The 55,056-nt window shown below is 67.7% G+C and carries 56 protein-coding genes and 1 riboswitch (2 of these 57 only partly in view); of the genes, 20 read left to right on the top strand and 36 right to left on the bottom strand.

What is annotated here, in order from left to right:
* The 7 genes from hpaH to AC07OC_RS16770 all read right to left on the bottom strand — a co-directional run.
* Positions 1-773 carry the 5' portion of a 2-oxo-hept-4-ene-1,7-dioate hydratase gene (gene hpaH / locus AC07OC_RS16800; RefSeq protein ID WP_218339822.1) on the bottom strand. It extends 31 nt beyond the left edge of the window, so 773 of the gene's 804 nt are visible here — the first part of the coding sequence; it begins with the start codon at positions 771-773; its stop codon lies off the left edge, out of view.
* 10 nt (positions 774-783) lie between these two features.
* Positions 784-1,239, bottom strand: a complete 456-nt coding sequence (locus AC07OC_RS16795; protein ID WP_218339823.1) for a 5-carboxymethyl-2-hydroxymuconate Delta-isomerase — start codon at positions 1,237-1,239, stop codon at positions 784-786.
* A 47-nt stretch (positions 1,240-1,286) separates the two neighbouring features.
* Positions 1,287-2,210, bottom strand: coding sequence for a 3,4-dihydroxyphenylacetate 2,3-dioxygenase (gene hpaD, locus AC07OC_RS16790; protein ID WP_218339824.1), 924 nt, complete (start codon positions 2,208-2,210; stop codon positions 1,287-1,289).
* Positions 2,211-2,228: 18 nt separating this feature from the next.
* Positions 2,229-3,197 carry a tripartite tricarboxylate transporter substrate binding protein gene (locus AC07OC_RS16785; protein ID WP_370627784.1) on the bottom strand — a complete coding sequence of 323 codons (969 nt, stop codon included), beginning with the start codon at positions 3,195-3,197 and terminating at the stop codon, positions 2,229-2,231.
* Positions 3,198-3,267: 70 nt separating this feature from the next.
* Positions 3,268-4,725, bottom strand: a complete 1,458-nt coding sequence (gene hpaE, locus AC07OC_RS16780; RefSeq protein ID WP_218339826.1) for a 5-carboxymethyl-2-hydroxymuconate semialdehyde dehydrogenase — start codon at positions 4,723-4,725, stop codon at positions 3,268-3,270.
* Positions 4,726-4,769: 44 nt separating this feature from the next.
* A complete protein-coding gene (locus tag AC07OC_RS16775) occupies positions 4,770-5,537 on the bottom strand; it encodes a fumarylacetoacetate hydrolase family protein (protein ID WP_218339827.1) in 768 nt (255 codons plus the stop codon).
* On the bottom strand, positions 5,534-6,229 hold the full coding sequence (locus AC07OC_RS16770; protein WP_218339828.1) for a fumarylacetoacetate hydrolase family protein: 696 nt from the start codon (positions 6,227-6,229) through the stop codon (positions 5,534-5,536). The genes AC07OC_RS16775 and AC07OC_RS16770 overlap by 4 nt, the downstream gene beginning before the upstream one ends.
* Before the next feature lie 131 nt (positions 6,230-6,360).
* On the opposite strand from AC07OC_RS16770, the gene hpaR reads away from it, so the two are divergent.
* Complete coding sequence (hpaR, locus tag AC07OC_RS16765; protein ID WP_218339829.1) at positions 6,361-6,825, top strand: homoprotocatechuate degradation operon regulator HpaR; 465 nt, start codon at positions 6,361-6,363, stop codon at positions 6,823-6,825.
* 140 nt (positions 6,826-6,965) lie between these two features.
* Positions 6,966-7,916: an AraC-like ligand-binding domain-containing protein gene (locus AC07OC_RS16760; protein ID WP_494601762.1), complete on the top strand. Its 951-nt coding sequence runs from the start codon at positions 6,966-6,968 to the stop codon at positions 7,914-7,916.
* Between the two features lie 96 nt (positions 7,917-8,012).
* On the opposite strand, the gene AC07OC_RS16755 is transcribed toward AC07OC_RS16760, so the two are convergent.
* From AC07OC_RS16755 to AC07OC_RS16720, 8 genes are all read right to left on the bottom strand, one after another.
* Positions 8,013-9,212, bottom strand: coding sequence for an ABC transporter substrate-binding protein (locus AC07OC_RS16755; RefSeq protein ID WP_218339831.1), 1,200 nt, complete (start codon positions 9,210-9,212; stop codon positions 8,013-8,015).
* Between the two features lie 39 nt (positions 9,213-9,251).
* A complete protein-coding gene (locus AC07OC_RS16750; RefSeq protein WP_218339832.1) occupies positions 9,252-9,956 on the bottom strand; it encodes an ABC transporter ATP-binding protein in 705 nt (234 codons plus the stop codon).
* A 5-nt stretch (positions 9,957-9,961) separates the two neighbouring features.
* Positions 9,962-10,672: an ABC transporter ATP-binding protein gene (locus tag AC07OC_RS16745; protein ID WP_218339833.1), complete on the bottom strand. Its 711-nt coding sequence runs from the start codon at positions 10,670-10,672 to the stop codon at positions 9,962-9,964.
* The gene (locus tag AC07OC_RS16740; RefSeq protein WP_218339834.1) at positions 10,669-11,709 is read right to left on the bottom strand and encodes a branched-chain amino acid ABC transporter permease; all 1,041 of its coding nucleotides are present in this window, start codon (positions 11,707-11,709) and stop codon (positions 10,669-10,671) included. The genes AC07OC_RS16745 and AC07OC_RS16740 overlap by 4 nt, the downstream gene beginning before the upstream one ends.
* A 29-nt stretch (positions 11,710-11,738) precedes the next feature.
* Positions 11,739-12,596, bottom strand: a complete 858-nt coding sequence (locus AC07OC_RS16735; RefSeq protein ID WP_218339835.1) for a branched-chain amino acid ABC transporter permease — start codon at positions 12,594-12,596, stop codon at positions 11,739-11,741.
* A gap of 33 nt (positions 12,597-12,629) precedes the next feature.
* Entirely contained in the window at positions 12,630-13,853 is a 1,224-nt protein-coding gene (locus tag AC07OC_RS16730; protein WP_255591075.1) for an ABC transporter substrate-binding protein, read from the bottom strand.
* A 96-nt stretch (positions 13,854-13,949) separates the two neighbouring features.
* Positions 13,950-15,452, bottom strand: a complete 1,503-nt coding sequence (locus AC07OC_RS16725) for an aldehyde dehydrogenase family protein (RefSeq protein ID WP_218339837.1) — start codon at positions 15,450-15,452, stop codon at positions 13,950-13,952.
* 105 nt (positions 15,453-15,557) lie between these two features.
* On the bottom strand, positions 15,558-17,138 hold the full coding sequence (locus AC07OC_RS16720; RefSeq protein ID WP_218339838.1) for a GMC family oxidoreductase: 1,581 nt from the start codon (positions 17,136-17,138) through the stop codon (positions 15,558-15,560).
* 157 nt (positions 17,139-17,295) lie between these two features.
* Here AC07OC_RS16720 and AC07OC_RS16715 point away from each other — a divergent pair, with 157 nt between their 5' ends.
* The 6 genes from AC07OC_RS16715 to AC07OC_RS16690 all read left to right on the top strand — a co-directional run bounded on the left by AC07OC_RS16715 (position 17,296) and on the right by AC07OC_RS16690 (position 21,569).
* On the top strand, positions 17,296-18,087 hold the full coding sequence (locus AC07OC_RS16715) for an SDR family NAD(P)-dependent oxidoreductase (protein WP_218339947.1): 792 nt from the start codon (positions 17,296-17,298) through the stop codon (positions 18,085-18,087).
* A gap of 11 nt (positions 18,088-18,098) precedes the next feature.
* Positions 18,099-18,899, top strand: a complete 801-nt coding sequence (locus AC07OC_RS16710; RefSeq protein ID WP_218339839.1) for a MoaF C-terminal domain-containing protein — start codon at positions 18,099-18,101, stop codon at positions 18,897-18,899.
* A gap of 12 nt (positions 18,900-18,911) precedes the next feature.
* The gene (locus AC07OC_RS16705; RefSeq protein WP_218339840.1) at positions 18,912-19,301 is read left to right on the top strand and encodes a nuclear transport factor 2 family protein; all 390 of its coding nucleotides are present in this window, start codon (positions 18,912-18,914) and stop codon (positions 19,299-19,301) included.
* Positions 19,302-19,338: 37 nt separating this feature from the next.
* Positions 19,339-19,548: a hypothetical protein gene (locus AC07OC_RS16700; RefSeq protein ID WP_218339841.1), complete on the top strand. Its 210-nt coding sequence runs from the start codon at positions 19,339-19,341 to the stop codon at positions 19,546-19,548.
* The gene (locus AC07OC_RS16695) at positions 19,545-20,684 is read left to right on the top strand and encodes an McrC family protein (RefSeq protein ID WP_218339842.1); all 1,140 of its coding nucleotides are present in this window, start codon (positions 19,545-19,547) and stop codon (positions 20,682-20,684) included. Before AC07OC_RS16700 ends, AC07OC_RS16695 begins: the two co-directional genes overlap by 4 nt.
* 549 nt (positions 20,685-21,233) lie before the next feature.
* Positions 21,234-21,569, top strand: coding sequence for a hypothetical protein (locus tag AC07OC_RS16690; RefSeq protein ID WP_218339843.1), 336 nt, complete (start codon positions 21,234-21,236; stop codon positions 21,567-21,569).
* Positions 21,570-21,697: 128 nt separating this feature from the next.
* Here the strand turns inward: AC07OC_RS16690 and glmS are convergent, their stop codons facing one another.
* A complete protein-coding gene (glmS, locus tag AC07OC_RS16685) occupies positions 21,698-23,605 on the bottom strand; it encodes a glutamine--fructose-6-phosphate transaminase (isomerizing) (RefSeq protein WP_218339844.1) in 1,908 nt (635 codons plus the stop codon).
* A 139-nt stretch (positions 23,606-23,744) separates the two neighbouring features.
* Here glmS and AC07OC_RS16680 point away from each other — a divergent pair, with 139 nt between their 5' ends.
* A complete protein-coding gene (locus AC07OC_RS16680; RefSeq protein WP_218339845.1) occupies positions 23,745-24,233 on the top strand; it encodes an Lrp/AsnC family transcriptional regulator in 489 nt (162 codons plus the stop codon).
* Positions 24,234-24,428: 195 nt separating this feature from the next.
* Positions 24,429-25,487 (top strand): diguanylate cyclase, encoded by a 1,059-nt coding sequence (locus AC07OC_RS16675; RefSeq protein WP_218339846.1) that lies wholly within the window; start codon positions 24,429-24,431, stop codon positions 25,485-25,487.
* A 16-nt stretch (positions 25,488-25,503) separates the two neighbouring features.
* Here the strand turns inward: AC07OC_RS16675 and AC07OC_RS16670 are convergent, their stop codons facing one another.
* From AC07OC_RS16670 to AC07OC_RS16660, 3 genes are all read right to left on the bottom strand, one after another.
* Entirely contained in the window at positions 25,504-26,346 is an 843-nt protein-coding gene (locus AC07OC_RS16670) for a sensor histidine kinase (RefSeq protein ID WP_218339847.1), read from the bottom strand.
* Entirely contained in the window at positions 26,343-27,773 is a 1,431-nt protein-coding gene (glmU, locus tag AC07OC_RS16665; protein ID WP_494601758.1) for a bifunctional UDP-N-acetylglucosamine diphosphorylase/glucosamine-1-phosphate N-acetyltransferase GlmU, read from the bottom strand. Before glmU ends, AC07OC_RS16670 begins: the two co-directional genes overlap by 4 nt.
* 92 nt (positions 27,774-27,865) lie before the next feature.
* The gene (locus tag AC07OC_RS16660) at positions 27,866-28,624 is read right to left on the bottom strand and encodes a Crp/Fnr family transcriptional regulator (RefSeq protein ID WP_218296228.1); all 759 of its coding nucleotides are present in this window, start codon (positions 28,622-28,624) and stop codon (positions 27,866-27,868) included.
* Between the two features lie 149 nt (positions 28,625-28,773).
* On the opposite strand from AC07OC_RS16660, the gene AC07OC_RS16655 reads away from it, so the two are divergent.
* A complete protein-coding gene (locus AC07OC_RS16655; protein ID WP_218296229.1) occupies positions 28,774-29,172 on the top strand; it encodes a BLUF domain-containing protein in 399 nt (132 codons plus the stop codon).
* A 51-nt stretch (positions 29,173-29,223) separates the two neighbouring features.
* Here the strand turns inward: AC07OC_RS16655 and fabF are convergent, their stop codons facing one another.
* A complete protein-coding gene (gene fabF / locus AC07OC_RS16650; RefSeq protein WP_218339849.1) occupies positions 29,224-30,498 on the bottom strand; it encodes a beta-ketoacyl-ACP synthase II in 1,275 nt (424 codons plus the stop codon).
* 229 nt (positions 30,499-30,727) lie between these two features.
* Between fabF and AC07OC_RS16645 the strand changes: the two genes are divergently transcribed.
* Positions 30,728-31,324 carry a TetR/AcrR family transcriptional regulator gene (locus AC07OC_RS16645; RefSeq protein ID WP_218339850.1) on the top strand — a complete coding sequence of 199 codons (597 nt, stop codon included), beginning with the start codon at positions 30,728-30,730 and terminating at the stop codon, positions 31,322-31,324.
* 136 nt (positions 31,325-31,460) lie between these two features.
* Here AC07OC_RS16645 and AC07OC_RS16640 read toward each other — a convergent pair whose 3' ends face one another.
* Positions 31,461-31,841, bottom strand: coding sequence for a DUF2917 domain-containing protein (locus tag AC07OC_RS16640; RefSeq protein WP_218296231.1), 381 nt, complete (start codon positions 31,839-31,841; stop codon positions 31,461-31,463).
* Between the two features lie 105 nt (positions 31,842-31,946).
* Positions 31,947-32,486 (bottom strand): DUF2917 domain-containing protein, encoded by a 540-nt coding sequence (locus tag AC07OC_RS16635; protein WP_218339851.1) that lies wholly within the window; start codon positions 32,484-32,486, stop codon positions 31,947-31,949.
* A 132-nt stretch (positions 32,487-32,618) separates the two neighbouring features.
* Here AC07OC_RS16635 and AC07OC_RS16630 point away from each other — a divergent pair, with 132 nt between their 5' ends.
* Positions 32,619-33,614, top strand: coding sequence for a LysR substrate-binding domain-containing protein (locus AC07OC_RS16630; RefSeq protein WP_218296233.1), 996 nt, complete (start codon positions 32,619-32,621; stop codon positions 33,612-33,614).
* Between the two features lie 98 nt (positions 33,615-33,712).
* Here AC07OC_RS16630 and tyrS read toward each other — a convergent pair whose 3' ends face one another.
* Positions 33,713-34,945: a tyrosine--tRNA ligase gene (gene tyrS, locus AC07OC_RS16625; RefSeq protein WP_218339852.1), complete on the bottom strand. Its 1,233-nt coding sequence runs from the start codon at positions 34,943-34,945 to the stop codon at positions 33,713-33,715.
* A gap of 202 nt (positions 34,946-35,147) precedes the next feature.
* Here tyrS and AC07OC_RS16620 point away from each other — a divergent pair, with 202 nt between their 5' ends.
* Positions 35,148-36,515, top strand: coding sequence for a M23 family metallopeptidase (locus AC07OC_RS16620; protein ID WP_218339853.1), 1,368 nt, complete (start codon positions 35,148-35,150; stop codon positions 36,513-36,515).
* Positions 36,516-36,551: 36 nt separating this feature from the next.
* Positions 36,552-37,664: an anhydro-N-acetylmuramic acid kinase gene (locus tag AC07OC_RS16615; protein WP_218339854.1), complete on the top strand. Its 1,113-nt coding sequence runs from the start codon at positions 36,552-36,554 to the stop codon at positions 37,662-37,664.
* 39 nt (positions 37,665-37,703) lie between these two features.
* On the opposite strand, the gene mdtD is transcribed toward AC07OC_RS16615, so the two are convergent.
* From mdtD to AC07OC_RS16580, 7 genes are all read right to left on the bottom strand, one after another.
* Positions 37,704-39,125: a multidrug transporter subunit MdtD gene (mdtD, locus tag AC07OC_RS16610; protein ID WP_218339855.1), complete on the bottom strand. Its 1,422-nt coding sequence runs from the start codon at positions 39,123-39,125 to the stop codon at positions 37,704-37,706.
* A 118-nt stretch (positions 39,126-39,243) separates the two neighbouring features.
* Positions 39,244-39,609 (bottom strand): iron-sulfur cluster insertion protein ErpA, encoded by a 366-nt coding sequence (erpA, locus tag AC07OC_RS16605; RefSeq protein WP_008907234.1) that lies wholly within the window; start codon positions 39,607-39,609, stop codon positions 39,244-39,246.
* A 60-nt stretch (positions 39,610-39,669) separates the two neighbouring features.
* On the bottom strand, positions 39,670-40,068 hold the full coding sequence (locus AC07OC_RS16600) for a bactofilin family protein (protein ID WP_218296238.1): 399 nt from the start codon (positions 40,066-40,068) through the stop codon (positions 39,670-39,672).
* Between the two features lie 180 nt (positions 40,069-40,248).
* The gene (locus AC07OC_RS16595) at positions 40,249-40,959 is read right to left on the bottom strand and encodes a DUF6776 family protein (protein ID WP_218296239.1); all 711 of its coding nucleotides are present in this window, start codon (positions 40,957-40,959) and stop codon (positions 40,249-40,251) included.
* 165 nt (positions 40,960-41,124) lie between these two features.
* Entirely contained in the window at positions 41,125-41,517 is a 393-nt protein-coding gene (gene rpsI / locus AC07OC_RS16590; RefSeq protein ID WP_005798582.1) for a 30S ribosomal protein S9, read from the bottom strand.
* Between the two features lie 11 nt (positions 41,518-41,528).
* Entirely contained in the window at positions 41,529-41,960 is a 432-nt protein-coding gene (gene rplM / locus AC07OC_RS16585) for a 50S ribosomal protein L13 (RefSeq protein WP_008907237.1), read from the bottom strand.
* Between the two features lie 194 nt (positions 41,961-42,154).
* Positions 42,155-44,113, bottom strand: coding sequence for a serine/threonine protein kinase (locus AC07OC_RS16580; RefSeq protein ID WP_218296240.1), 1,959 nt, complete (start codon positions 44,111-44,113; stop codon positions 42,155-42,157).
* 305 nt (positions 44,114-44,418) lie between these two features.
* Between AC07OC_RS16580 and AC07OC_RS16575 the strand changes: the two genes are divergently transcribed.
* Entirely contained in the window at positions 44,419-45,306 is an 888-nt protein-coding gene (locus tag AC07OC_RS16575) for a 23S rRNA (adenine(2030)-N(6))-methyltransferase RlmJ (protein WP_218339856.1), read from the top strand.
* 9 nt (positions 45,307-45,315) lie between these two features.
* Here the strand turns inward: AC07OC_RS16575 and AC07OC_RS16570 are convergent, their stop codons facing one another.
* The 5 genes from AC07OC_RS16570 to AC07OC_RS16550 all read right to left on the bottom strand — a co-directional run bounded on the left by AC07OC_RS16570 (position 45,316) and on the right by AC07OC_RS16550 (position 50,613).
* The gene (locus tag AC07OC_RS16570) at positions 45,316-45,906 is read right to left on the bottom strand and encodes a septal ring lytic transglycosylase RlpA family protein (protein ID WP_218339857.1); all 591 of its coding nucleotides are present in this window, start codon (positions 45,904-45,906) and stop codon (positions 45,316-45,318) included.
* Positions 45,906-46,757 (bottom strand): methylenetetrahydrofolate reductase [NAD(P)H], encoded by an 852-nt coding sequence (gene metF / locus AC07OC_RS16565; protein ID WP_218296243.1) that lies wholly within the window; start codon positions 46,755-46,757, stop codon positions 45,906-45,908. The genes AC07OC_RS16570 and metF overlap by 1 nt, the downstream gene beginning before the upstream one ends.
* Positions 46,754-47,752 carry a TlyA family RNA methyltransferase gene (locus AC07OC_RS16560; RefSeq protein WP_218339858.1) on the bottom strand — a complete coding sequence of 333 codons (999 nt, stop codon included), beginning with the start codon at positions 47,750-47,752 and terminating at the stop codon, positions 46,754-46,756. Before AC07OC_RS16560 ends, metF begins: the two co-directional genes overlap by 4 nt.
* Before the next feature lie 113 nt (positions 47,753-47,865).
* Positions 47,866-49,299, bottom strand: coding sequence for an adenosylhomocysteinase (gene ahcY, locus AC07OC_RS16555; RefSeq protein ID WP_218339859.1), 1,434 nt, complete (start codon positions 49,297-49,299; stop codon positions 47,866-47,868).
* Between the two features lie 74 nt (positions 49,300-49,373).
* A riboswitch (S-adenosyl-L-homocysteine riboswitch) is annotated at positions 49,374-49,453 on the bottom strand.
* Positions 49,454-49,515: 62 nt separating this feature from the next.
* Positions 49,516-50,613 (bottom strand): DUF2855 family protein, encoded by a 1,098-nt coding sequence (locus AC07OC_RS16550; RefSeq protein WP_218339861.1) that lies wholly within the window; start codon positions 50,611-50,613, stop codon positions 49,516-49,518.
* 78 nt (positions 50,614-50,691) lie between these two features.
* Here AC07OC_RS16550 and AC07OC_RS16545 point away from each other — a divergent pair, with 78 nt between their 5' ends.
* From AC07OC_RS16545 to AC07OC_RS16535, 3 genes are all read left to right on the top strand, one after another.
* Positions 50,692-51,354: a TetR/AcrR family transcriptional regulator gene (locus AC07OC_RS16545; protein WP_494601753.1), complete on the top strand. Its 663-nt coding sequence runs from the start codon at positions 50,692-50,694 to the stop codon at positions 51,352-51,354.
* A gap of 83 nt (positions 51,355-51,437) precedes the next feature.
* Positions 51,438-52,220 carry an SDR family oxidoreductase gene (locus AC07OC_RS16540; protein ID WP_494601751.1) on the top strand — a complete coding sequence of 261 codons (783 nt, stop codon included), beginning with the start codon at positions 51,438-51,440 and terminating at the stop codon, positions 52,218-52,220.
* A gap of 148 nt (positions 52,221-52,368) precedes the next feature.
* Entirely contained in the window at positions 52,369-53,997 is a 1,629-nt protein-coding gene (locus AC07OC_RS16535) for a peptide chain release factor 3 (RefSeq protein WP_218296249.1), read from the top strand.
* Between the two features lie 19 nt (positions 53,998-54,016).
* Here AC07OC_RS16535 and AC07OC_RS16530 read toward each other — a convergent pair whose 3' ends face one another.
* Complete coding sequence (locus AC07OC_RS16530) at positions 54,017-54,376, bottom strand: hypothetical protein (RefSeq protein WP_494601749.1); 360 nt, start codon at positions 54,374-54,376, stop codon at positions 54,017-54,019.
* Between the two features lie 78 nt (positions 54,377-54,454).
* Between AC07OC_RS16530 and AC07OC_RS16525 the strand changes: the two genes are divergently transcribed.
* Positions 54,455-55,056 carry the 5' portion of an HAD family hydrolase gene (locus AC07OC_RS16525; RefSeq protein ID WP_494601747.1) on the top strand. It continues 256 nt past the right edge of the window, so only the first 602 of its 858 coding nucleotides appear in the window; it begins with the start codon at positions 54,455-54,457; the stop codon falls past the right edge of the window.

Genomic DNA, 55,056 nt, shown 5'->3' with positions numbered 1-55,056 from the left:
GGGCCGTAGTCGGCATGGAAGCTGTCGCCCGCCACCGCCGCCGTGGGGCGCGTGAACGAGCCCGCCAGCACCACGTCGCCCGCGTTGAGCTGCTCGCCATAGGGTGCGATCTTGTTGGCCAGCCAGGCCACACCGTTCGCCGGGTGGTTGAGCACGGCGGCGGCCAGGCCGCTTTCCTCGATCACGCCGTTCTTGTGCAACAGCGCGCCCACCCAGCGCAGGTCCACGTCCAGGGGCTTGACGGGGCGGCCGCCCAGCACGATGCCGGCATTGGCGGCAAAGTCCGAGATGGTGTCGAACACCTTGCGCATGGCGCGGGTCTCGCGGTCGAACTGCTCGATGCGCGAGTCGATGATCTCGATGGCGGGCACCACGTAGTCGGTGGCCGAGAGCACATCGAACAGCGTGACACCCGGGCCCTGCAGCGGCTTGGCCAGGATGAAGGCCAGCTCCACCTCCACACGCGGCGCGATGAAGCGCGCGATGGGGATGTCACCGCCGGCGTCGAAGAACATGTCGTCCATCAGTGGCGCGTAGTCGGGCTCGGTGATCTGGCTGGCAATCTGCATGGCCCGCGAGGTCAGGCCGATCTTGCGGCCCTTGATGGTGCGGCCCTCGGCCAGCTCCAGCCGCACCCATTCGCGCTGGATGGCATAGCCGTCCTCGATGGTCATCTCGGGGTATTGCAGTGAGAAGTGACGCAGCTGCGTGCGGGTCTTGCGCGCCTCTTGGAGCGCGCGCGCCAGGGTGCCCACGGTGTCTTGTGAAAGCATGGTGTTGTGCCTAGCCATGGGCCGGCTTGTGGAACAGGGGATGGATGGAACTGTGCTTGGCGTCGAACACCTCGGGACCTTCGTCGATCTGCAAGGTGATGCCGATGTGGCGCGACGCGAGCAGCGCAGCGAAATGGGCCTGGGCTGCCGCCTCCAGCGCGCGGCCCACGGACAGGTGGGTGGCCGCACCGCGGCCGCGCCCCATGCGCAGGTTGAGGTAGACGAAGGCATAGCCCCTGTCATCCCCCGCTGCCAGCCCGGCGGCGCCGCCGTCGGCCACGGCACAGTGCGCCGCCGGGTAGGCCAGCACGCGCACGCCGCCGGTAGGGAACACCTGCTTGCCAGCGTCGTCCACTTGGGCGCACAGGGTGCGGGCCAGGGTGCGGCACAGCGCCGCCATGTCGCTGCCGCCCTCTGCGGCGGGCAGGTCCAGGTTGGGGGTGTAGAGGATGACCAGGTGGGGCATGGCGCGGCTCCGGCTCAGGTGCGTGTCAAGGACGGCTCAAGGACAGGTCAGAGGCGGCTGAAGACCTGGTAGCCCGAGGCCGAGGAGGCCTGCGCTGCCGGGATGGCGCGCCCCGTCTGCGGCGTGACCGGGAAGATGGCGTTGATCTGCCCCGTGCCCGAGGCGCCGAAGTACGGCGTCACCACTTCCGCCCGCCCCGCGTACTCCGACCAGCCCAGCGCGCCCACCAGCATGGCGGTGTCGTGCATGAAACCTTCGCCATGGCCCTTGGCCGCGTACTCGGGCAGCATCTCGCAGAAGGTGGCCCAGTCGCCCGCCCGCCACATCTCGATGACGCGGTGGTCCAGGGTTTCGAGGAAGGGGCTCCAGATCTTCTGTGCGAACTCGGGCGCCAGGCCGTTCTGGGCGAAGCGGTGGCTCAGGCTGCCGCTGGCCAGAAAGGCCACGGTGCCGTCGTACTGTTCCTCAATGGCCCGGCGCATGGCCCAGCCCAGGCGCGCGCTATCGTTGAGGTAGTGCACCGTGCACAGCGCCGACACCGACACCACCTTGAAATGCTGGTCGCCATTCATGTAGCGCATGGGCACCAGCGTTCCGTACTCGGGCGCCAGCGTGGTCGCGGGGTGGGCCAGGGTCTCCACGCCCTGTGCGCAGCAGGCCTTGGCCAGCAGTTGCCCCAGCTCCGGGTTGCCGGGAAACGCGTAGTCCAGGTTGCTGATGAAGTGCGGCAGCTCGTTGCTGGTGTACACCCCCTGGAACTGCGGCGCGCAGTTGACATGGTAGTTGGCGTTCACCAGCCAGTGCGTGTCGAACACCACGATGGTGTCCACGCCCAGCTCCCGGCAGCGGCGGCCGATCTCGGCATGGCCGTCGATGGCGGCCTGGCGGAACCCCTTGTTCGGGCCCTCCAGTTCGCTCAGGTACATCGAGGGCACGTGGGTGATTTTGGCGGCCAGTGCGAGTTGTCCCATTCTTGTTTCCTGCCTTTCTCAGTTGTCCAGTTGGATATTGGCCTTGCGGGCGATGGCGGCGTACTTGGTGATCTCGCTGCGCAGAAAGTCCGCAAACTGCGCCGGCGTGCCAGGCTGCGCGGCGATGCCGCCCTGCGCGAATGCCTGCACCACGGCAGGGCTGTCCAGGGCCTTGCCGACCTCGGCGTTCATGCGCTGCACCACGGCGTCGGGTGTGCCGGCGGGTGCCAACAGCCCGTTCCAGGAATTGGATTCAAGCGGCGTGCCTTGTTCTGCCAGGGTCGGGATGTCGGGGGCCTGGGCCAGGCGCTGGGCCGTGGCCATGCCCAGCGCCACCAGCTTGCCCGACTGCACATGGCTGCGGAATTCCGGCCAGTTGCCGAACGTCACGCTCACCTGTCCGCCCAGCAGGTCGGCCAGCGCCGGCCCCTGGCCTTTGTAGGGCACATGGATCAGGTCTACGCCCAGCTGCTGCTTGAGCAGCTCGCCCGAGAGGTGCGCAGAGGTACCATTGCCAAACGAGGCATAGCTGAGCACGCCGGGACGGCGCAGAGCCTGCTGGCGCAGGTCTGCCAGCGTGCGCAGGCCGCTGCCCGGGTGGGTGGCCAGCACATGCCCCGACAGGCCCATCAGCGCCACGGGCCGCAGGTCTTCCAGCGTGTTGTAAGGCAGCCGTTTGACGAGGCTCTGGTTGGCCGCAAAGCTGTTGGCCACGGTCACAAAGCTGTAGCCGTCGGGCGCGGCCTTGGCCACCGCGTCCACGCCGATCACGGTGCCAGCACCGGGCTTGTTGTCCACCACCACGGGCTGAGCGAGGGACCTGGCCAGCTCCAGCGCCACCAGCCGCGTCACGTAGTCTGTGGTGCCGCCGGGCGTGAAGGGCACCACGATCTTGAGTGCCCGCGCAGGCCAGGCAGCTTGGGCTTCGGCCCGCCAGGGCATTCCGGCCCATGCGGCCGCAGCGCCCAGCAGGGTGCGACGATGTATGGCTGTCATGGTGGGTGTTGTCTCCGGTGCTGTTGTTCTTGCGCGCGGTGGCGGTGGTGCGTTCTGCGCGTCAGACGCCCCAGTGCGGAATGTGGTGGCTGCCCATGGACACCGCGATGTTCTTGGGCTCCAGGAACACCTCGTAGCTCCAGGTGCCGCCCTCGCGCCCCGTGCCGCTGCCCTTGGTGCCGCCGAAGGGCTGGCGCAGGTCGCGCACGTTCTGGCTGTTGACGAAACACATGCCCGCCTCGATGCCTGCCGCCACGCGGTGCGCCCGGCCGATGTTCTCGGTCCACACATAACTCGACAGACCGTACTGGATGTCGTTGGCCAGGCGGATCGCTTCGGCCTCGTCCTCGAACGGGATCAGGCAGGCCACGGGGCCGAAGATCTCGTCCTGGGCAATCTTCATGCGGTTGTCCACGTCGGCAAACACCGTGGGCAGCACGAAGTTGCCCTTTTGCAGGTGCGCTGGCAGGTCGGGCGTGGCCAGGCCGCCGCACAGCAGGGTCGCGCCCTCTTTCGGGCCCAGCTCGATGTAGCTGCGCACCTTGGCCAGATGGGCCTGGCTGATCATCGGGCCGACGATGGTTTTTTCATCCAGCGGGTCGCCCACCGCGATGCGGCGCGCGCGCGCCGCGAATTTCTGCGCGAAGTCGGCATAGATGGACTTCTGCACCAGGATGCGCGAACCGGCGGTGCAGCGCTCCCCGTTGTTGGAGAAGATCATGAAGATCGCGGCGTCGAGTGCGCGGTCCAGGTCGGCGTCGGCGAACACCACGAAAGGGCTCTTGCCGCCCAGCTCCATGCTGAACTTCTTGAGGCCCGCGGCCTGCACGATGCGGTTGCCCGTGGCCGTGGAGCCGGTGAACGAGATGGCGCGCACATCGGGGTGGGTGCACAGGGGCTCGCCCGCGTCCTTGCCATAGCCATGCACCACGTTCAGCACGCCGGCGGGAATGCCGGCTTCGAGCGCCAGTTCGCCCAAGCGCGCGGCCGTCAGGGGCGACAGCTCGCTCATCTTGAGCACGGCCGTGTTGCCAAAGGCCAGCGCGGGGGCCACCTTCCAGGTGGAGGTCATGAAGGGCACGTTCCAGGGCGAGATCAGCGCGCACACACCCACCGGATGGAACAGCGTGTAGTTCAGGTGCGTGGGCGTGGGGTAGGTGTGGCCGTCCACGCGGGTGCACATCTCGGCGAAGTAGTAGAAGTTGTCGGCCGCGCGCGGAATCAGCGCCTTGCCGGTCTGGCCGATGACCTGGCCCGTGTCCTTGGTTTCGGTCAGTGCCAGCGCGGGCACCTCGGCGGCGATCAGGTCGCCGAGCTTGCGCACGAGCTTGGCGCGCTCGGTGGCAGCCAAGCCGGCCCAGGCGGGAAAGGCGTCCTTGGCTGCGGCCACGGCAGCATGGACTTCGGCCGCGCCGCCGCTGGCCACCTCGGCCAGCACCTCCTGGGTGGCGGGGTTCACAGTTTCGAAGTATTCGCGGCTCTCAACGGGCTTGCCGCCGATCAGGTGTTGGATGCGCATGAAAGGAATCTCCAGGATGCAGGGATATTGTTTTGGAAGGGCCATCAGCGGCCGAAGGCTTGGTCGCCCACGATGGTGTTCACCAGCCGGCCGATGCCGTCGATCTCGGTGACCACCTCGTCGCCCACGTTGATGTTCACCACGCTTTCGGGGGTGCCCGTCAGGATCACGTCGCCCGCGCGCAGCGTCATGAAGCCGCTCAGGTATTCGATCAGTTCGGCAATGTCATTGACCATGTTGCCGGTGTGCCCCTGCTGCACCACCTGGCCGTTGACCAGGGTGCGCAGCTGCAGGTCGTGCGGGTCGGGCACGTCGGCCGCATCCACGAACCAGGGGCCCAGCACGGTGCAGGTGTCGCGGTTCTTCACGAGCAGGTTGGGCCGGTACCAGTTCTCCAGGTAGTCGCGGATCGCGTAGTCGTTGCACACCGTGTAGCCCGCCACATGCTGCAGGGCGTCGGCCTTCTTCACGCCGCACGCCGTCTTGCCGATCACCACCGCGAGCTCGCACTCGTAGTGCATGAAGGCCACGCCGGCCGGCCGGCGCGTCTGGCCGTTGTGGCCGATCAGCGCCCCCGGGCCTTTGAGGAACACCAGCGGCTCGTCCTTGGCGGTCACGGTCAGTTCGCCCGACAGCTCCTTCACATGGTCCGCGTAGTTCAGGCCCAGCGCGATGATGGTGCCCACCTCGAACGGCGGCAGCCAGACCACCTCGCCCGGCGCCAGCACGCGGCCATCGGCCAGGCGGATCTGCTCGCCATGGGGCGTTGCCTCGTGAATCGCGCCTGCATAGGCCACCCTTGCCTTCTTCATAGCGCGACTCCTTCTTTCACAAACCGGTTGTCGAGTTGGCCCAGGCCCTCGATCTCGATGCGGACCTGCTGGCCTGCGTGCACGCGCGGCGCTCCGGCAGACACCCCCAGCATGAGCACGTCGCCGGGCGACAGGGTCATGAACTCGGTGACATCGGCCAACAAGCGCGCCACCGAGCGCCGCCGCTCGCCCGTGGTGGTGCGGTGCACGAGGGCACCGTCCACCCAGACACGCACGTCCAGGGCATCGGGGTTGCCCACGGCTGCGCGGGGCACGACCGTGGGTCCGACGGGGCAGGAACCATCGCGCGCTTTGAAGCGGATCGAGGGCCGGTAGAACAGCGCATGCGGCACGCTGATGTCGTTCACGATGGTGTAGCCCGCCACATGGTCCAGCGCCTGCTCTGGCGCCACGCAGCATGCGGTTCGGCCGATGACGATGCCCAACGAAGCGCCGACCTCCAGCGCGGGGGCATCGGCGGGCACCACCACGGCTTCCCCATGGCCCGCCAGGGTGTTGCGCGGCTTGATGTACAGAACCGGCGCCTGGGGCCGCGCCTTGTAGGGCGGCTGCTCGGCGGCGGCGCCCAGCGCGGCCATGGCGGGCTCGTGGTTGAGCAGGGTTCCGTACACCACCCCGGACAGCCGGTAGGGCGCAACATCGAACTCCAGATGGCAGGGGTTTGAGTGCATGGCAGTTAATTGCTAATATGTGAGCATCTTATTTGCTAACATATGAGCAAGTCAACATCTCCCGCCTGTTTTTTCCCGGGGTTTACGCGGAGACCCAGACCCTCCGTATGTTTCGAGGATGATTCACGTTTATGGATTCACAACCACTGGACCTCGTCCACCGCAACCTGCCGCTGCTGTTTCTGCAGGCCCGTGAAAGCGTCTTTGCGCGCTTTCGGCCCATCCTCAACACGGTCGGCCTCACCGAGCAGCAATGGCGCGTGGTGCGTGCCTTGCTGGACCATGGGCCGCTGGAGCCGCGCCAGATCGGAGACATCTGCCGCCTGTCCAGCCCCAGCCTGGCCGGCATCCTGGCGCGCATGGACGACCTGGGCCTGGTGCTGCGCGAGCGGCTGGAAAACGACCAACGCCGGGTGCGGGTGTCGGTCACCCCCAAAGGCAAGGCCCTGGCCGCCAGCCTGGCGCCCACGATCGAGGCCACCTACCGCGAGCTGGAAAACCAGCTGGGCGTCGAGTTCATTGCACACCTCTATGCCACGCTGGACGAGGTCATCGCCAAGCTCGGCACCGCCCCCGACAGCGGCGACGGAAGCTGAGCGCGCGGCCGCAGCCAAGCACCTGCAGGCCGCGCCCGCTCGAAAACCCGTGGTACGCCGCGGGCGGTTTTGTGATCGAATCACGCGCTCTTTGCAAGCGCTGCGAGCCCGCGAAGATGGGCCCCAACTGGAGACACAGCATGAAATGCGCGACCCACGAAACCCATGGTTTGCCGCTGCGGCAACAGCTCCAGCAATGGCAATCGGCCTCGGACCACTACTTTGGCCCCTTGCAGGCGCAGGCCATGGGCGAGGAGCCCTTTGATGCACGCATGAAGGCCTGGGAGGCCGGTGCCCTGCGCATGCTGACCATTGACGCCCCCGCCCACCGCATCCTGCGCGACCGGGCCGCCAGCGACCCGCGCCACGACAGTTTCAAGCTGCTGCTGCAGCTCAAGGGCGTGAGCGACATCCGCCAGCGCGACGCCAACTTCTGCCTACAGCCCGGAGACTGGAGCCTGTACGACCCGCGCGTGCCCTACACCATCACCTCGCAGGAGTCGATCCGCCAGCTGGTGGTGCAGATTCCGCGCGGCAAGCTCGGCCACCTGCCGCTGGGCTCGCTGCACACCTGCGAAGCCGATGCGCCCGAACTGCGGGCCCTGTACCAGGTGCTGTCGTCCTTTTTGGGCGCCTTGGCGGCGCAGCTGAGCACCCTGCCCGATACCGTGGGAGAACCCCTGTCGGAGACCACGCTGGGCCTGCTCGCGCAGGCGCTGCAGGCCCAGCGCGGCGATGCCCCCGAACGCATGCCGCTGCCCGAAGCCATGCGCGCACGGGTGCGGCAGTACATCCAGAGCCACCTGGACGACGCGGACCTGACCGTGGAACGCATCGCACACGAAATGCGCTGCTCCAAGCGCTATCTGCACACCCTGTTCCAAGGTGAGGCCCACACGCTGGATCGCCAGATATGGCTGTCGCGGCTCGAACGCTGCAAACAGGCCCTGGTGGGCGCCAACACGTCGAAGGTCTCGATTTCAGCGCTGGCCTATCGCTGGGGTTTCAACAGCAACGCGCATTTCTGCCGCCTGTTCAAGCAGGAGTTCGGCTGCACACCGAGCGAGTTCCTGAAGCGCGGCGTTCACTGAGCGCATCCTCCACTCCACGGGGTTGGGTGACCTGCGCCGCTGCGCGCAGGCGTTCGGCGCGCGTGCCGAAGTGAACGTGATCCGTTGCCCAGGCAGCTATTCGGGCACCACGATCCAGCTGTGGTGCGCGATGCGCCAGCGGCCGTTGTCCAGGCGTACCGGCAGCGTCGCCCGGTTCGGGTTGTGGGTGTCGCGCTCACCGAACTGGAACGGCGTGCCGGCGGAGGCCAGCTCCATCGGGGGCATCTGCTTGAAGGCTTCGGTCACGCTCGCGCGGGTGATCTCGCCCTGGATCCCGCGCAGCACGCGCACGAACACCTGCGCCGCCATGTAGCCGCCCTGGGAGAACGACGACAGCGGCACCTTGCCACCGCGCATCACCGCCCGCCAGTCGCTGAGCCAGCCCGAGCGGCTGGACCAAGGCTCGAACTCCGACATCGCGTAGATGGGGCTGACGGTGGCGTTGCCGAGCACGCTGGCCACCCGGTCGGTATAGGCCGGCGTGAGAAAAATCCGCGGCATCGCAGCCACGTCGCGCAGATCGCGGCCCGCCTGCATCCATCCGATGACCATGGGCTCGACCCCGGTGTAGACGACGGCGTCGCAACGCTCGCGCACGACCTGTTGCCACAGCTGAGCGGGGTCGGTGCCGCCGGTGAAGACAGCCACCAGCGCCGGCTTGCGGCCAACGCGCTGCGACCAGTCCGCGATCACACGCTGGTACGCAGGCACCGTGCCCTGCAGTTCAAGCAGCAGGACGCAAGGCCGCTGGCGCTTCAGAACGTCGACAGCAAACTGCAGTGCCGTGGCGACCGACAGATACGGCCCCGTGTTGACGGGCGCAACGTTCGCCGATTCGAAGCAGGCCGGCTCCACGCCCGTGCCCTGGATCGACACCACGCCACGGCGCGCATATTCCGCGGCATTGGCGGCGCAGTCGACGATGCTGGCGCTGCCCACCTGCGCCACCACGTTCAACGCGCCCACCAGCTTGCGCGCCGCCTGCCGCGCCTGCTCGGGCTCCCCTTTGTCATCTTCGACGACCAGCTTCAGGGGCCGGCCCTGCACGCCGCCTGCGGCATTGATCACCTCGAAATAGGCGCGCACCGCGTCGGTGGATTCCGGGAAGGCCACTGGGCCGCTGAGGCTGCTGATCGCACCGACCACGATGGGTGGCCGGGGCGCTGCCTGCGCCATTGCCCGGTCGGCACACAGCAGCAGGGATGCGGCCAGCGGCAGCACCCTCCACGCGCTGGGGTAAGCGGGCGCCGATCGGCCCGTTGGCTTGTCGTTCATACAGATCCCTCGTGGACGGGTTGCCTCGTCGGGGCGGGTTCAGGCCGCCAAGTAGCTGCTGTGCAGGATGTCCGGCTGCTCGCGCAGCGTTTGGGCCAGGCCGCCAAATGCCACGCGCCCGCGTTCAAGCACGTAGGCGTTCTGCGAAACAGCCAGGGCCACACTGGTGAACTGCTCGATCAACAGCACCCCCACGCCCTGCGCCGCCACCTGCTGCACCAGGGCCACCAGCCGCTTGACCACCGTGGGCGCCAGCCCCAGCGACAGCTCGTCTAGCACCAGGTAGCGCGGCCGTGCGATCAAAGCCTGCGCCACGCAGACCATCTGCTTCTGCCCGCCCGAGAGCGAACGGCCCAGCGCATCCATCTTCTCTGAGAGCTCAGGCATCACCGCCAGCACGCGGTCCACCTCCGCCTGCACCTGGCGCGCAGGCCAGGCCGTGGCGGCAGCACGCAGGTTGTCGCGCACCGACAGGTCGCCCAGCACGCGGTGTCCCTCGGGCACCACGGCCACGCCCGCCGCACGCACCGCCTCGGGCCTGCGCCCCGAAAGCGCCGCACCATCCAGCTCAATGCCACCCGACACCAGCGGCAAAGCCCCCGCCAGGGCCATGACCAGGCTGGACTTGCCCGCTCCGTTGGCGCCCACCAGCGCGGTGATCTGCCCCGGCGCCACCTGCAGCGACACGCCATGCAGCACGCTCTTGCCCCCGCGCTGCACCACCAGATTGTTCACACACAGCATGGCATTCACTCCTCAGCGCCCAGGTAGGCGCGGCGCACCGCAGAGTCTTCGAGCACCGCGTGGGTCGGGCCCAGCGCCAGGCGCTGGCCAAAATCCAGCACCAGGGTTTGGGTGCAGGTGGTCTTGATGAGATCCACGTCGTGGTCGATCAGCAGCACCTGCGCACCGCAAAATTCCTGGATGCCCACAAGCGCACGGCGCAAAAGCACCGCCTCGTGTTCAGTAAGGCCCGCGCCGGGTTCGTCGAACAGCAGCAAACGGGGCGCGCCCACCAGGGCCTTGGCGATCTCCACCATGCGTCGCTGAAACAGGTTCAGCCGCGCACCCGGCACCGTGGCCACGGGCACCAGGCCCACGTAGTCGATCACACGCCCCACCTCGGCCTTTACGCCCGCGCGCTCATGCGGCACATGGTCCAGCATGGCCTGCACATTGCTCCACACGTCCAGGTCTTCGACCACCTGCTCAGTCTGGAACGAGCGCCGCAGCCCGAAGCGCACGCGCTGCGTGGGAGTCAGGCCCAGTAGGTCGGTGCCGTCCACGGTGATGCTGCCGCTGCGCGGCTGCACCAGCCCGCTGAGCACATTGACCAGCGTCGTCTTGCCAGCCCCGTTGGGGCCAATGAGTCCACACACCGGTTGATCCAACACGGCGTCCAAACCGGCGATGGCCTTGACACCGCCAAACTGCACCGTCAGGTTGCTGATGGCGATCATGGGGCACTCCCTCCGGCCATCCGGGCCTGCAGGCGGCGCAGCAGACCCAACACCTGCCCCGCCACCCCTTCCTGCGTCGTGATCAGCGCGTGCAGCAGGGCCGCGCCAAAGAAGACCATGGCGAGAAACCCATTGACGTTGTAGTCGGTCAGCAGCGACGGCACCGCGCGCAGCATCAGGCCAGCCACGATGGCGCCCAGCCAGTGGTGCACGCCGCCCACCACCGACAGCGCGAACAGCATTACCGACTCGCTGGCCCCAAAGGCCCTCCCGTCGAGCTGCCCCACCCCACCGGCCAGCAGCGCGCCTCCCACGCCGGCACAAAAGCCCGCCAGCGCAAAGGCCCAGGTCTGATACCGCAGCACGTTGACCCCGGCCCCGATGGCTGCCGCCTCGCCCCGGCGAATCAGCGCCCATGAGCGGCCTGCGCGTGTGCGGCGGTGCAGTTCGATGAGCGCCAGCACGCCAGCCAGCCACAGCACCACATAGCGCAGGTAGGCCGAGTCGGACAAGGCCAGCGCCGGGCGCGCCATCAGCAGGCGCTCGCTGCCCTCGACCCGGCCCAGCCAGCCCGTGCCGCCATCGGGAAAACCAATGACCGTGATCACCACCTGAAAGCCGCCTGCAAGCATGAGGGTGACCAGGGCCAGGTACAGCCCCTTCAAGCGGAGCGCCGGCAGGCCCGCCAGCATGCCGACCAGGGCCGACACCAGGCCGGCAGCCAGCACACACAGCTCGAACGGTAAACCACCGCCATGGCTGATGCGCAGCGCCACCCAGCCCCCCACGCCCAACAGCGCAAACTGGCACAACGACACCAGGCCCAGCTGGCCGTAGAGCAGGCCAACGCCAGCGGCCGCCACCGACAGCGCGAGCGCCGAACTGAAGGTCTTGGTCCAGTAGGCATTGGCTAGCCAGGGCAAAACGGCGCCCAGCACCAGCAGCGTGCCCAACATCACCAGCAGGGAGCGCCACCGCTGTCGCCGCACCTGGTCCAGCGCGGCGTCCAGCGCGTCAATCGAAAGAGGAGTTGCCATAGGGTTTGCAATAGAAATGGGCGTCATGCCTAGGCCATACGGGTGTTCGATTGATGGAAAGCGATCATCAGCAGCGCGACCAGAAAGGGGGTGGCGCTGCGGAAGGCGGCCAGGCCGGGGACCACGATGGCCAGTGCCTCCAGCACGCCGATCAGAATGCCCCCCACCACCGTGGCGGGCAGCGACTCCAGCCGGCCGATGATGGCGGCGGCAAACGCAGGAATCACCAGAAAGGTCAGCAGCGTGGCCTGCAGGCGCACAATGTTGGCCAGCAACAGGCCACACACGCCCGCGAAGGCGCCGCTGAGCACCCAGGCCACCGTGTCCACCTGCAGCACACGGATGCCCAGCAGCGCGCTCAGGTCGCGATCGTTGGCCAGCGCCCGCATCTTCAGTCCGACCCGCGTGCGCGCCAGCAGCAGGCCGATGCCCGCCATCATCGCCACCGCCAGGGCCAGGCCCATGACCCGGGTGTAGGTCAGGCGCACATCGGCCAGCTCCAGCGCGCCCGCATCGGTGGGCAGCACCAGGCGCCGGGGCTGTTCGCCCCAGAACCACTCGGTCAAGCCCAGCACCACCAGCGCAAAGCCCAGGGTGCCGATGCTGCGGATGGTCGGATTGCGCTGCGCCAGGCGCGGCGCGATCAGGCGACCATAGGCCAGAGACAGCAGCATGGCCACCACCACGCTGGCGGCCCAGGCCAGCGCCTGGGGCCAACCGGCCTCCAGCATCGACCAGGCGACATAGGCCCCCAGCGCACCGAGTGCACCAAACGCAAAGTTCAGCACCCCGGACGAGCGGTACAGCACCACCAGCCCCACCCCGGACAGCGCGTAGACCGCGCCCACACCGAGGCCGGAGATGACAAAAGGCAATAAGTCAGGCATGGCAAGCGATCCTGGTCACATCACGGCACGGTGTTACTTCAGACCGATCTTTTTCTCGTCGGCGCGCACGTCGGCCAGCTCCGGGTCGTCGGCCATCAAGCAGCCCTTGGAGACGGTGGCAAAGCCGTTGCCATCGACCACCACCATGGGTCCCGCGTTGTTGGCGTTGTGGCGGCTGCCTGCGCCCACATAGAAGGGGTTGCAGAGGATGTCGCTGCGGAAGTCACCGACCTTGCGCAGCGCGTCGGTGACGGAGGCGCGGTCAATCTTCTTGGGGTCCAGCTTGAGCAACGTCTCTGTCAGCAGCCGGGCCGCCAGGTAGCCGGCCTGCGAGAAGGTGTCGCGCGGGTCGGTCTTGGCGCCATGCGAGTTCATGACGGCCTGCCAGTTCAGGTTGTCGGGGCCCTTGGACTCCAGCGGGTTGAACTCCAGGTTGACGGCAAAGTTCTTGTTCCAGTACGGGCCAATGGCCTTGGGCACATCGGCGCTGTAGGCCGGCGCGGCAGACACAAAGTGGATCTTCCTGCCCAGGTTCTGCTGCTCGGCTGCGGCCAGCATGGGCACGAGGATGCCCTTGGGCACGTTCATGATGATGGTGTCGGGCTTCTTGGAAGCCGCCTGCAGCATCACCGAGGTGGCATCGGCCGAGCCCGGGTCAATAGCGATGGTCTCGACCTGGACGCCATTCGCCTTGCCCCAGGCCTTGGGCCCTTCGCAGGCCCAGTTGCCCAAGCTGGGGATGTTGGGAATGATGCAGACCATCTTCTTGCTCTTGTAGGCCTGCGCGGCATACATCGCGGCAATGGTGGCGCTGACGCGTGGGCCGGAGTTGATCGGCACATAGTTCTTCGCGTTGAAGCACTCGCGCGGCACGCCAGTGCCGGCCACCACCATCACGCCCTCGTCGGAATACATCTTGGCGTTGGCGCCGCATTCGACAAAGCTGGTGTTGCCTGCCAGCGCCACCACCTTGCGGTCCTTCACGAGCTTGCTGGCCACCTGCGCGGCCGCCTCGGGGTTCCACTGGTCATCGGCAACGATGTACTCAACCGGGCGGCCATGGATGCCGCCGTTCTCATTCACGCACTTGAAATAGGCCGCCGCCGCCTGCGCCGACGAGCTGAAATCGTCCGGCCCCGTCTTGCCGACCACGGCCCCGATGGCGATGGGCTCGCCCTCGGCTTTCTTGCCATTGCCCAGGCCGCACTTGGACTGTGCGAAGGCGCCCGAGGACGCGAAGGCTGCGGCCAGCGCCATGGCCGACAACGTGGTGATGCGATGGATGTTCTTCATGGTGTTTGTCTCCTGTGGTTGTTGCTACGGACTCGATGGCAGGGCCTGGGCGTTCTTTGCTCAAACGGCCATGCACACACTCTTCACTTCGGTGAACCCTTCGACGGCCGCACGCCCGAGGTCGCGCCCGGTCCCGGATTGCTTGATACCGCCCAGGGGCAGTCCGGCGTCCAGCACGTTGTGCGCGTTCACCCACACCACGCCCGCCTGCAGGCGGGGCACGATGCGGTGGGCATGGGACAGACTCTGCGTCCACAGGCTGGCGGCCAGCCCGTAGGGGGTGTCGTTGGCGGCGGCGATGGCGTCTTCCACATCGTCGAAAGGTGCCACCGCCAGCACGGGGCCGAACACCTCTTCCCGCACCACGCGCATCTGCGCCGTGGTGTCGGCAAAAATCGTGGGCTGCACAAAGCAACCGGCGTCGAGCACCCGCGCACCGCCCGCCACCAGCGTGGCGCCCTCGGCCTTGGCCGACGCGATGTAGTTCATCACGCGTGCAAAGTGGGTCTTGGAGGTCAGCGGGCCGAACTGCGTGGCCGCATCAAAGCCGGAGCCAATCTTCATGCCCTCGGCAATGCCAGCCAGCTCGTCCAGCACGCGGCGGTACAGGCTGCGGTGCACCAGCAGGCGCGAGCTGGCGGTGCACACCTGGCCCTGGTGGAAAAAGATGCCCATGGCAATGCCCTGCGCCACCTGCGAGGGGTCGGCGTCCTCCATCACCACGGCCGGGCTCTTGCCGCCCAGCTCCAGCGTGAAGCGCGCCATGTGCTCCACGGCCGCGTGCCCCACCACCTTGCCCACCGCAGTGGAACCAGTGAAGCTGAGCTTGCGCACGCCTGAGTGGGCGATAAGCGCCGCACCAGCGGTGGCACCGCGCCCGCATACCACGTTCAGCACCCCTTCGGGGATGCCGGCCTCCAGCGCCAGGTGCGCCAGGCGCAGGGCCGTGAGCGGCGTGTCTTCCGAGGGCTTGAGCACCACGGTGCAGCCTGCGGCCAGCGCAGGCGCGATCTTCCACAGCGCAATCGCCAGCGGGAAGTTCCAGGGCACGATGGCCCCCACCACGCCCACGGGTTCGCGGCGCGTGTAGGTCACCCATTGCGGGCCGGGAATGGGGATGGAGTTGTCGAGCGTCTGGCCTTCGAGCTTGGTGGCCCAGCCGGCCATGTAACGCACGAACTCGGCACCGGCCTGCACGTCAATCGCCCGCGCAACCGCTTGCAGCTTGCCGCTTTGCAATGTCTCCAGCGCGCTCAATTCGTCGGCGTGGCGCTCGATCAGCTCCGACAGTTTGAACAGCAGCTTCTCGCGGTCTGCGGGGCGCAGGCCGCGCCAGGCGCTGCTGCTGAACGCGCGCTGGGCGCTGGCCACTGCCAGGTCAACATCGGCCGCATCACTGTCGGGCGCCTCGGCCACCACCATCTCGGTGGCCGGGTCGGTCACGGGCAGCCAGCGGCCCGACAGCGCCGGGCCACTCACACCGCCGATGACGTTGCCGACGCGGCGCTCGGACAGGAACTTTGCGCCTTGGAGCTGCTGGTTGGAAAGATCAAATGGATTCATAGTGTGTGGCGGTGTGGGGGCTGCAAAGAGAGAAGTTCAGTCTAGGCAGCACAAGCCTTGCGCCCTTGCCCCAGAGCGCAGCCCGTGTTGCCTGTGCGCGCAAGTTCAAGCGGCCTGCAACACAAAATCGGCGCAGCGCTCGGCCAGCATGATGGTGGGCGCGTTGGTGTTGCCCGAGGGCAGCGTGGGCATCACCGAGGCATCGCACACGCGCAGCCCCGCCACGCCCCGCACGCGCAGCTGCGTATCCACCACCGACGCAGCCTCGCCCCCCATGCGGCAGGTGCCTGCGGGGTGGTAGACAGTCTTGGCGTGAGAGCGCACATGGGCCTCGATCTGCGCATCGCTGAGCGTGGCCGCAGCGCCGGGCAGCAGCTCGTGCTCAACCACGTCCGCCAGCGCTGGCGCGCGCAAGATCCTGCGCGCCAGCTTCACGCCGCGCACTAGCGTGTCCACATCGGCCTGCGCGCGCAGCGCCCCCGCATCGAACAGGATGGGCTGCGCCGGATCGGGGCTGCGCAGCGCCACCGAGCCACGCGACTGCGGGCGCAGAAAGCAGGGGTTGATCGACAGACCATGGCCTGGCAGAGGTTCGCGCTCCATATCGCCCACCAGCACCGGCAGCACATGAAACTGCACGTCGGGGCGGCCCGTGCCCAGGGTGTCCACAAACCCGCCGGACTCCACAACATTCGAGGTGAGCAGCCCGCTGCGCAGCAGCTGCCATTGCAGCCCGTGGCGCAGCGCGCGCAGCCCCCGGTCCTGCCCCAGCAGGCTGATGGGCCGGCGCGTGCGCGCATAGACGCTCACCTCCAGATGGTCCTGGTAGTTCTGCCCCACACCCGGGCTGTCGGCGTGCACCGGGATGCCCAGCCGATGCAGGTCCTCCCCCGGGCCGATACCCGACAGCATGAGCAGCTTGGGCGAGGCCAGTGCCCCTGCACTGAGCAGCACGTCCCGCGCACAACGCACCTGCTGCAGCTGCCCTGCCTCCAAGAACTCGACGCCCACGGCGCGCCCGGCCTCCACCAGAATGCGGCGCACCTGCACGCCCGTGCGCACGGCCAGACGTTTGTCGCGCCGCACCGCCGCCAGGTAGGTTGCAGCCGTGGAGCCACGCTCGCCCCGGAAGGTGGTGGACTGATAAAAGCCCACCCCGGCCTGCGTGGCCCCGTTGAAGTCGGGATTGGCGGGCAGGCCGGCCTGCTGCGCGGCGGCCACGAAGGCTGCGCTGAGTGGGTGGCGAAAGCGCGGCTCGCTGACCTTGAGCGGCCCGTCGCGCCCGTGCAGGGGCCCTTCATACCGCTCGTTGGACTCTGCCCGCACAAAGGCGGGCAGCACGTCGCTCCAGCCCCAGCCCGTGCAGCCAGCGTCGCGCCAGCTGTCGTAGTCCGCAGCCTGGCCGCGTATGTACACCATCGCATTGAGCGAGCTGCCGCCCCCCAGCATGCGCCCCTGCGGCACATGCATCCGGCGCCCGTCGGCATGGGGCTGGGGTTCGCTGGTGTAGTCCCAGGAGCGCTCGGTGCCGATGACCCGCACGAACGCGGCGGGCATGCGCACGAAGGGGTGCTCGTGTGTCGGCCCGGCCTCCAGCAGCAACACGCGCCGCCCCGCACGCACCAGGCGGTACGCCAACACACAACCGGCGGAGCCGGCACCAATGAGGATGTGATCGAAGTTCATGGCGGCCAGTGTGGCCAGACCCTTGCGCGCCGTAAACGCCCGATGCGGCCCCGTGCGTTGCCGGTCAACAGTTTGTGCGCTGACAGCGAACCGGGCTGCGAGGAGGCGTTACTAGACTCGATCCGTTCCAACTCACGGAGGTGTTCAGTCCATGTCAATCAACGAGTTCGAAGGCAAGGTGGCCTTCATCACCGGTGGCGGCACCGGCATCGGCGCCGCGGTAGCGCAGCAGTTCGTGGCAGCCGGAGGGCGCGTGGTGCTCATGGGCCGCCGGCGGGGGCCCCTGCTCGCCGTGGCCGAGCCGATCGGCGGGCTGGTGGTGGCCGGCGATGCCGCCAATGCGCAGGACGTGCGCGCCGCTCTGGCCGAGGCGCGCGCGCACTTTGGCGGCATCGATGTGCTGGTGGCCAATGCGGGCGGTCATGGCGTGGGCGAGCTCACTGCCACCGACGATGAGGCCTGGCACATGGCCACCCGCCTGAACCTGGACACTGCCTTTGTCTGCGCCCGCGAACTGATGCCCGGGCTGATCGAACGGCGCGGCAACGTGGTTGTGCTCTCGTCCCTCGCCGGCCACTTCGCGGGGCCCGGAGTGGTGGGCTATGTGACGATGAAGCACGCGCTCATCGGCTTCACGCGCTCGCTGGCACGGGACTACGGCCGACACGGCGTGCGCACCAACGCGGTCTGCCCCGGCTGGGTGCGCACCGCGATGGCCGATGAGCAGATGCAGGTGCTCATAGAAAAGCACCAACTCGCTGATGTCGATGCCGCCTATGCGCTGGTGGCGCGCGACGTACCACTGGGCCGCGCGGCCGAGCCCCGCGAGGTGGCCGATGCCGTGCTCTACCTCGCTTCCCCTCGCGCGAGCATGGTCAACGGAACCTTCCTGATGGTGGATGGCGGTGCCTCTGCCGTTGACCTCCCCACCATTGCCTTCACCCACTGAAAGCTCCTCCCATGACTCAGCTTGCATCCCAGACCCCCACCCCTGCCGGGTGGAAAACCTACGATCAGTTCGCCGCGGGCATCGCCACCAACCGGCTGCCGCAGAGCGAGGCCCTGCAGGGCCAGGCGCTGCACATCGACCTGCCTGCGCGCACCCTCCGTCTGCACTTCCCGCAACCGCATCAGGTAGCCTGGACGGACACCGTGCACGGCGAAGGCCGCGACACCTGCGAAGCCGTCGAGGTGGCGCCCGGCACCTTCTTCATCGACATCAGCTTTGCGGCGCGCCCGCTGTCGGCACTGACGGTGATCGTGAATCTGCACACCCGCCGTGTGCTGGCCATTGAATGCCGCGTGCGCAGCCCCGAAGAAGCCGGCGCCGAGCCCCGCGTAGCCCAGGACTTCCTGGTGGGTACTCTGGAGGGCGGGCCGGCCAGCGGCTTCGTGCCGCAGCCAAGCCGTGACCTGATCGGCCTGCGTACCTGGCAGACCTATAGCCCCAACCACACCTACGAGCACATCTACCTCAGCTCCGAGCGCTACTGCTGGCAGTGCCTGGTGGGCGTGCAGCGCGGGCACGGGGACGTGGACATGGCGACCTACTACCAGTTCGACGAGCAGCAGTACATCTTCACCTTCCGCGAGTTCCTGATCCCGGTCGCATCGGTGTTCTTCTTCAACTTCGACAGCCAGCGCTCGACCGGCAAGTTCCTCGGCCTAGCAGGGGACGGCTCGGTCGCCAACAACCCTGCCGGGGCCTTCATGCAGATCGCATCCACCACCAGCTACCCGCCCTCCCACACTCCCATCTGAGCCGAGCCCACCATGCCAAGCAACTACGAGATCATCCAGGCCCACTACGCCGCCTCTGACCGCAAAGACATCGCGGGCATGATGGCCCATGTTTCCCCCGACGCCCGCTGGACGGAGATGGCAGGCTTCCCCTGCGCAGGCACCTGGGTCGGACCCCAGCAGGTCATCGACAATGTGTTTGCCGTTCTGGGCGCTGCCTGGGAGGACTACCGCTTTGAGCTGGAGCTCCTGATCGACGGCGGCGACCACGTCGTGGGCGTGGGGGACTACCGCGGTACCTACCGAGCGACCGGCAAGCCCATGCATGCCCGGGTAGTGCACGTGTGGCAACTCAGAGATCAGCAGGTGGTTGCGTTCGAGCAGTTCACCGACACGCTACCTATACACCGCGCTATGGTGTGACCGTAGGACTACAGCCCTAGCAGCTCACAAGCCCGATATGTACTTCACTAACCAGAAGGCCAAGCAGGACCATCAATTCGTGCATGAAATCGGCCGCGAGGAGGACCTGCTGGCCCTCTTCGGCCGCGAGCACGAGCTGGATCAGTACGCGATTCGTTCTCGCTACCAGTTGAACGCGGCCGCGCTCGATCAGCCGGATGCCTACGTAGGCATCTATGCGGCCAAACCTGCCGTGGCCGCCAGATGAATTCCCTGACGATCTTTGAGTTCGACAAGGTCGTTGAAGCAAAGGCCGGAGCGGTCGGACCCGCTGTGCCCAGGCGTGTCTTCGCTTGGCTGGACATGCAGTCCCTGCGAAATGACGACGAAGCCCCTGGCTGGCTCAAGCCGACCCAACTGAGCGGCCAGCGGGCCATTCAGGTCACCAGCTATGTGGGCGTCATTCGTGCCCCATGCGGATTCCAGATCGAGGTACTGCCAAAGATCGGAAGGGATACCTCGCCTGAAGAAGCGCGCGCGCTCCTTATCGAGATGTTGAAGTGCCTAGCCGGGTTTCGGCACATCAAGACAGCCAACGCGGAGTTGGTCGCTGAGCGCATGCCCCTCCTGGAGGTGTTCATCCAGCAGTTCCTGTTGGCCGTCAGTTCGCTGGTTAAGCGCGGTCTGCGCAGTGACTATGTCGCGCGACAAGACAACCTCTTTGCGCTTCGTGGCCGGTTGTTGGTGGCACGGCAGATCACCCAGAATCTGGTCAGGCGTGACCGGTTCTTTACCGAGCATGACGAGTTTTCACAGGACCGCGCAGAGAACCGCCTTATTCATACTGCGCTCCGCCATGTGCTCACACTGTGCCGATCGCAGGAGAGCCAGCGTGTCGCACGTGAACTCAGCTTTGTCTTTTCTGATGTTCCGCTGTCAGTCGATGTTGCCCAAGACATTCAGCGAATTAGGCTGGATCGAGGCATGGGCTACTACGAGTCTGCACTGGACTGGGCGAAGCTGATCCTGCAGGGTCTCAGCCCCATCTCTGGGATGGGAAAGCATTATGCCCCGTCGCTGCTGTTCCCCATGGAAGCGGTGTTCGAGGCCTATGTCGAGAAGCACTTGGCAAGGCAGTTGCGCGCTGACTTCGTCTTGAAGGCACAGGCAAGCAGCCAGCACCTCGTTGCGCATGATGATCAGCAATGGTTCCGCTTGAAGCCCGACCTGTTGGTAAAGCAAAAGCAAAACACGCACCTAGTTCTGGATACGAAGTGGAAGTTGCTTGATACGGAAAAGAAGAACGGGCGCGATAAATATCAACTCAGCCAGTCCGACTTCTATCAGCTATACGCCTATGGCCACCACTACCTGGACGGTGCCGGGGACATCGTACTGATCTAGCCGTTGCCCGACTCGAATTTCGCTAGTCGGCGCTCGACCAGACAATCGATCCAATCCACACCACCAATGCTGCTGCGCCAGGTCGCAAGCGTCCGTACGTCGCCAACCTTCATTGGCTCGTCATTGCCAGCGATCGAAATAACAATGAACCAGCCCAACACTTCCGCAACCTCCTCGCCATCGGAAGTGCGACACCGATGGTCAATGCCTACCCGCACATCAAGGGCAGAAGACGTGCTATTTTCTTCCTATGAAGCCGGACAAGAAATTTCCAGGGCAAGCAGCTCAATCTGGGCCATCAAGTGGCTGCGGGCAGAGCCCTCTGCTCAACACGCAGTTGCACATGCGTTTGATGCTTGAAGGCGGTGCAAGGCCGTCGACACTTGCGTCAGCGATGGAGGCACTGGCACGCATCCGTGAGAAGCGAGATGCGCAGGCCCGGCGCAGCATGTAATGAAATCAACAACTTACAGCAGCCGCAATTGCGGGACTTCGCCGCAACTCACCACAAAGCGCGGTGGCTTGTGAGAGCTTGAGGTTTTTGAAGCCATGTTTTCGCCCCGCGATCTCGACCTGAAGAGTTTGGCGCTACACAAGCTGGTCGCGCAGAAAATGCGCTCGGACCCGTCGCTTTTCTTGAAGGCGTGGAACAACCTCGAACGCCTGGCAGATCGGCACGGCGGTAGTCCCGATCTGTACGCAACAGCTTGGCTTGCTGTATTCGATCAAGGCCTCGACGAGGCCCTCGCTGTCGCGACGTCGGACACGGAGCGGGGGCAGTCCATGCGGTCGAGCTCCCCATTTGCGAACATTTTGAGTGAGAGTGAGCGTCTTGGTTTTCTCAAGGCGTGGGCATCTCGAATCCCGCGAGGATGCGCCCTGTAAGAGCGTCGTGCCGCCAAGTCCCCAAATTCCGGAGTTACAAGTAAGCGACGCCAGGGGAATTCGCGACGGAGTTTATTTCTGCTCGACGGACCTTATTCCCCCCGATCACGCTTCGGCCCCCCCCGCACTCACTCCACCGTCACGCTCTTCGCGAGGTTCCGGGGCTTGTCCACATCCGTCCCCCGCGCGCAGGCCGTGTGATACGCCAGCAGCTGCAGCGGCACCACGTGCAGCAGCGGGCTCAAGGGCCCGTAGTGCTCGGGCATGCGGATCACGTGGATGCCCTCGCTGCTCTCGATGCGGGTGTCGGCATCGGCCAGCACGTAGAGCACGCCCGCGCGGGCGCGCACTTCCTGCATGTTGCTCTTGAGCTTTTCCAGCAGCGCATCGTTGGGGGCCACGGTGACCACGGGCATGGCGCTGGTGACCAGGGCCAGGGGGCCGTGTTTGAGTTCGCCCGCCGGGTAGGCCTCGGCGTGGATGTAGCTGATTTCCTTGAGCTTGAGCGCGCCTTCGAGCGCGATGGGATAGTGCAGGCCCCGGCCCAGGAAGAGCGCGTTCTCCATGCGCGCGAAGTCTTCGGCCCAGCTGATGAGCTGCGGCTCCAGCGCCAGCACGGCCTGCAGGGCCACGGGCAGGTGGCGCATGGCCTTGAGGTGGGCGGTTTCCTGCGCTTCGGTCAGGCGCCCCTTGGATTGGGCCAGTGCCAGCGTCAGCAGGAACAGGCCGGCCAGCTGCGTGGTGAAGGCCTTGGTGCTGGCCACGCCGATCTCCACGCCCGCGCGCGTGATGTAGGCCAGCTTGCATTCACGCACCATGGCGCTGGTGGCCACGTTGCAGATGGTGAGCGTGTGCGCCATGCCCAGGCTTTGCGCATGGCGCAGGGCGGCCAGGGTATCGGCGGTTTCTCCGCTCTGGCTGATGGTGACGACCAGCGTGCGCGGGTTGGGCACGCTGGTGCGGTAGCGGTACTCGCTGGCCACCTCGACCTGGGTGGGAATCCCGGCGATCTCCTCGAGCCAGTACTTGGCCGTGCAGCCGCTGTAGTAGCTGGTGCCGCAAGCCAGGATCAACACGCTGTCGATCTCCTTGAACACGCGCCAGGCGGCAGCGCCGGGCTGGCCGTGCTGGCCCGCGCCATCGAACAGCTCAGGCACGATGCCCTCCACGCCTTCGAGCGTGTCGGCGATGGCGCGCGGCTGTTCGAAGATTTCCTTTTGCATGTAGTGGCGGTAGGGGCCCAGCTCGGCCGCGCCGCTGTGGGCCAGCACGGTGCGCACGGGGCGCTGCGCCGGGGTGAGCGCCTCGCGGCCCTTGCCCACGACCCAGTAGCGGCCCAGCTGCAGGTCCACCAGGTCGCCCTCTTCCAGGTACACGATCTGGTCGGTGACGCCCGCCAGGGCCATGGCGTCACTGGCCAGGAAGTGTTCTGAGCCATCCTTGCCCACGCCCAGGATCAGCGGCGAACCCGCGCGTGCGCCCACCACGCGGTGGGGTTCGTCCTTGTGCATCACGGCGATGGCGTAGGCGCCGTGCAACTGGGCAACCGTGGCCTGCACGGCATCGAACAGGTCGCCGCTGTAGTGGCTGTCCACCAGGTGGGCGATGACCTCGGTGTCGGTCTGGCTGGTGAACACGTAGCCGCGCGCCTGCAAGGCGGCGCGCAGCTCCTCGTGGTTCTCGATGATGCCGTTGTGCACCAGCGCCACGCGGCCCGGGGTGCCCGCCGCATCGCCCGCGCCGTGGCTGAAATGGGGGTGGGCGTTGTGCACTTCCGGTGCCCCGTGCGTGGCCCAGCGGGTGTGGGCAATGCCGGTGGCGCCATCCACATGGTCGGCCTGCACCTGTTCAAGCAGTTCGGCCACGCGGGCCGTGCTGCGCGCGCGCTGCAGGCCGGCGGGGCGTGCCGCGTCCAGGCTGGAAGCGTGCACGGCCACGCCGCAAGAGTCATAGCCCCGGTATTCGAGCCGCTGCAGGCCCTGCACGAGGATGGGAACGATGTTGCGCGTGGAGACCGCGCCGACGATGCCGCACATGGTGGTTGCCCTGGTTGGAAAGCGATGGGGGCGATGGTAGGCGGCACAGCAAGAAATTAATGATTGATATTCATCTTTTTTTGGACTTTAATTTCACCATCAATCATTGATGAAATTTTCAATCAATTTTACTTAAAAAATGGAATCCATAGCACTCGATCTCGTGGATCTGCAGCTGCTCAACCTCCTGCAAACCGACGCCGCGCAAAGCAACCAGTCCCTGGCCGAGCGGGTGCATGTCTCCCCGCCCACCTGCCTGCGCCGGGTCAAGCGCCTGCAGGATGCCGGGCTCATCGAGCGGCAGGTCGCCATCCTGCAGCCTGACCGGCTGGCCGCCCTCCAGGGCCACGGGCTGGCGTGCATCGTCGAGGTGTCGCTGGACCGGCAGGGGGCCGAGCAGCTCGACGCGTTCGAGGCCCGCGCGGTGGCGGACGCCGCCGTGCAGCAGTGCTGGCGGGTTTCGCCGGGGCCGGACTTCGTGCTGGTGGTGCACACGCGGGACATGCCCGGCTATCTGGCGCTGTCGCAGCGCCTTTTCACCGGCGACGCCAATGTGCGCAACGTCAAGGCTTTTTTCGCCACCCGCAGGGCAAAATTTGATACAAAAGTGCCGCTATCGCTGGATTGACAAGCGCTATAAGCTATATTTTTCATAGCAACCGCCTGCTTGGCGCATCCCCCGCCAGTTCCCCCGCTGGGCGCCATGCCTTGCTGGCCTCTTGCCCCGCGGCAAGGTAAGCTGCCCCAGACTTCCACCCTCCAGCCCGCCGGGCTTCGCGCGGTACCGCATGCCGGCGGGTCCGCCAGATGCACACCAGGACCCATGCCCACACCCGAACGCCAGATGCCCCGCCGTATCTACCCGCTCCGGGTCCTGGGCATGGGGCTGGGCGGGATGGTGGTGGGCGTGGTGCTGTGGGAGCGCCAGGCCTCGTTCCCGGCCTGGGCGGCGCTGGTGCTGGCCGCCCTCGTCTGGCCCCATGGGGCCTACCTGCTCGCGCGGCGCAGCGCCGACCCCTACCGCGCTGAAATCCGCAACCTGCTTGCCGACTCGGCCATGACGGCCGCGCTGGTGCCGCTGATGCACTTCAACCTGCTGCCCAGCGCGCTGCTGGTCACGCTGACGATGGTGGACAAGATCACCACCGGCATCGGCGGGCTCTGGGTCCGGTCCATCCCGGTGATGCTCGCGGCCGGTGTGGCCAGCACGGTGGCCACCGGCATGCACTGGGCGCCCGAGACCTCCATGCGGGTGATCGTGGCGTGCCTGCCGGTGATGATGCTGCATACGCTGTCGGTCAGCGTGGTGAGCTACCGGCTGATCCGCAAGACCGCGCGGCAGAACCAGCAGCTGGACGAGCTGCGCCGCGTGGACTCGCTGACCGGCCTGTACCGGCGCGGCCACTGGGAGGAACAGGCCGAGGCCGCATTGCGCCACCACCACGCGACCGGCGAACCGGCCTGCATGCTGATGATGGACATCGACCACTTCAAGCACATCAACGACGCCCACGGCCACACCGTGGGCGATGAGGCGCTGCGGGCGCTGGCCCATGTGGTGCGGGGCAATGTGCGCTCTGGCGACTGCGCGGGCCGCTACGGCGGCGACGAGTTCGCCATCATCCTGCCCGGGCTGCAGGCCCGGGACGCGATGGCCATCGCCCAGCGCATCCGCGAGCAGACCGAGGGCACGCGCCTGCGCAACCTGCCGCAGCTGCGCTTTACCAGCAGCATCGGCGTGGCCCCTGCCCAGCGCGGCCACGCCAGCGTGCGCGAATGGACCGATGCGGCCGACGCCGCGCTCTACGCCGCCAAGAACGCCGGGCGCAACCGCGTCTCGGGCGGCCCGGACGCTGCCGCGCCACTGGTGCCCGCCGCGTAGCGCCGGGCCCGCGGCCTCAGGCGCGCGATGGCGCGGCAACGGCAGCAACAGCCGCCGAGCCCGGCCACGCCACCCGCACCGTGCAGCCCGCCCCGGGCAATGCGGTGGCCGTGAGGGCGCCCCCGTGGCGCTGCGCGATGGCCTGGCACAGCGCCAGCCCCGCGCCCACGCCCTCGAACTCGCTCTCGCGGTGCAGGCGATGGAACACGCCGAACAGGCCGTCGGCGCGCGCAGGATCGAAGCCCGTGCCGTTGTCCTGCACGGTGAACACGACCTGCCCCGCCTGCGCCGCCGCGGGGTCGGATTCGGCCTGCACCGCGATGCACGGCCGCGCGCTGTGGCGCGTGAACTTGAGGGCATTGCCCAGCAATTGCACCAGCAGCTCCTGCAGCAGGGCGGGGTCGGCCTGCAGCGTGGGCAGGCGGGTGGCATCCGCGGTACGCCAGTCGATGGCGCGGCCCGCCTCGGCGGAGGCCAGGGCGGCACGCGCCCGGACCACGGCGTCCGCCAGCGGCACCGGCTGCAGGTTCAGCGGCGCCCGCTGGGCACGCGCCAGCGCGAGCAGGCCGTCGATCATCATCCCCATGCGCCGCGCGGACTGGTCCATGGTGCCCAGAAAACGCAGCGCCTCCTGCACCGCAGCCGACTGCGCGACGTCCGGCGGCAGGTCGCCCAGCACCTCGCGCACCAGCGTGCCGTACGAGGTCACGTGCCGCAGCGGCGCGCGCAGGTCGTGCGAGACGGCGCGCAGAAACTCTTCCTGCGCCGCCGCCATGCCGGCCACCTGCTGCTGGCTGCGTGCCAGCTCGGCGCGCAACAGCTGCAGCTCCTGCCCGGCAGTGGCGTCGGAGGGTGTCATGGCCTGGGCAGCTTGGCGGGGCGCGCCCAGTTGGCGATGCTCACCTGCTTGCCGCGCGCCACGCTGAGGGCGCCCGGGGCCGTGCTCTTGGTGATGGTGCTGCCGCCGCCCACGGTGCCGCCCGCGCCAATGGTGACGGGCGCCACCAGCACGCAGTTGCTGCCCACGTGCACGTCGGCCTCGATCACCGTGCGGTGCTTGTTGGCGCCGTCGTAGTTGGCGGTGATGGCGCCCGCGCCGTAGTTCACGCGCTCGCCCACCGTGGCATCGCCCAGGTAGGCCAGGTGGTTGGCCTTGGCGCCGTCGGCCAGGGTGCTGTTCTTCACCTCGACGAAATTGCCGATGTGCACTTCGCGGCCCAGCTGCGCGCCGGGGCGCAGGCGGGCGAACGGGCCGATCAGCGCACCCTCGCCCACCGTGGCGCCTGCCTTTTCGCCGTCGATGTGGGTGAAGGGATGGACCACCGCGCCCGCAGCGATGCGCGCGTTGGCGATGCAGCAGTGGGCGCCGATGCTCACGCCCTCGCCCAGCTCCACGCGGCCGGTGAAGACGCAGTTCACGTCGATCTCCACGTCCTGCCCGCACACCAGCTCGCCGCGCGCGCCGGTGCGGGTGTCGTCGCGCACATCGAACCGCGCGGGGTCGGCCAGGCGCACGCCCTGCTCCATCAAGGCCCGGGCTTGGCGCAACTGGTGCGCACGCTCCAGCTCGGCCAGCTGCAGCGGGCTGTTCACGCCCGCCACCTGCAGCGCATCGGTGATGCGGTGGGCCGCCACGGGCACGCCATCGGCCACGGCCATCGCGACGATGTCGGTGAGGTAGTACTCGCCCTGCGCGTTGTCATTGGTCAGGCGGGCCAGCCAGCCGCGCAGCAGGCGCGCGGGCACGGCCATGATGCCGCTGTAGACCTCGGTGATGGCGCGCTGGGCCTCGCTCGCGTCCTTGTGTTCGACGATGCCCCGCACCCGGCCCTGGCCATCGCGCACGATGCGGCCGTAGCCCGTGGGATCGGGCAGCGTGACGGTGAGCAGCGCGAGCTGCCCGCCGGCCGAGGCCGCGACAAGCGCGCGCAGCGTGTCGGCCTGCGTGAGCGGCACGTCCCCCGACAGCACGACCGCCGTGCCGTCGTCGCGCAGGTGCGGCACGGCCTGCAGCACCGCGTGGCCGGTGCCGAGCTGGGGTTCCTGGCGCACGAATTTCACATCCAAAGTACCCCCAGCGCTTGCTGTGCCTGCGCTGGCAGCTTCCACTTCTGTAGCACCATGGCCGGTGATGACGATGGCGCTGCGCGCCTGCAGGTGCGCCGCCTGGTCGAGCACGTGGTGCAGCAGCGGGCGCCCGGCCAGGCGCTGCAGCACCTTGGGAAGCCGGCTTTTCATGCGCGTGCCCTTGCCGGCCGCCATGATGAGGATGTCGAGTTGCGTCATGGATCTTCTGGGGGAGATTCGATACCGGGCGGGAAGCCCCGCGCAGGCTGGGCCACGATTATCGGGTGCGCCCGCCCGTGCCGGGCAATCCGCTACAGCAGCGGCATCAGGCGGGGCGGCCTGTCGTAGTACTCGGCGATGCGCGCGAGCGCCCGGGTGTTGAGCAGGCGCAGCCGCCCGTTCCTGATTTCATGCAGGCCCAGGGTGGCCAGCCGCCGCAGGGTCTTGTTGGTGTGCACCAGCGACAGCCCGAGCGCATCCGCGATGTGCTGCTGGTTCAGCGGAAACGCCACGGTGCCGTCGGCCTCCACCAGCCCGATGCGGTCCAGCCGCCGGTACAGGTGCATCAGCAGCATGGCCACGCGTTCGGTGGCGTTGCGGCGGCCGGCGGTCAGCAGGTTGTCGTCCACATGGCCCTCCTCGTGCGCCGACAGCCAGGTGATGTCGTAGCCCAGGCGCGGGTGCTCGCGAAACAACGCCCACAGGCTGTCGTTCTGGAACACGCACAGCGCGCAGTCGGTGAGCGCCTCGATGCCATGGGTGGACACCTCGCCAAACTCCTGCTGCAGCCCCACCAGGTCACCCGGCAGCAGGAAGTTCAGGATCTGGCGGCGCCCGTCGCTCAGCGTCTTGTAGCGAAATGCCCAGCCCGCATACAGCGTGAACAGCCTGGCATTGACCTCGTTCTCGCGCACCAGCGCGCCACCGGCCTCCACGGCCAGGGTGGTGGTGCGAAAGCCTTCTATGAAGTCCAGCACCTCGGGCTTGACCGCCGTGAATGCCCCCGTTGCGCGCAGCCTGCATTCATGGCAGGTGGGCGGGCAGGCATGGGTGGGCAGGCTGGGGTTCATGGCGTGACGGAGGGTGGGGAGATTTTAGGGACTGCGGCCGGCATTCCAAGGGCTCCACGATGCCACGGCCCCGCCCGGTGGCGCGATAGTTACATGTATGTCTTTTGACATTGCACAACCACCGGGCGCTCCCTACATTGGGATCGTCTATGAAACCCAGCCCCGACCTCTACGAAGTGCTCTACGTGAGCACCCTCGCACCCGACCAACCCACCAGCGTGGTGGCCGAGGTCGCCGGGCGCGCGCGCCTGGTGAACGCGCAGCTTGACATCACGGGGCTGCTGATCTTCGACGGCCAGCGCTTCTGCCAGCAGCTGGAAGGCCCGCAGAAGGCCGTGCTCAAGCTCATCGAGCGCATCCGCAACGACCCCCGCCACATCAACGTCGAGGTGCTGCACAACGGCCCGCTGGCGGCGCGCCGCTTCCAGCAGTTCAGCCTGGCCTTCAGCACGGTGGAGGACGTGGATGCGCTCGCGCGCATGGAACGGCTCGACGGCGAAGCAGCGCTGGCCGCGTTCGAGTCCATGCGCAGCCAGCTCGTCCTCTGACACGCGCCCACGCGCCGGCCCCCATGGGCCCCTGCGGGGGCTGAAGCCGCGTCATGCGGCGTCCGGCCAGCGCCGCAGCAGCAGGCTGGCGTTCACCCCGCCGAAACCAAACCCGTTGAGCATGGCGTGCGTGAGCGCCATCGGCCGGGGCCGCAACGCCACCATGTCCAGCCCCTCGGCCAGCGCATCGGGCGTGTGCAGGTTCAGCGTGCCCGGCACCACCTGGTCGCGCAGCGCCAGCGCGGTGAAGATGGCCGCCACCGCTCCCGCCGCCCCCAGCAGATGGCCGGTGGCCGACTTGGTGGAGCTGATGGCCACCTGCGCCCCCGCGCCAAACACCCGGCGGATGGCGGCCAGCTCGCCCCGGTCGCCCACACCCGTGGACGTGGCGTGCGCGTTCAGGTGCTGCACGTCCTGGGCCGTGAGGCCTGCCTGCGCCAGGGCGGCCCACATGCTGCGCGCGGCGCCGTCACCGTCTTCGGGGCCGGAGGTGATGTGGTACGCGTCGGCCGACGTGCCGTAGCCCACCAGCTCGGCCAGCGGCCGCGCGCCGCGCGCGAGGGCATGGTCCAGCGCCTCGATCACCAGCATGCCCGCGCCCTCGCCCATCACGAAACCGTCGCGCTGCGCGTCAAACGGCCGCGAGGCCTGCTCGGGCGTGTCGTTGAACGCCGTGCCCAGGGCCTTGGCCGCCGCAAAGCCGCCCAGGCTCACGCGGTCAATGGCCGCCTCGCTGCCCCCGCACACGGCCACGTCGGCCTCGCCGCTACGGATCAGGCGCGCGGCATCGCCAATCGCCTGCACGCTGGCGGCGCAGGCGGTGACCGGCGCACCCAGCGGCCCCTTGAGCCCGTGGCGGATCGACACCTGCCCCGCCGCCAGATTGACCAGGAACGACGGCACCGTGAACGGCGACAAGCGCTGCGGGCCGCGCGTATCCGTGGTGCGCACGGCCTCGGCAATCGCGCCAAAACCACCAATGCCCGAGGCGATCACCGTGGCCGTGCGCTCGCGCGCCCGCTCATCGGCAGGCGGCCAGCCGGCCTGCGCCAGCGCCTGCTGCGCCGCGCCCAGCGCAAAGGGGATGAAGCGGTCCATCTTGCGCTGGTCCTTGGACGAGACGACGGCATCCACGTCCCAGCCACCTTCGGGGTCTTGAGCGACATCCGGCACCTGCCCCGCCACCTTGGCGGCAATGCCGTCCGTGACAGCGTCCGGCAGGCGCGACAGGCCCGAGCGCCCCGCCAGCAAGCGCCGCCACACCAGTTCCACACCGCAGCCCAGCGGCGACACCAGGCCCATGCCCGTGACCACGACGCGCCGCATCAGGCCACCGCCTTGTCGCAGCACACACCATTCCACACCTCGGCACCACGGCCGCCATGGATCATCTTCTTCATGGATTCACCTCGTCAGACAGATTGGGCGCAGCACCAGGAACCGGTTCCAGGGCACTGCGGCGACGCACGGAAACGATCCGCGCCTTTATGATTGCAGCCGTCATCATAAAGTCATCACCACTTTTTGCGTACGATCGCAATCAATAAGAGGCAGCATGAAGGTTTCCAAAGCACAAGCCGCAGAGAACCGGCAGGGCATCCTCGACGCGGCCTCCCGCCTGTACCGCGAGCGGGGGCTGACCGGCGTGGGCGTGGCCGACATCACGCGCGACGCGGGGCTCACCCATGGCGGGCTGTACCGGCATTTCGCCTCGAAGGACGCGCTGGTGCAAGAGGCCTGTGCGCGGGCGTTCGACTGGTCCATCGCCCCGCTGGACGGAGCCACCCCGAACACCACCATCGGCGAGCGCATAAAGAGCTACCTCTCGCCCCAGCACCGCGACTCGCCGGGCACCGGTTGCCCGGCCGCCGCGCTGGCGGTGGACGCCGCCCGGTCCGGCAGCGAGCTGTCAGAAGTGTTTGCCCAGGGCATCGAGCGCAACATCGGGCGTTTTGCGCAGCTGCTCTGCGGTGGTGACGCCACCGTGCAGCCCCAAGACCGCGCCCGCGCCATGCAGGTGCTGGCCACCATGGTCGGCGGGCTGGTGCTGGCCCGCGCCACCGCCGCGGCGCGGCCGGCGTTGTCGGATGAAATATTGACGACGTTGCAGGCCCAGTTGATCGGGCTGCTGGGCGACGGCGACGCACGCTGACAACCTGGCGCTCACCCATTGCTATCAAAAAAAGAGCTGCTGGCGCTTGATGGTCAAGCGCCAGCAGCTCTTTGAAGCTCTATTGCACACCCGAACACCGGCGGGGCAGGCCCCTCTCCGGATCAGGCCGGAGCCCTCAGGCGCAGCAGGCGGCGTCGCCCCAGGCGGGAGCCCCGTTGCCCACGGATGCGCGGCGCCACCACGATGCAGGGCGGGCACTGGCAGCCTCGCCGCGCACCCAGCGGTACTGCAGGCGGCGGCCGTTCAGGGGTTCCACCACCACCGACTGGCCCGCGGCGACCTGCAGCGACTGGCCGGCGCACAGGAACACATCGCTGCTGTCGCCCAGGCCCTTGCCCAGCGTCACCCAGGCCTGGCCTTCGGCGATGCGCAAGGTCATCGCGGCCCTGGGGACCAGGCTGACGGCGGCGCCAGCGGCCACGGTGCCGGCGCCAGCGGCCGAAGCGCCCACGGCGCGGGAAGATGCGAACAGATGAAGAGCGTGAGAGGTTGTCATGGCATTCTCCGGGTTAACCCTAGTAAGACCGTATGGTGCGCGGCTTGCAGAACAACGTCCAATGAAAAGCACGGCACCGATTGATGCTTTTCCTGCATGTAGTCCTCAAGCGGGCCTGCGCTGTCCCTGTGGCGCTATCCGATTGAGAGCAAAGCGAGCCAGGCCAGCAGCAAACCGCCCGCCCGCGCCCGTCACCTCCTCCAACGCAGCGCCCAGGGCACGTCCGCCCTGCCCCAGGGCATGCCCCAGGTCGCGCAGCGGCTGCACCACGCCACATTCCCAGTCGCGGGCGGCCAGGCTGTGGGGCAGGGTCGTCGCCGGGGCGGCCGCGCCATCCCAGTGGAAGGCCACGGGCTCGGTGCCACCGCCGGGGTTCCAGGCCTCCATCACCACATGCTGGCCGGGCGCGACAGCCAGCTGCTCGCCCGCCCGCAGCAGATGGTCGGCCGTGGCACCGGGCAGGTCCGCCAAAGACCCGCTCAGGGTGAGCCAGACCTGCCCCTGGGCAATCTGCAGCACGCCATGGGTGTGCGGGCGCAGCGACAGCGCCTGGCCCGTGGCCAGTTTCCAGCAACCGGCCGCAGATCGGCCAGCCAGGCTGGCGTGCACGGATTGTTGCGATTCCAGAACGTTGCGGGGGGACATGACAGGCTCCTTGGCTTCGATGAAAAGGTGTTTCGGAGACTGGATAGTGCGCTCGGCGGCACACACAGTCCAATGAAAACGCGGTACGCTATTCATTCCGCCAACGCATGAATCGCATCCAGGACACCTGCCATGGCCTCTGCCGAATACTCCCCTGCCGTCCTTCGCACCCGCCCCGTGGCCACCGGCCATTGGCGCGCCTTTCTCGCCGTGGCCAAGCACCTGAACTTCCGCGCCGCCGCCGACGAGCTGGCGCTCACCCAGTCCGCCGTGAGCCGCCAGATCCAGGCACTGGAAGAAGAAGTGGGCGTGGCGCTGTTCCTGCGCCACACGCGGGCGGTGGAGCTGACCAGCGCGGGCGCGCAGCTGCAGCGCGCCGTGGCCCCGGCGCTCGAGCGCATGGACGCCGCCGTGCGCCTGGTGCGCCAGACGGCCGGGCGCCGCAGCGTGGCCATCACCACCTGGGCCAGCTTCGCATCGATGTGGCTGATCCCGCGCATGGAGGAGTTCCAGCGCGACAACCCGGGCATCGACATCCGCATTGATGCGAGCGACGTGCCGGTGGACCTGGAAACCTCGGACGTGGACCTGGCCCTGCGCTACAGCATGCCGGGCGCGGGCACCCTGGGCGGACAGCGCCTGTTTGGCGAGCAGCTGGCCGTGGTGGCCAGCCCCTGGCTACTCAAGAGCGGCAAGCCCCTGCGCACGCCGGCCGATGTCACCCAGTTCACGCTGATCGAGGCGGGCGACGCGCACCGCAGCCAGCACCTGGAATGGCTCAGCTGGCGCCGCTGGTTCGACGCGCGGGATTTGGCCAAGCTGCAGCCCGAGCGCTGGCTGTATTTCAACTACGCCCACCAGATCGTGCAGGCCGCCCTCGCCGGCCAGGGCCTGGCGCTGGCGCGCATGCCGCTGATTGCCGATGCACTGGCCGCAGGCGACCTGGTGGAGGTGCTGCCCGGCCATCGCATCGACTCCCCGCTGGCCTACTGGCTCATGGTGGGGCCCCGCAGCGCGCAGCGGCCGGAGATCAAGGCGTTTTGCGCCTGGCTGCAGGTGCAGGCCCAGGCCACGCGCGAAGCGATCGGGGATGTGCCCGACCCGGACCTGAACGACAACCTGGACTGACCACAAAAAAAGCGCTGAACCCGGCTGGGTCAGCGCTTTTATTTTGATAGCTACTCGCGCTTATTCATCAAGCGCCAGCGGCCCATTCGACCTAAAAATCAGGCCAAGGTCACCCGTGCAAACTTGCGCTTGCCCACCTGCACCACGTAGGTGCCGGCGGCCAGCTTCAGGCCCTTGTCGCTGACCACGCTGCCATCCACCCGCACGCCGCCGCCGTCGATCAGGCGGTTGGCCTCGCTGCCGGACGGCGCCAGGTTGGCCTGCTTGAGCAAGGCACCGATGCCCAGCGGCGCACCCGACAGGGACACTTCGGGAATCTCATCGGGCACACCGCCCTTGCTGCGGTTGATGAAATCCTGCTCGGCCGCATCGGCCGCCGCAGCGCTGTGGAAGCGCGCGGTGATTTCCTTGGCCAGCATCACCTTCGCGTCCTTGGGGTTGCGCCCGCCCGCGATCTCGGCCTTGAGCGCGGCGATCTCGGCCAGGCTCTTGAACGACAGCAGCGTGTACCAGTCCCACATCAGCGTGTCGCTGATCGACAGCACCTTGGCGAACATGGTGTTGGGCTCTTCGGCAATGCCGATGTAGTTGTTCTTGGACTTGGACATCTTGTCCACGCCGTCCAGGCCCACCAGCAGCGGCATGGTGAGCACGCACTGCGGTTCCTGGCCGTATTCCTGCTGCAGGTGGCGGCCCATGAGCAGGTTGAACTTCTGGTCGGTGCCGCCCAGCTCCAGGTCGCTTTTCAGGGCCACCGAGTCGTAGCCCTGCATCAGCGGGTACAGAAACTCGTGCACCGCGATGGATTGGCCGGTGGTGAAGCGCTTGTGGAAATCGTCGCGCTCCATCATGCGCGCCACGGTGTACCGGGAGGCCAGCTGGATCATGCCGCTCGCGCCCAGGGGCTCGCTCCACTCGCTGTTGTAGCGGATCTCGGTGCGCGCGGGGTCCAGCACCATGCTGGCCTGCTTGTAATAGGTCTCGGCGTTCACCTTGATCTGCTCGGGCGTGAGCGGCGGGCGCGTGCTGTTGCGGCCGGAAGGGTCGCCGATCAGGCTCGTGAAGTCCCCGATCAGGAAGATCACCTGGTGGCCCAGATCTTGCAATTGCCGCATCTTGTTCAGCACCACCGTGTGGCCGATGTGGATGTCGGGTGCCGTGGGATCGAGTCCCAGTTTGATGCGCAGCGGCTGGCCCGTGGCCTCCGAGCGCGCCAGCTTCTTGACCCATTCGTCCTGCGGCAGCAGTTCCTGCACGCCGCGCAGCGAGATTTCAAGGGCCTGTCTTACACCATCAGAGACCGGGGTTGTTGTAACAGCAGATTGATTCATAAGGGTTTTTTGGGATGTCTAGACAGCATGCACCGCTATACTTCAGCCCACATTGCTTGAGGCGGATTCTAGTAGGCCCGCCGTTTCGACCTGTTTTCACGCTGTCGCATGGCCACATGCCTGGCAGCCTGTGTTCCTGGCCTCGCCCCGCCGTCGCAACGGGGGAGTTTCAGGAAGTCACGCTCACCCTGGGGATAGACCTTTGATTCACGGCCTCACTACGGTCCGCACCGCCAGCACCGCTTTGCTTGACCGGCTGTCCCGCACGATCCAACAACATCCCAAACGCATCACCGCCGCTGTCGCAGCCCTGCTGCTGACGGGCGGCGGCGGCGCGTTCGCCGTGGCGTCCTTCGCCCCCGACCCGGCCGAGCTGCCGGTGCGCATGGTGAGCTACCCCGTCGAATCGCTGGCCGAAAACCTCGTGCTGGGCGAGCTCGACGCCCCGGGCTTCTCGCTGTTCCGCTCCGAACAGGTGCGCAGCAGCGACACCCCCGAATCGCTGCTGCAGCGCCTGGGCGTGGCCGACCCGGCCGCCGCCGCGTTCATGCGCGGTGACACTCCTGTCCGACAAAATGTGCTCGGGCGCACCGGCCGTGCCGTGTCGGCCGAGACCACCGACGACCACCGCCTGACCCGCCTGACCGTGCGCTGGGTGCCCGACGACAGCGGCAGCTTCCGCCGGCTCATCGTCGAGCGCAACGGCGACAAATTCAGCTCCCGCATCGAAACCGCCAAGATGACGGTGGGCAGCCGCCTGGCGGGCGGCATCATCCACAGCTCGCTGTTCGCCGCCACCGATGCCTCCAACATCCCCGACGGCGTGGCCGTGCAGATGGCCGAACTCTTCTCGGGCAACATCGACTTTCGCCGTTCGCTGCGCAAGGGCGACCGCTTCTCGGTGGTGTATGAAACCCTGGAAGCCGACGGCGAGCCCCTGTCCAGCGGCCGGGTGCTGAGCGCCGAGTTCGTCAACAACGGCAAGACCCACCAGGCCCTGTGGTTCCAGGAGCCGGGCGCCGCCAAGGGCGCCTACTACACGCTCGACGGCGAGAGCATGCGCCGCGCCTACCTGACCTCGCCGGTCGAGTTCTCGCGCGTGACCAGCGGCTTCAAGATGCGCATGCACCCCATCCTGAAGACCTGGCGCGCTCACCTGGGCACCGATTTCGCGGCCCCCTCCGGCACCTCCGTGCGCACCGTGGGCGACGGCGTGGTCGAGTTTGCCGGCGTGCAGAACGGCTTTGGCAACGTGGTCTTCGTCAAGCACCGCAACCAGCACGTCACCGTGTACGCCCATCTGAGCCGCATCGACGTGCGCCAGGGCCAGTCCGTAGAACAGGGCCAGACGCTGGGCGCAGTGGGCGCCACCGGCTGGGCCACCGGCCCCCACCTGCATTTCGAATTCCGCGTGAACGGCGTGCACCAGGATCCGCAGACCATCGTCGCCCAGAGCGAAGCGGCGGCCCCCGTCTCGGCGGCCGGGCGACCCGCGTTCGAGCGCCTGGCGTCCAACATGCGCATCCAGCTGTCCGCTGCGGCGCTTGTCGAACAGGCCAGCGCAGACTGAGCCGCTGGCAGCATCCGCGCGCACATCCCCCGGGCCATGTCTGATCTGTACATCGGCCTGATGTCGGGCACCTCGCTCGATGGCATCGACGGGGTGCTAGCGGATTTTTCCGGCCCCCGCATGGTGGTCACGCACCACGCCAGCATGGCGTTCGCGCCGGAGCTGCGGGCGGAACTGCTCGCCCTGAACACCCCTGGCAGCAACGAGCTGCACCGCGCTGCGCTGGCGGGCAATGCGCTGTCGCGCGCGTATGCCGAGGTGGTGCACGCGCTGCTGGAGCGCAGCGGACAGCCGGCCAGCGCCATCCGCGCCCTCGGAGCCCACGGGCAGACGGTGCGCCACCGCCCCCAGGAATTCGACGGAACGGGCTACACCCTCCAGCTGGGCAGCCCCGCCGTGCTGGCGGAACGCACGGGCATCACCGTGGTGGCGGATTTCCGCAGCCGCGACGTGGCCGCCGGCGGCCAGGGTGCGCCCCTGGTGCCCGCGTTCCACCAGGGCGTGTTCGGCCGCGCGGACGAGACCGTGCTGGTGCTCAACCTCGGGGGCATCTCCAACCTCAGCGTGCTGGGTGCCGGGGGGGCCAGCGTGCTGGGGTTTGACTGCGGCCCCGGCAACGCGCTGATGGACCACTGGTGCCAGCAGCATACCGGCCAGCCTTTCGATGCGGACGGTGCATGGGCCGCGAGCGGCCAGGTGCTGCCGGCGCTGCTGGCCTCGCTGCTTGACGAACCCTTTCTGCACAAGCCCCCGCCCAAGAGCACGGGGCGCGACCTGTTCAACCCCATCTGGCTCGCGCGGCATCTGCAGCCATGGGCATCGGCGGACCCCGTGGACGTACAGGCCACCCTGACGGAATACACCGCCCGCGCTTGCGCCATCAGCGCCAATAGCTATCAAGAGAATAGCAACACCCTGGCGGTGTGCGGTGGCGGCGCCCTGAACACCCACCTGATGGCGCGGCTGCAGGCCGCATGCCCCGCCGTGCGGGTCGTCGCCACCGATGCGCTGGGCCTGCCGGCCCTGCAGGTCGAGGCCGCGGCTTTTGCCTGGCTGGCGTGGCAGGCGCTGCACGGACAGCCCGGCAACCTGGCCAGCGTCACCGGGGCCGTGGGCGCCCGCGTGCTGGGCGCGGTCTACCCGGCCTGATCCGGGCCGGGCCTGGCGCCCCCTTCCCCGAAACCCCCTTCAGCCGTGGTCCGTGGCGTCCGCCGTGGCGGCGACCCGGCTGCCGGCGCGGTCCTGGGGCGACAGCTGCCAGAAGATGCCCGCCGAGGCCACGGTGATGAGCCCCATGCATGCGAACGTGGCCTGGAACGCCCTCAGCGTCTCCTGGGCGCCGCCGGCAGGGAAGAAATCAGTGAACGCAGCCAGCACCGCCCCTGCGGCCGCCACGCCCATTCCCATGGCCACCATCTGCACCATCGACAGCAGGCTGTTGCCGCTGCTTGCCATGGCATGTTCCAGGTCCTTGAGCGTCACGGTGTTCATGGCGGTGAACTGCAGGGAATTCACTGCGCCAAAGACCGCCAGCTGCGCCACATGCACCCACAGGGGCTGCGTGGGAGCGGCCAGGCCAAAGCTGGCCATCGTGACGCCCACGAGCAGGGTGTTGCCCACCAGCACCTGCCGGTAGCCGAAACGGGTGATCAGCGGCGTGGTGAAGCGCTTCATCGACATGCCGGCGATGGCCACGGGCAGCATCATCATGCCGGCCTGCAGGGGCGAGTAGCCCATGGTGACCTGCAGCAGCAGCGGGACCAGGAATGGCATGCAGGAGCTGCCCAGGCGCGAGAACAGGTTGCCCAGCAGACCGATGCGCAGTGTGTCAATGGAAAAGAGCCGCGGCGAGAACAGCGGGTCGGCCCGCCGCGCCGCGTGCAGCCAGTAAGCCACCAGGCTGGCCAGCCCGAAGACCATCAGCACCAGCACGCCCGCCTGGCGCAACCCCATGCTGGCCAGGCCGTCCAGCGCCAGCGAGAGCGACACCATGCCGAAGGCGAGCATCAGGTAGCCCGCCAGGTCGAAGCGGGGCACGAAGGTCACGGGCTCGCCCGGCATGAAGCGCAGGGTGGCGATGCAGCCCACCAGCCCCACCGGCACATTGATGAGGAAGATCCAGTGCCACGACGCCGCCTCCACGAGCCAGCCGCCCAGCGTGGGGCCGATCAGTGGCCCGATCAGGCCCGGAATGGCAACGAAACTCATGGCCTGCAGGAACTGCTCGCGCGGAACGGTGCGCAGCACCACCAGCCGCCCCACCGGCAGCAGCAACGCCCCGCCCAGCCCCTGCACCACGCGCGCCGCCACCAGCTGGGTCAGGCTTTGCGCGAGCGCGCAGCACACCGAACCCAGCACGAACAGCACGATGGCGGACAGATAGACGCGCCGCGAACCAAAACGGTCGGCCAGCCACCCGGAAGCCGGTATCAGCATGGCCATGGCCAGCGAATAGGCCACCACCACCGACTGCATGCGCAGCGGGCTTTCTCCAAGGCTGCGGGCCATGGCGGGCAGCGCGGTGTTGACGATGGTGGCGTCCAGCGTCTGCATGAAGAAACCGATGGCCACCAGCCACAGGAGCACTTTCAGGGATCTGTCTTGCTGCATGGCACGCCAGGATGGCTTTTCCAGGAAAACGAAAAGGGGTATCCCCATGAAAAAAGCCGCCCGTCCGGGCGGCTTGTCGTTTCATTCCGTGCCGCTGGCGCGGCGCAGAGGCCCACCCTCAGGCGGAGAAGCTGGAGCCGCAGCCGCAGGTGGTGGTGGCGTTGGGGTTCTTGATGACGAACTGGGCGCCCTGCAGGTCTTCCTTGTAGTCGATCTCTGCGCCGACCAGGTACTGGTAGCTCATGGCATCGATCAGCAGCGACACGCCATTCTTGGTCATGGTGGTGTCGTCTTCGTTGGTGATTTCATCGAAGGTGAAGCCATACTGGAACCCCGAGCAACCGCCACCCTGCACGAAAACGCGCAGTTTCAGGTCAGGATTGCCCTCTTCGGCGATCAGGTCCGCCACCTTGGCCGCCGCGCTGTCCGTGAACAGAATGGGGGCGGGCATTTCGGTCTGGATGTTTTCGGCAACAGCGCTCATGGGGTACTCCGGGTTCAATGTTTGCGGTGAATAGTACTGCAGACCGCTCGGGAATTCAGTTCACTGGCTGTTTGACGCTAACTTCAGTGGGGGCTTTTCCTCCACCAGCACGGCCACAGGGCACATCTGCCCGGCGATCACGGCGCCCTGGTGCATCTCCAGCGCCTTGTAGTGCACATTGCCGGTGATCTTGGCCTTGGGCTGCAGTTCCAGCAATTCCGCGGCATGCACGGGACCCACCACCTGCCCGTTGACGATCACATGGTCGGCGTGCACCGCACCCTCCACCCGGGCCGTCTCGGAAATCACCAGGATGCTGGACTGCTCCGATCCCGCGCGGATGTCCCCCACCACCTCGCCATCGATGCGCATCCCTTCTGCGAAGTGCACATCCCCCTCGATCCGGGTGCCCTGGGCGACCAGGCTTTTGATCGGTGGCTGCTTTTTGCGGGAAAACATGGGTGAGAACTCCTGAAAGGACACGCTCCGGCCGAAAGGAGCGTGCGGATGGGAAACAACGGGATGCCAGGCCCACGGCGTACCGGCGCGGCCTCTGCGCGGGCCCGGCGCTTGCGGCGGGGGCCTCTCGACGACGACAGCCTGGCCGGGGCCATCGCGTGCGCCTTGCGGGTGCTCCTACTAGTCGATGGCCATGGCCTGCACGGCGCGCACTGTTGTGCCTTCCAGCACGCGGGCGGTCACGGTTTTTACCACGGCGCTGGGCGGCAGATCGAGGACCCCCTCGATGCGCCGGTACTGCTTGACCTGCAGGGGCTGCCCCTGGGCCGGCTGGGTCTGCGTCCACGGCTTGCCGTCCTGGGTGCCTGCCAGCACCAGTTCCAGCCGGCCATTGAACTCGGGCGCATTGCGCGCGGCCTGGATCACCAGGACCTGCCAGCGCAGCTGCATCCCTCCCAGCACTTCGGCCTGCAGGCTGCGAATCGCGAGCCCTTCGGTCTTTGCCGCGGGAATCAGCTTCTCGAAAAACCCCAGGTCCTCGCGCAGCGTCCGATTGTCCGCCTCGAGCTGTCGCACCTGAGCCATCAGGCTTTCCTTGGCGGCCCGCTCGGTCACGAGCAGGCTCTCGGCCGTATGGGCCACCGTCTGCTGCTCCTGGCCCACGCCGCGCAGGCGGGCCACCTCCGCGCGCAACTGGAGCAATTCGTCCCGGGAAACGGAGTCCAGGCCCGCGATCGACTTGCCGAACTCGAAGGCCCACAGCGCCACCGCCGCGCAGAACCCGAAAACCACCGCCAAGGCCAGCCAGCGCAGGGGCCAGGGCAAGGCGCTGCGGATGGCTACCCGGGGGGCGCTGATCGTCAGCCGGCGGCGCAGAAGGCGAAGGCGCATGGTGAAAACAGGGGAGTCATCGGGGAGACCCGGGAGAAAAGAGCGCACCTTAAACGAAAAAACCGCCCGGAGGCGGTTTTTGCTCTGTAAAGCAATCCAGGACGGAGCGCTTTGCAGGGGTTGGACATCCGCCCAGGGGCGGGTGTCCGGCAGTGCCCAGCCAGCTTAACGCTTGGAGAACTGCTTGGCGCGGCGTGCGGAGTGCAGGCCGACCTTCTTACGTTCGACTTCACGTGCATCGCGCGTCACGAAGCCGGCTTGGCTCAGGACGGGCTTGAGGGATGCGTCGTAATCGATCAGGGCGCGGGTGATGCCGTGGCGGGCAGCGCCGGCCTGGCCGGATTCACCACCGCCGTGGACGTTGATCTGGATGTCGAAGGTTTCGACATGGTTGGTCAACGCCAGGGGTTGCTTGGCAATCATGATCGAGGTTTCGCGGCCGAAGTAGGACTGGATGTCCTTGCCGTTCACCGTGATCTTGCCGGAGCCTTTTTTCAGAAACACGCGGGCGACGCTGGACTTGCGACGGCCGGTGCCATTGTTCCATTCACCAATCATCTCAAGGCTCCTTAGATTTCCAGCACTTTGGGCTGCTGGGCGGTGTGGGGATGCTCAGCACCACCGTACACCTTGAGTTTCTTGATCATCGCGTAGCCAAGGGGGCCCTTGGGCAGCATGCCCTTGACGGCCTTTTCCAGCGCGCGGCCGGGGTGCTTGGCTTGCATGTCGCGGAAGTTCGTGGCCGTGATGCCGCCGGGGTAACCCGAGTGGCGGTAGTACACCTTGTCCAGGGACTTGGTGCCGGTGACCTTGAGCTGGGCGGCGTTGATGATGACGATGAAGTCACCGGTATCGACGTGAGGCGTGTAAATGGCCTTGTGTTTGCCGCGCAAACGGAGAGCAACTTCGCTGGCTACTCGTCCGAGGACCTTGTCGGTCGCGTCAATCACAAACCACTCGTGCACAACCTCAGCGGGCTTGGCGCTGAAAGTAGTAGTCATGAGTTTTCTCTTATGAAGAGGGTTTGGCGGGTCCTTTTCCACGGTCGGTGCTTCTCTGAAGGAAGCCTCTTAGGTGGCGAAAATGTCTCCGCCGCGGGACCACAAAGCGCTGCGAAGCCCTCGATTATACGAATTTGCGTGCCAGGGGCGCAAGCCGCCCGTGCGCACAGTGCTCCAGGCCCCGGCGGCCACCCTCAGTTGGGGGTCTGGCGGCGGCGCTGCTCCTCGGCCTCGTAGCGGCGGCGGTTTTCCACGCACACGGCCTGCCCCGCCTGCGACGGCTTCTGGCATTCCTGGTGGATGCACATGGGCCGCGCCAGAAAATTGGCGTCGGCACAGGCCTCCTGCGGACTGGGCACGCGCGGCGGCAGCGGGCGAGGCTTGGGCTCGGCCACGACCGGGGGCGGCGGTGGCGGGGGTTCCTCGTGCACCACGGCCTGCACGGGTGCGGGCTCGGGCGCCGCGCGCTTCGCGGTCCGGGGCGGCGTGCGCGGCGCGGAGGCCGGAACAAAGGCAGGCGCAGGCAGGGATGCAGCCACCGCAGCGCCCGCCGCGCCGTCAAGGGAAGCCACCGCAGCCGGCGCGCTCGCAGCCATGTCGGCCAGCGCGGTCTCCACCAGGGCGGGCGGCGTGGCAGCCGGCCGCTCTGCCATCTCGGTGATGATGTCGTCGTGCGGCGCCTTGCTGCTCTGGGCCCAGCGCAGTCCTGCCGCCGAGGCCACCACGGCAAAAACGGCCACGCCCAGCCAGACCACCACGGGGGAGCGCCGCGCCGTTCTGGCCGTCTTGCTTGCGGCACGGGGAACCTCACGCTCCATCGGCCGCGGCCGGTGATCGTGCGCATGCCGCGCGGCGGCCCCGTGCCGGTGGCCGGCCGCAGGGTCGTCATAGCGGGAGTCGTCGGCCACGACGGTATCCCCGGCGTCGATGAAGACCGTGTCTCCAGCCTCGGCGGCCACCGTGTCCGGCCCCCCGAGCATCACGGTGTCGCCGCCGGCCGCGGCCTCCTCCCCGGAGGGGTCGTCCTCGCGCGCATCGCGGGCGGGCGCCTGCGCCACGGCGCGCGGCGCCTGGGGCGGTATCTCCACCACGCTGCTGGCCGCGGACGTCACATCCACCGTGGGCGTGAGCAGGCCCGGGCCGGGCTGGTCGGCGGGCTCGACCCAGATGTCGCCCAGATCGGCACGGAAATCGAAATGTTCGCTTCCTTCCGGCGCGGACGTCATCTCCATGAGCTGCAGGAACGCATCGATGCTCTGCGGCCGGTCCTCGGGCTTGAGCGCCAGGGATTGCGCGATCGCCGCCACGAAGGGCGCGGAATATTCCACGCCGAACTGGCGCTTGACGGTTCTTGCCACCCGGGAGAACGACACCATGCGATCACGGATGGAACGCAGGGTCGCGGGCAGCGGGGTGTCGTTGCACAGGCAGCCATGCACCACGGCGGCCAGGGAGTACAGGTCGCTCCAGGGGCCCTGGCGCAGTTCCTCGTCGCCGTCGGAATACTGCTCGATGGGTGCGTAGTTCACCTTGAGCACGGCCGTGTGCTTGCGGTCCTGGTCATTGATCGCATGCCGGGCGGCGCCCAGGTCCAGCAGCACCGGAGGGCCACTGTCCTGCAGGAAGATGTTGTCGGGCGAAATGTCCCGGTGCAGGGTTTTCCCGTCATGCAGCACCCGCAGGGCGCCGAGCACCGACCACAGCACCTTGCGCAGCCAGATCTCGGGGGGCGGGGTGCGCATCTGGGCGCGGGCCTGCTTGAACGTCATGCCGGTGTACAGCGGCATGACCATGTACGCGGTGTTGTTGGCCTCCCAGAAGCGGAACACCTTCACGAGCGAGGGATGGTCGAACTGGGCCAGCAGGCGCGCCTCTCCCACGAAAGACGCCAGCCCGGCATGGAAGGTCTGCTGGTCGGACGACGACCGCACCCACAGCGACTGGCCCTGCGCACGGCCCGCCAGCGCCGAAGGCATGTACTCCTTGATCGCCACCGCCCGGTGCAGAGAATGGTCGAAGGCCTTGTAGACCATGCCGAACCCGCCCACGCCAAGGAGCGCCAGGATCTCGAATTCCGCGAGGCGGGTGCCGGGGGGCAGCGCATCCACATGGCTGACACCACTGGCAGAGGCTTGGCTGGAACTTGCGATCATGGTGAAGAGAATGGGGCGTGAATGCGGGCTTCGGCGGGGATTGTGAGCGAACGGGTGCCAAGGCCGTTTTCATCGCAATCATGAAGCATGCCAGCATGCATGACAGAAACAAAAGGCTTCCGGTCTGCCAAAAAAGTTACACACCCTGGTCAGACAAGCGCCGATTGTGCCGCGCCATGGGGACAGGCAGCGCCCGGGCCCATGACAAATTCGCATCGGATCATGACCGCGCGCCCGGGGCCTGCCGCCGGGCCATGGCCCCATCGACTGCGCTGCGCCGGGGGCGCACTCGTTACCATAGGGCCATGTTCAGTTATCGCCACGCCTTCCACGCAGGCAACCATGCCGATGTGCTCAAGCACACGGTCTTGATCGCCGCCTTGCAACACCTTACCGAGAAAGACGCGGCACTGACCGTGCTGGACACCCACGCGGGCGCGGGACTGTACCGGCTCGATGGCGACTATGCCAGCACCAGCGGCGAGGCCGCGGACGGCATCGTCCGGCTTTTTGCACCCACCGCGCCCGCCCTCACGCCCGCCCTGCAGGCCTATGTGGACATGGTCCGCGCCTTCAACCAGGGCAGTGCGCTGCGCGTGTACCCGGGCTCCCCGTTCATCGCCCAGCGCCTGCTGCGCGGCCACGACAAGCTCAAGATCTTCGAGCTGCACCCCACGGACCTGCGGGCGCTGGCGGGCAACGTGGCCCAGCTGGAGGCAGGCCGCCAGGTGGCCGTCCTGCACGAAGACGGGTTTGAGGGGATCAAGAAATTCCTGCCCCCGCCGGCCCGCCGCGCGCTTGTGCTCTGCGACCCCAGCTATGAAATCAAGAGCGACTACGCCAAGGTGCTCGACATGGCCGCCGACTCGCTCAAGCGTTTTGCCACCGGTACCTATGCGTTCTGGTACCCCATCATCCCGCGCCCGGAAGCCCACGACCTGCCGCGCCGCCTCAAGACGCTGGCCACCAAGGCCGGCAAGGGCTGGCTGCATGCCACGCTCACGGTCAAGAACAGCAAGCTCACTGAAAACGCCGCGGGCGACGTCAAGCGCCCCGGCCTGCCGGCCAGCGGCATGTTCCTGATCAACCCGCCCTTCACCCTGAAGGCGGCGCTGAAGACCGCGCTGCCGCAGATGGTGGAATTGCTGGCGCAAGACAAGCACGCCACGCACACGCTCGAATCCGGCGGCTGACGGCGGCGGTCAGGGGGCGGGGCAGTCCCGCTCGCCCTCGTCCAGCGCAAAAAGCTCCACGGGCTTGAGCCCCAGGCCCACCATCCCCAGCACCTCGGCGGCCCCCCGGCTCAGGTCGATCACGCGGTTGCCCGTGTGCGGGCCCCGGTCGTTGATGCGGACCACGACCGAACGGCCCGTGGCCTGGCTGCGCACGCACACGCGCGAGCCGAACGGCAAGGTGGGATGCGCCGCGGTGAGCGCCTTCATGTCGAAGGGCTCTCCGCTGGCCGTGCGGCGCTTGTGGAACTTCGCGCCGTACCAGGAGGCCAGGCCCACCTCGTCGGCGGGCAGGCGCAGCTGCGGGGCCTGCGGGCTTTCGGTGCCATCCTCCCGCCCACCGGGGCGCGGCGGGTCGATCAGCATGGCCTCGCCCGGCACGCTCAGCAGGTGCGGGGCCAGTGCGTCGGCCTCGGCGGACAGCCCCTGCGCACGCCCCCAGGACGAGCAGCCCCACACCGAAACACCGCAGCAGACCACCCCGAGCACCTTCCACCACAGGGCGGCCCGGCGGCCCTCCACCGGGCCCGCCACCGCGGCATCGCCGCGCGGCTGGCGCATCAGATCCCCAGCCGGCGACAGATCTCCAGCGTCGCGGCACTCTGGTTCATCGTGTAGAAGTGCAGGGCCGGCACGCCGGCACTGCGCAACCGGTCGCACAGGTCGGTCACCACATCCAGGCCAAAGGCCTTGATGCTCGCCGTGTCGTCGCCGAAAGACTGCAGGCGCAGGCGTATCCAGCGGGGAATCTCGGCGCCGCAGGCGTCCGAGAAGCGCATCAGCTGGGTGGAGCTGCCGATGGGCATGATGCCGGGCACCACGGGCACATCGGCGCCCAGGCGCTGCGTGTCTTCCACGAAGCGGAAGTACGCATCGCTGTTGTAGAAATACTGGGTGATCGCCGAGTCCGCTCCGGCCTGCACCTTGGCGATGTACGCCTTCAGGTCCGCCTCGGGCGACTTGGCCTGGGGGTGGACCTCGGGGTAGGCCGCCACCTCGATGTGGAAGTCCCGGCCGGTCTCCGCACGGATGAAGGCCACCAGGTCGCTGGCGTAGTGGAACTCCCCGCCCGCGCCATAGCCGCTGGGCAGATCACCGCGCAGCGCGACCAGGCGCTTGACGCCCATGTCCTTGAGCATGGCGAGCTGCTCGCGCACGGACTGGCGCGTGGCGCCAATGCACGAGAAGTGCGAGGCTGCGCCGACCCCCTCGGCCAGGATTTCGCGCACCGTGCCAAACGTGCCCTCCTGCGTGGAACCGCCCGCGCCGTAGGTCACCGAACAGAAATCAGGGTGCAGCGCATACAGCTGCTGGCGCGCGGTGCGCAGCTTGTCGGCCCCCTCCGGCGTCTTGGGCGGGAAAAACTCGAAGCTCACCGGGAAACCGATGCCCTGGGCATTGGCAGCAATCATGTGGCCCTCCTCGCATAAACAAAAAATTCACGGTTGCCGTCGCCACCCTGGATCGGGCTGTCCAGCCAGGCGTGCACCGCCAGGCCCAGTTCGGCGCAGCAGTCACGGATGCGCTTTTCCACCACGGCGTACAGCGCCTCGTCGCGCACGATGCCGCCCTTGCCCACCTGGCCGGGCTGCAGTTCGAACTGCGGCTTGACCAGCATGAGCAGGTGGCCGTCGGGCCGCAGGAATGCGGCGATGGCAGGCAGCACCAGGGTCAGCGAAATGAAGGACAGGTCGCCCACCACCACGTCGAACAACGGGGTCGTGTCCACGCCCGCGCATTCGGCGCGGCGCCGGCGCTGGACGGGCAGCGTGCCCAGCGCGCGCGCCTCGGCACGCTGCGCGCGCTCGGACTTGAAGGCTTCGATGTCCTGGTCCTTGGCGTCGCCGCTGTCATCGTAGGCGTCGTCCACCAGCCCGCCGTTGCGCATCCAGCTGTAGGGCGCCTCGGGCTGGGTCTCGTTGTCCTCGTCCACATCGACGGCTTCGGAGAGCGCGTCCTCGCACGCCTGCTGCAGCGCCTCGGCGGTCAGCGAGCGCGCATTCACGCCCTCGACGCAAACCACCCGCAGATCGCTGTGCAGCCGCTCGTGCAGCTGGCCGTGGCCCACGTCCACGCCGACGACCTGCGCCGCGCCCTGCTGCAACAGGCAATCGGTGAACCCGCCGGTGCTCTGCCCCACGTCCAGGCAGCGCAGCCCGGCCACGGGCAGGCCCGTGGCCCGCAAGGCGCCTTCCAGCTTGAGCCCGCCGCGCGAGATGTACTTGGCCTCGGCATCGTCCAGCAGCTTCACCTCGGCCACGGACGGGATGTCATCGCCGTTCTTGGCCACCTTCTGCCAGGGCGCCAGCGGCGACAGGCGCCACTCGACGCCTGCAGCAATCAGCCGCTGTGCCTGCGAACGCGTGGCCGCATGGCCGGACTCCACCAAAAAAACATCTGCGCGCATGCGTCACTCTCTCGTCAATCGACGATGGATTTCATAGCCAAAATGGCTTCTATCGCTTTATCCACAAGCGCTGGCTGCTCCCAAAAAAGGAGCAGCAACAGCCACCCGCACGATCAGTAGCGGTACGTGTCGGGCTTGTACGGGCCTTGCTTGGGCACACCGATGTAGGCGGCCTGCTCGTCGGAAAGTTCCGTGAGCATCGCGCCCACCTTCTTGAGGTGCAGGCGCGCCACCTTCTCGTCGAGGTGCTTGGGCAGCACGTAGACCTTGCCGTTCTCGTAGTAGTCGCTGTGGGTGAACAGCTCGATCTGGGCGATGGTCTGGTTGGCGAAGCTCGACGACATCACGAAGCTCGGGTGGCCCGTGCCGCAGCCCAGGTTCACCAGGCGGCCCTTGGCCAGCAGGATGATGCGCTTGCCGTCCGGGAAGATCACGTGGTCCACCTGGGGCTTGATCTCTTCCCACTCGTACTGCTCGAGCGTCGCGACCTGGATCTCGTTGTCGAAGTGGCCGATGTTGCAGACGATGGCCTGGTCCTTCATGGCCTTCATGTGGTCGTGGGTGATCACGTCCTTGTTGCCGGTGGTGGTCACGAAGATGTCGGCCTTGTCGGCGGCGTATTCCATCGTCACGACCTTGTAGCCTTCCATCGCGGCCTGCAGGGCGTTGATGGGGTCGATCTCGGTCACCCAGACCTGGGCGCTCAGGGCGCGCAGGGCCTGGGCAGAGCCCTTGCCCACGTCGCCGTAGCCGGCCACGCAGGCCACCTTGCCGGCGATCATCACGTCGGTGGCGCGCTTGATGCCGTCCACCAGCGACTCGCGGCAGCCGTACAGGTTGTCGAACTTGCTCTTGGTCACCGAGTCGTTCACGTTGATCGCGCGGAACATCAGCGAGCCCTTGGCCGACATTTCCTTCAAGCGGTGCACGCCGGTCGTGGTCTCTTCGGTCACGCCGATGATCTGCGCGCTCTTGCGGCTGTACCAGGTCGGGTCCACGGCCAGCTTGGCCTTGATGGAGGCGAACAGGCAGGTTTCTTCTTCGCTGGTGGGGTTGGCGATCAGCGATGCGTCCTTTTCGGCGCGCTTGCCCAGGTGCATCAGCAGCGTGGCGTCGCCGCCGTCGTCCAGGATCAGGTTGGGGCCTTCGCCTTCGGTGCCGGCGGGGCCGAAGTCGAAAATGCGGTGGGTGTAGTCCCAGTATTCGGCCAAGGTCTCGCCCTTCACGGCGAACACGGGCGTGCCGCTGGCGGCAATCGCGGCGGCGGCGTGGTCCTGCGTGGAGAAGATGTTGCACGAAGCCCAGCGCACCTCGGCACCCAGGGCCTGCAGCGTCTCGATCAGCACGGCGGTCTGGATCGTCATGTGCAGGCTGCCGGTGATGCGGGCGCCCTTGAGCGCCTGCTTGGCGGCGAATTCCTCGCGGATGGCCATCAGGCCGGGCATCTCCGTTTCGGCGATGCGGATCTCTTTACGGCCCCAGGCGGCCAGGCCGATGTCGGCAATGATGCAGTCGGTGTTGACCGGGGCGTTGACGCGTGCGTTCATGATGGTGTGCTCCAAAGCATGTTTGAAAGACCACATTCAGCGCGGGGATGAGACGGAAGGCTCACCACACGAGAAGTGGATGAGCGTCGTTGCTAGATGACTCCGAGCCTCACGCCCCGCCAGTGCTGGGGACGCTGCAACGCTCCTCGGATCGGCGGATTATAAAAGCAAGTGCGGGAGGCGAGGGAGCGCCCCGCCTCGGTGCCTTGGGCCGCGCTACGGCGCCAGCACGACCACGTGGCCTTCCTGCGGATCGATGCGGCCCGCATGCAGGTCCTCGACCAGGGCCTGCGCCGCCGCGAAACCCTGGTGTTCGCGCACCCGCATCCAGGGCTGGTGCGCGCTGCCGACGCGGTCGATGAACGCGCGCTGGGCGGCATTGAACTTCTGGTTGACCACCTCGGGGCCCCAGTCCGCATTGCGCTTCCTGATCTGCACCGGCGCGAAATAGAACACGGGCGCGGGCCCCGGCAGGGCCGTGTCGCGCAGGAAGTGCGTGTTCTGCGCCGACCCCGCATAGCAGTCGTACACCAGGGCATCGCCCAGGTGGTGGTGCACGCGCGAGCGCAGATCCTCGTCGCCCGAGAAATCGACATACAGCGTGGGCACACCGGCATCCAGGGCCTCCAGCTCGCCATACGCCACCGTGCGCTGGTAGCAGCCCAGGCCCTGCACGAAGGCACTGTTGCGCGGCGCGGTGAGCCCCAGGCGCTCGATCTGCCCGGGCCCCTCCAGGCAGAACGCGGTGCCGTAGGCCGTCTTGCTCGATGCGCTGGAGAACAGCAGCCGCCGCGCGCCGAAAAATCCGTTGTCCTGCAGGAAGTCCGCCAGCATGAACGACGTGATGAACAGCGGCCGCACCAGCATCTGGTAGTTTTCATCGCCTGCCCGGTATGCCGGGTCGGCGCTGGTGCGCGTGTACTGGTTGTAGGCCGAGGTGAGCGACTGGCGGTGCTCCGCGCCGTCGTAGAAGCCCCGGACCGTCACGCGCACCGGCGCCATGCGCACATGGCTCGCAATGGGCCAGTAGCCGTAGAAGCGCTCGCCCACGGCCACGCCCTGCACGCCGGAGGCCACCACGTCGGCAAAGCCCCACACGGGCATGTGGCCCCAGCCCGCTTCGCCCGTGGGGAAAAAGTCCCAGTACTTCATCGCGTCGCCAAAGGCGGCGTAGGTGATGTTGTTCGTGGTCACCGCCACGCGATCCACGCGCAGCAGGGCCTCGCCGGGCTGCAGTGGAGCAAGGGGGAGCTCCTCGGTGCGGGTGTGATTCAATGCATTCCTGTCGGTCAACAGGCGGGTGAGCAGCGTCATGGAAAGTCTCCGTTTCAAGGGTGAGAAAACACTCAGGGCACTGTATGGCGCCCTGCCGCCGCGTGGGTTCGGAAACCGGTGAACCCGCCGCGCAAGACCCTTGCCGCCAGCTCCAGCGCGGCCCCCAGGCCGCTCAAGCGCCCCCTCCAGGCCCGGGCGCGCTTCACGGTGCAGGCCATCTACGACGCCTTTGTTCGGATTTGGCAACGCGACGGCTGGGACAAGCTCACCACGCGCAACGTGGCGCTGGAAACCGGCATTTCCGTCGGCACGCTGTACGACTATTTCCCCAACAAGACAGCGCTGCTGTCGGGCTATGTGCGCCACTGCGTCGAGGCCCTGCTCGCCGCCATCGACCGCGAGGCCGTGCAGCCCGAGGGCCTGCCATGGACGCAGCGCATCCACCATCTCGTGCGCCTGGTGTGCGGCGTGGATGCGCCCGGGCTGCCGCCCTTCCACCCCGACATGCTGGCGCTGGAGGCGCAGATGGCCGAGCCCCGGCACCACCGCCGCGTGCACGAGGAACTGGTGGCCGCCTGGGGCCGGGTGATTGCCGCCTGCACCGACCTGCCCCGCCCGCCCGGGCAAGCACTGCTGCAGGCGTTGCACCTCTCGGCCTGGGGTGGGCGGCGCTATGCGCTGCTGCTGCAGCTCGATCCCGCCGCCATGCGGCAGTGGGCCGACGGTGTGGAGCAACTGTGCTGCGCCGCCATCGTGCAGGCCGCCAGCGCGCCGGGCTGAAGCCCTGTCACCTGCGCGGCTGCCTTGCCCCGCGGGCCGCCCGACACTGGCGCCCTCACCAAAAAACACCAACGGAGCACTGCATGGACCCCAAGGACAAGGTCATCATCGTCACCGGCGGCGCCAGCGGCATCGGCCGCAGCATCGCGCGGCGTTTTGCGCAGGAAGGCGCCCGCGCCGTGGTCGTGGCCGACCTGCACCTCGCGCCCGCACAGGCCGTGGCCGACGAGATCGGTGGCCTGGCCGTGCGCTGCGATGTGTCCAAGGAGGCCGACATCCAGGCGCTGGTGGCCACCACGCGCGAGCGCTACGGCCGGGTCGATGCCTACATCTCCAACGCCGGCATCCTGGGCCGCCCGGGCGGCATCGAACTCGAGGACCCACTGTGGGACGCCATGTGGAACATCCACGGCATGGCCCACGTGTGGGCCGCACGCGCCGTGGTGCCCGAGATGGTGGAGAGCGGCGAGGGCTTCTTCCTCGTCACGGCCTCGGCGGCCGGGCTGCTGACCATCGTCGAGTCCGCCCCCTACGCCGTCACCAAGCATGCCGCCGTGGCCTTCGCCGAGTGGCTGCGCATCGCCTATGGCCGCAAGGGCGTGGGTGTGGCCTGCCTGTGCCCGCAGTCGGTGCAGACCGCCATGGTGACGGGCGATGGCGGTTCGGCCTCGCACGACGGCATCCTGCCGCCCGAACAGGTGGCGGGCGACGTGCTGGCCGCCATGCAGGACGGGCGCTTCCTGGTGCTGCCCCACCCCGAAGTGGCGCAATACTTCCGCAACAAGGGGCAGGACTACGAGCGCTGGCTGGGCGGCATGCAGAAGATGTATGCCCGGCACGCCCAGGCGCAGGCACAGGCCAGCTGAACGGAAACGGGCGTTGAAGAACGGCCGGAAGAGGGTTCGCAGCGGGCGCCGGTAAAATCGCCGCTTCCGGGCGCCGCTGCGCCTGCCGCGCCGACTGCCGCAGAACCCTGCCGCAGCGCGCCCTGACCCCCTTCTGGAACCACCCCCTGTGTCCTACGCCTCAGAAACCCGGCGCCGCCGCACCTTTGCCATCATTTCCCACCCCGACGCCGGTAAGACGACGCTGACGGAAAAGCTGCTGCTGTTCTCGGGCGCGATCCAGATCGCCGGTGCCGTCAAGGGCCGCAAGGCCAGCCGCCATGCCACCTCGGACTGGATGGAGATCGAAAAGCAGCGCGGCATCTCGGTGGCCTCGTCGGTGATGCAGATGCTGTACCGCGAACACGTGATCAACCTGCTCGACACGCCCGGCCACAAGGACTTCTCGGAAGACACCTACCGCGTGCTCACCGCCGTCGATTCGGCGCTGATGGTGATCGACGCGGCCAACGGCGTGGAAGCGCAGACACGCCGCCTGATCGAGGTTTGCCGCCAGCGCGACACGCCCATCATCACCTTCGTGAACAAGATGGACCGCGAGGTGCGCGACCCGCTGGACATCATGGACGAGGTCGAGCGCGAACTGGGCATGCCCTGCTGCCCCATGACCTGGCCCGTGGGCCAGGGCAAGGCCTTCGGCGGCATCATCAATCTGCGCACCCAGACGATGACGGTGTTCGAGTCCGGCAGCGAGCGCCGCCCGCAGGACTTCGAGGCCATCCCGCTGTCCGACGAGGCCACGCTGCGTGCGCGCTTCGGCGCCGAGTTCGATGCGGCGCTGGAGAGCATGGAACTGGCCGTGGGCGCATCGCCCGCCTGGGACCACGAGGCCTTCCTGGCCGGCAAGCTCACGCCCGTGTTCTTCGGCTCGGGGGTGAACAACTTCGGGGTGATGGAAGTGCTCGACGCCCTGGTGGACATGGCCCCGCCGCCCGGCCCGCGCGTGAGCACGCTCGAGGTCAACAAGCAGCCCGTGGTCAAGACCATCCAGCCCGAGGACGAGGGCTTCGCCGGCGTGGTCTTCAAGGTGCAGGCCAACATGGACGCCAACCACCGCGACCGCATCGCCTTCGTGCGCGTGGCCTCGGGCAAGTACATGCCGGGCATGAAGCTCAAGGTGCAGCGCACCGCCAAGGAACTGCGCCCCACCAGCGTGGTGACCTTCATGAGCCAGCGCCGCGAGGCGGTGGAAGAAGCCTACGCGGGCGACATCATCGGCTTCACCACCCACGGCGGCGTGCAGCTCGGGGACACCATCACCGACGGCGCCAACCTGCAGTTCACCGGCCTGCCGTTCTTCGCGCCCGAGATGTTCATGACCGTGGTGCTCAAGAACCCCCTGCGCACCAAGCAGCTGCAGCAGGGCCTGGCCCAGCTGGGCGAGGAAGGCGCGATCCAGGTCTTCAAGCCCGACGCCGGCGGCAACATGCTGCTGGGCGCCGTGGGCCAGCTGCAGTTCGAGGTGGTGCAGCACCGCCTGAAGGCCGAGTACGACGCCGACGTGCGCCTGGAAGGCTGCCAGTACACGGGCGCCCGCTGGATCACGGCCGACAACGCGGCCGACCTGCGCGCCTTCACGGACGCCTACCCGCTGCGCCTGGCGCACGACGCGGCCGATACGCTGGCCTACCTGTGCACCAGCCCCTATGACGTGCGCCTGGCGCAGGAGCGGTTTCCCAAGATCCACTTCCACCCGCTGCGCGAGCATGCGGGCCTGGCCCTGCAGAAGGCGGGCTGAGCGGCTTTGCGGGGCGGCCTCAGGGCCGGTACTCCCACCCATGGGGATTGGTGTCCGTCTGCAGGCACAGCGCCAGCCCCAGCGCCGTGACCGACCCGTTGAAGCACACGAAGGTGGCCTGGTGGGTGCCCCACTCGCGCTGGCAGTGGTGCAGGAAGCTGGCCTTCAGGCGGCCCTGGCGGTGCTCTTCGGCCAGGGCCAGCACGGACGGGTTCCTCGCTTCGGCCTTGAACTCCACGACGAGGTCGCGCCACTCCGGGACCAGGCCATCGAGCTTGCCGGCCGCGCGCTGGCAGACGGCCGCTGAATCGCCGTGCGCCCGCGCCATGGCGGGGGCCGCAGCGCAGCACCCCGCCCACATGAAGAAGAAGAAGATCAAGGCCCCACGCTGCACGACAACTATCTCCCGGACAATGGCGCTCTCTTGCGCAAGAGCCGCAGCATAACGACATACCGCATGCAAGCCCTGAACCTTTGGCCCCCGGAGGCCCGCCGCGACCTGGTGGGCGTTTTCACCGACATCGACGACACCCTGACCACCGAGGGCGCCATCACGCCCGACGCGCTGCAGGCGCTGGCCGACCTGAAGGCGGAGGGCCTCGTGGTCATCCCCATCACCGGCCGGCCGATCGGCTGGTGCGAGCCCTTCATGACCGCAGGCGCGGGCGCGGCCTGGCCCGTGGATGCGATGGTGGCGGAGAACGGTGCCGTGGCGTTTGCGCGGGGCCCGGGCTCCGGGCAGCCACTGGCCAAGCGCTACCAGCAGGACGCCGCCACGCGCAGCGCCAACCAGGCGCGCATGCGCGAGATCGCGGCCCTGGTGGCGGCCGAAGTGCCCGGCGTGGACTTGAGCAGCGACAGCGCGGGGCGCGAGACGGACATCGCGTTCGACTACGCCGAGTTCGCCCGGCATACGCCCGACACCGTGCAGCGGGTGCTGGCCGTGCTGCAGCGCGTGGGCATGCAGACCACGGTGAGCAGCATCCACATCCACGGCTGCTTCGGTGATTTCAACAAGTGGCAGGGCGCGAACTGGATCGTGCGCGCGCTGTGGGGCCG

Source organism: Acidovorax sp. GW821-FHT10E04, assembly GCF_059415185.1.
Note: the sequence above shows the minus strand (reverse complement) of the source record. Positions and strands in the feature narration are given on the sequence as shown.

Coding starts and splice junctions, on each gene's coding strand:
- AC07OC_RS16795 (WP_218339823.1), bottom strand. CDS start 1,239: ATGCCCCACCTGGTCATCCTCTACACCCCCAACCTGGACCTGCCCGCC.
- hpaD (WP_218339824.1), bottom strand. CDS start 2,210: ATGGGACAACTCGCACTGGCCGCCAAAATCACCCACGTGCCCTCGATG.
- hpaE (WP_218339826.1), bottom strand. CDS start 4,725: ATGCGCATCCAACACCTGATCGGCGGCAAGCCCGTTGAGAGCCGCGAA.
- AC07OC_RS16775 (WP_218339827.1), bottom strand. CDS start 5,537: ATGAAGAAGGCAAGGGTGGCCTATGCAGGCGCGATTCACGAGGCAACG.
- AC07OC_RS16770 (WP_218339828.1), bottom strand. CDS start 6,229: ATGCACTCAAACCCCTGCCATCTGGAGTTCGATGTTGCGCCCTACCGG.
- hpaR (WP_218339829.1), top strand. CDS start 6,361: ATGGATTCACAACCACTGGACCTCGTCCACCGCAACCTGCCGCTGCTG.
- AC07OC_RS16760 (WP_494601762.1), top strand. CDS start 6,966: ATGAAATGCGCGACCCACGAAACCCATGGTTTGCCGCTGCGGCAACAG.
- AC07OC_RS16755 (WP_218339831.1), bottom strand. CDS start 9,212: ATGAACGACAAGCCAACGGGCCGATCGGCGCCCGCTTACCCCAGCGCG.
- AC07OC_RS16750 (WP_218339832.1), bottom strand. CDS start 9,956: ATGCTGTGTGTGAACAATCTGGTGGTGCAGCGCGGGGGCAAGAGCGTG.
- AC07OC_RS16745 (WP_218339833.1), bottom strand. CDS start 10,672: ATGATCGCCATCAGCAACCTGACGGTGCAGTTTGGCGGTGTCAAGGCC.
- AC07OC_RS16740 (WP_218339834.1), bottom strand. CDS start 11,709: ATGGCAACTCCTCTTTCGATTGACGCGCTGGACGCCGCGCTGGACCAG.
- AC07OC_RS16735 (WP_218339835.1), bottom strand. CDS start 12,596: ATGCCTGACTTATTGCCTTTTGTCATCTCCGGCCTCGGTGTGGGCGCG.
- AC07OC_RS16730 (WP_255591075.1), bottom strand. CDS start 13,853: ATGGCGCTGGCCGCAGCCTTCGCGTCCTCGGGCGCCTTCGCACAGTCC.
- AC07OC_RS16725 (WP_218339837.1), bottom strand. CDS start 15,452: ATGAATCCATTTGATCTTTCCAACCAGCAGCTCCAAGGCGCAAAGTTC.
- AC07OC_RS16720 (WP_218339838.1), bottom strand. CDS start 17,138: ATGAACTTCGATCACATCCTCATTGGTGCCGGCTCCGCCGGTTGTGTG.
- AC07OC_RS16710 (WP_218339839.1), top strand. CDS start 18,099: ATGACTCAGCTTGCATCCCAGACCCCCACCCCTGCCGGGTGGAAAACC.
- AC07OC_RS16705 (WP_218339840.1), top strand. CDS start 18,912: ATGCCAAGCAACTACGAGATCATCCAGGCCCACTACGCCGCCTCTGAC.
- AC07OC_RS16700 (WP_218339841.1), top strand. CDS start 19,339: ATGTACTTCACTAACCAGAAGGCCAAGCAGGACCATCAATTCGTGCAT.
- AC07OC_RS16695 (WP_218339842.1), top strand. CDS start 19,545: ATGAATTCCCTGACGATCTTTGAGTTCGACAAGGTCGTTGAAGCAAAG.
- AC07OC_RS16690 (WP_218339843.1), top strand. CDS start 21,234: ATGTTTTCGCCCCGCGATCTCGACCTGAAGAGTTTGGCGCTACACAAG.
- glmS (WP_218339844.1), bottom strand. CDS start 23,605: ATGTGCGGCATCGTCGGCGCGGTCTCCACGCGCAACATCGTTCCCATC.
- AC07OC_RS16680 (WP_218339845.1), top strand. CDS start 23,745: ATGGAATCCATAGCACTCGATCTCGTGGATCTGCAGCTGCTCAACCTC.
- AC07OC_RS16675 (WP_218339846.1), top strand. CDS start 24,429: ATGCCCACACCCGAACGCCAGATGCCCCGCCGTATCTACCCGCTCCGG.
- AC07OC_RS16670 (WP_218339847.1), bottom strand. CDS start 26,346: ATGACACCCTCCGACGCCACTGCCGGGCAGGAGCTGCAGCTGTTGCGC.
- glmU (WP_494601758.1), bottom strand. CDS start 27,773: ATGACGCAACTCGACATCCTCATCATGGCGGCCGGCAAGGGCACGCGC.
- AC07OC_RS16660 (WP_218296228.1), bottom strand. CDS start 28,624: ATGAACCCCAGCCTGCCCACCCATGCCTGCCCGCCCACCTGCCATGAA.
- AC07OC_RS16655 (WP_218296229.1), top strand. CDS start 28,774: ATGAAACCCAGCCCCGACCTCTACGAAGTGCTCTACGTGAGCACCCTC.
- fabF (WP_218339849.1), bottom strand. CDS start 30,498: ATGCGGCGCGTCGTGGTCACGGGCATGGGCCTGGTGTCGCCGCTGGGC.
- AC07OC_RS16645 (WP_218339850.1), top strand. CDS start 30,728: ATGAAGGTTTCCAAAGCACAAGCCGCAGAGAACCGGCAGGGCATCCTC.
- AC07OC_RS16640 (WP_218296231.1), bottom strand. CDS start 31,841: ATGACAACCTCTCACGCTCTTCATCTGTTCGCATCTTCCCGCGCCGTG.
- AC07OC_RS16635 (WP_218339851.1), bottom strand. CDS start 32,486: ATGTCCCCCCGCAACGTTCTGGAATCGCAACAATCCGTGCACGCCAGC.
- AC07OC_RS16630 (WP_218296233.1), top strand. CDS start 32,619: ATGGCCTCTGCCGAATACTCCCCTGCCGTCCTTCGCACCCGCCCCGTG.
- tyrS (WP_218339852.1), bottom strand. CDS start 34,945: ATGAATCAATCTGCTGTTACAACAACCCCGGTCTCTGATGGTGTAAGA.
- AC07OC_RS16615 (WP_218339854.1), top strand. CDS start 36,552: ATGTCTGATCTGTACATCGGCCTGATGTCGGGCACCTCGCTCGATGGC.
- mdtD (WP_218339855.1), bottom strand. CDS start 39,125: ATGCAGCAAGACAGATCCCTGAAAGTGCTCCTGTGGCTGGTGGCCATC.
- erpA (WP_008907234.1), bottom strand. CDS start 39,609: ATGAGCGCTGTTGCCGAAAACATCCAGACCGAAATGCCCGCCCCCATT.
- AC07OC_RS16600 (WP_218296238.1), bottom strand. CDS start 40,068: ATGTTTTCCCGCAAAAAGCAGCCACCGATCAAAAGCCTGGTCGCCCAG.
- AC07OC_RS16595 (WP_218296239.1), bottom strand. CDS start 40,959: ATGCGCCTTCGCCTTCTGCGCCGCCGGCTGACGATCAGCGCCCCCCGG.
- rpsI (WP_005798582.1), bottom strand. CDS start 41,517: ATGATTGGTGAATGGAACAATGGCACCGGCCGTCGCAAGTCCAGCGTC.
- rplM (WP_008907237.1), bottom strand. CDS start 41,960: ATGACTACTACTTTCAGCGCCAAGCCCGCTGAGGTTGTGCACGAGTGG.
- AC07OC_RS16580 (WP_218296240.1), bottom strand. CDS start 44,113: ATGATCGCAAGTTCCAGCCAAGCCTCTGCCAGTGGTGTCAGCCATGTG.
- AC07OC_RS16575 (WP_218339856.1), top strand. CDS start 44,419: ATGTTCAGTTATCGCCACGCCTTCCACGCAGGCAACCATGCCGATGTG.
- AC07OC_RS16570 (WP_218339857.1), bottom strand. CDS start 45,906: ATGCGCCAGCCGCGCGGCGATGCCGCGGTGGCGGGCCCGGTGGAGGGC.
- metF (WP_218296243.1), bottom strand. CDS start 46,757: ATGATTGCTGCCAATGCCCAGGGCATCGGTTTCCCGGTGAGCTTCGAG.
- AC07OC_RS16560 (WP_218339858.1), bottom strand. CDS start 47,752: ATGCGCGCAGATGTTTTTTTGGTGGAGTCCGGCCATGCGGCCACGCGT.
- ahcY (WP_218339859.1), bottom strand. CDS start 49,299: ATGAACGCACGCGTCAACGCCCCGGTCAACACCGACTGCATCATTGCC.
- AC07OC_RS16550 (WP_218339861.1), bottom strand. CDS start 50,613: ATGACGCTGCTCACCCGCCTGTTGACCGACAGGAATGCATTGAATCAC.
- AC07OC_RS16540 (WP_494601751.1), top strand. CDS start 51,438: ATGGACCCCAAGGACAAGGTCATCATCGTCACCGGCGGCGCCAGCGGC.